Genomic DNA, 56,466 nt, shown 5'->3' with positions numbered 1-56,466 from the left:
TCCCGGAGCTCACGCAGCCAGCCGATCGCCCCCTCGGCGTCGCCCGGCCACGCGACGTCCTCGCGGTTCCGGGGCTCGCGGCCCAGGGAGTGCTCGATCGTCGTGCTCCACCACCAGCCGATGTGCCAGCTGAGCCAGCCGATCGTCGGCACCGGAACGGGGTCGGGCTCCGTCTCGGCCCAGTCCGGCATCCACCGGCCGTCGGCGCGCAGGTGCACCGTCCAGCACAACGGCGTCGGCTGCCAGAGGAAGTCCTCGGTGTCGAGCCGCTCCAGGTGGTACTCGAACAGGGACCAGGTCAGATCGAACTGGCGGCGCAGAAGGTCACATCGCGAAGCGTTCACCGGGCGACCCTGACACACCCGTACGCCCCCGACAACGCGCTTTTCCCCGCCGCCCGGCCGGGCGGGCGGCGGGCCCTGCTCCTAGTACGCGGCGAGCCGTTCCATCAGGGCGGCGCCACGCGCGAGCGTCTCCTGCTCGTCCTCGTCGAGTTCGAGGTCGATGGCCCGGGCGAGCCAGTCGGCACGGCGGTCGCGCTCCGCCTCCAGCGCCGCCCGCCCCACGTCGGAGAGGTCGACGAGGGACTTGCGGCCGTCCGTCGGGTGCGCCCGGCGGACGACGAGGCCCTGGTCCATGAGGAGTCCGACCGCGCGGGCCATCGACTGGGGGCGCACGCGCTGGTCCGCCGCGAGGTCGCTGGTGGTCATGGCCCCGTCCCGGTCGAGGACGCCCAGAACGGCGACCTGACCGTGCGGGATCCGGTCCTCCTGCTTCACGCGCCGCGCGAGTTTGCCCATGGCGACGCGCAGATCGGCGGCGACGGTGGCGGGTTCCGGGGTCGGCATAGGGCACTTTAACCCGTGATCGGCAGCGGGTCCCCGCGGGTGGCCTGCGGATCGGAACCGGTCAGCGCCGCTGAACAGCACAACTGAACAGCAAGGCTAAGCAGCTAATCTGCACAGCACATCTGAACAGTCTTGCTGTAGAGTTGTGCTGTCGCGGCTCGCGCCGGCGTTGTCGCAAGAGTGCCGCGGCGTGTGACTTCGGAAGGACCTCGCATGGCCCGCAAGGCAGTTGAGCCCACCGTCATCCAGTCCGTCACCGCCCGCCGGATCATCGACAGCCGGGGCAACCCCACCGTCGAGGCCGACGTCCGCCTCGCCGACGGGTCCCTCGGCCGCGCCGCGGTCCCGTCCGGCGCGTCCACCGGCGCTCGGGAGGCCGTGGAACTGCGTGACGGCGACGCCGGGCAGTGGCACGGCAAGGGCGTCGACCGTGCGGTCGCCCACGTCAACGCGGAGATCGCCACCGCGGTCGTGGGCCGCGACGCGGACGACCAGGCCGGCCTGGACGCCGCGCTCGTCGCGCTCGACGGCACCCCCGACAAGTCCCGGCTCGGAGCGAACGCGATCCTCGGGGTCTCCCTCGCCGCCGCGAAGGCCGCCGCGGCGGCCCACCGCCAGCCGCTCTACCGCTACCTCGGCGGCGCCGACGCCCGTCTTCTCCCGCTGCCGATGATGAACATCATCAACGGCGGCGCGCACGCCGACAATCCACTGGACTTCCAGGAGTTCATGATCGCGCCGGTGGGCGCGCAGACCTTCGCGGAAGCCGTCCGCATGGGCTCCGAGATCTTCCACACCCTGCGACGTGACCTGCTCGCCGCCGGACATGCCACCGGCGTCGGCGACGAAGGCGGCTTCGCGCCCGCGCTGCGCACGGCGGAGGAGGCGCTCGACTTCGTGATGAGCGCCGTCGAGCGCACCGGGTACCGTCCCGGCGCGGACATCGGCCTGATCATGGACCCGGCCTCGTCGGAGTTCTTCCGCGACGGCGCGTACGTGTACGCGGGCGAGGGCGTGCGCCGCACCCCCTCCGAACAGGTCGACTACCTGGTCAAGCTGATCGACGCGTACCCGGTCGTCTCCATCGAGGACCCGATGGCCGAGGACGACATGGACGGCTGGCGCGAGCTGACTTCCCGCGTCGGCGACCGCTGCCAGCTCACCGGCGACGACGTGTTCTGCACCGACGAGGCGCAGGTGCGCGAGGGAATCCGGACCGGCGTCGGCAACTCGGTCCTGGTGAAGGTCAACCAGATCGGCACCCTGACCGAAGCCCTCGCCACGGTCGCCACCGCCCGCCGTGCGGGCTGGAGCGCCGTGATGTCCCACCGCTCCGGCGAGACGGAGGACACCACGATCGCGGACCTGGCGGTCGCGACCGGCTGCGGCCAGATCAAGACCGGCTCGCTGTCCCGTTCCGACCGCACGGCCAAGTACAACCAACTCATCAGGATCGAGGAGGAGCTGGGCCGGTCGGCTCAGTACGCGGGCGGGTCGCTGCTGGCCCGCTCCCGGTAGCCGGGCGGGGAGTCTCGCCCTCCCGGTATCCGGGCAGGGAGTCTTCCCCTCCCGGTATCCGGGCAGGGGAAACTGACTCCCCCTCCTGCCGGCCGGACGCGGAGACTCCCGGCATGACCCTCCTCGCGCGGAACGGGCGGCCTCCGGTGGACAGGTGCGTCCACCGGAGGCCGCCCTCCGTTCGCGGGGGTCCGGTCCGAGCCGCCGGACACCGGACCGTCCCCCCGCTCCCGGGTCACCGGGTCCGGACCGAAGAGGCCCGGGTCAGGGGAAGTTGACGACGGTCGAAGGAACCGTGGACGTTCCCGAGGTGGGGGACCCGACGTTGTTGATGACGTGCTCGTACTGGCCGTTGCCGCCGAGCGAGACGACGAGCAGGTTGTGGAACTTCACGCCGGGTTTCACCGGTGCCTTGAAGCCGTGTTCCTGCACGATGGTCGGGTCGACGTTGTAGTAGCAGTAGCTGCCCATGCCCCAGCCCTCGTGCTGTTCGACCGAGTCGTCGACGCGGTAGGCGGCGTAGCCCTTCGTGTTCCCGTTCTGGATGGCGGCCTGGTTGGGTGCGTCGTACGCCTTCTCGTTCTGGAAGAAGATCGTGCGGCCGCGCTCGCCGTACCACTCCACGTCGTACTTGTTGAAGTGCTCGACGAAGAGGCCGGTGGCCAGGACGTCGTCGCCGTTGACGCGGACGCCGTAGTCGGCCCGGTTGGTCTCCCAGCCCCAGCCCTCACCGTGGTCGGCACGCCAGACCCAGGTGTGGTCGATGATCGTGTCGTCGCTGTTGACGACGATGCTGGTGGTCGCCTTGCCGGGGCCCGCGCCGCCGATCCGCACGAACACGTCCTGCAGCGAGGTCGGGTTCGCCGAGTGGTCGGCGGACGCGCCCTGCGGCCCGACCTCCAGCAGCGTCGGCGAGTTGACGGGGCCCGCGTCGATGAGGAAGCCCGCGAGCTTCACCCCGTCGACGTCGGCGACCTTCATCGCGGTGACGCCGTTGTCCGGGATGATCGTGGCCAGCCCGAGGCCGAGTACCACCGTGTCGGCCCGGTTCACGTTGATGGTCTGGTCGATGTGGTACACGCCGGGTGTGAAGAGCAGGTTCAGCCCCTGGGCGAGCGCGGCGTTGATCGTCGCGGCCGTGGCGCCCTGCTTGACGACGTAGAAGCGGTTCAGCGGAATGGACTCGCCCTGCTGGGCGCCGCCGTCCCACGAGACGCCGCGCGCGTTGACGCGCTTCGCCGGGACGAAGACCTTGTAGTCGTTGCCGTCGAGGTAGAGGAACGGCTTCTCGCGGGAGATGGGCGTGGTGTCCAGGGTGGTGTACGGCGGGTTCGGGTAGCTGGACGCGGGCGCGCCCTGCACACCGGAGAAGGTCATGTTCCAGACCGCGTTGGTCCAGCCGCCCACCGAGCTGTCGCGGGTGTACCACTGCTGCTGGGAGTAGGGTCCGACCTGGCCGTCGATCTTGCTGTCGGCGATGTAGCCGCCGCTGGCCCAGCCGTAGCCGTCGGGCGCGAGGTTGAGGCCGCCCTTGACGTGCATCCGGCGGAACGGGGCCGCCTGGGAGACCGCCCAGCGGTTGGTGCCGGAGACCGGGTTCAGGGTCAGGTTCTCCGCCGAACGCCAGAAGTTCTGGGTGGCGTTGCCGTCGAACCAGCCCGCGTCCACGGTCACGTCACCGTTGAACGTGGTGTCGTTCGGGTTCAGCCCGAGACCCGCGATCTGCGTGTAGAAGCCGATCTGCGCGTTGAGGTTGTCGTACGTACCCGGCTTGAAGAGGAGCGCGTGCCGGCCGCTGCCGAACTGGGCCTCCTCCTGCTGCTGGAAGATCTCGTCGACCTTGCCCTGGATGTTCGGCGTGGACGGGTCGAAGACATGGACGTTCGGACCGAGGTCGCCGCCGCCCGGGATCTCCGGTCCGCCGCCGTCGCGGGTGCCGAAGACCTTGAACTCCCAGAGCGAGTAGCCGTATCCGGTGGCCCGCTCGGTTCCGGTCAGGCGCACGTAGCGGGCTTCGCCGGAGATGGTGAGGGTCTCGTTGCCGCCCGCCGACGTGGTGGTGCTGTAGGCGGTCGTCCAGGTGGTGCCGTCGGCCGAGAGTTCGATGCGGTAGCTCTTCGCGTGCGCGGCCTCCCAGGCGAGTTCGACCCGGCTGAGGGCGGCCGGGGAGCCGAGGTCGACCCGTATCCACTGGGGATCGGAGAAGGCGCTGGACCAGCGCGTTCCGCCGTTTCCGTCGACGGCGTTGCCCGCGGCGGTGCCGCCGTTCTCCTGGCTCGACGCGGTGACCGCGCCGCCCTGGGAGAGCAGGACGGGAGCAGCCTGTGCCGGAGCCGCCTGCACGGCCGCGAGCAGCGCCGCGACCAGCGTGGTGACGAGGCCGAGGGCCAGGGTGCGCCATCGTTGGGACGCGGCCGCCGGGGGCCGCGAGGGTCTGACGAGGGCAACGGACATGTGTGCATCTCCTGAAAGATCGGGTGGGTGGGGAGGCAACAGGTGCGGGCGTCACTCCCACGAAGAGGAGAGAGCGCTCTCTCGGTAGCCGAATGATTCTCCCGCGTTTCCGTCACGTCAAGAGTTGTGCACAGGAAGGCCGTAGTGGGGTGGCCGGGCCGCCCGATGTTTCATCTCCTGAAAGCACAAAGCCAGTTGGTCGGCATCGGGGTGGCGGATCGGAGGTCCGCCACCGGCCGCTCGAAACCAACTCCGCCGTAAGGCTTGACGGTTCAACGGGGGCCCGCCAGTCTCCCCACTGCGGGGGAGCGCTCTCTCGGCCTCATCCCCTCACAGCACAAGGAGTTCGCATGGAAGCCCGTGGAACACCACGGTCGCGCGGCGCCCTGGCGGTCATGGCCGTCGTGGCCCTCCTGTTCACCCTCTCGGTGGCCGTGGCCCCGGAACGTGCCGCCGCCGCGGCCGTTCTCGTCTCCCAGGGAAAGCCGGCCACCGCCTCCAGCACCGAAGGCCCCTTCGGTGCGGCAGCCGCCGTGGACGGCGACACCGCCACCCGCTGGTCCAGCGCCTTCGGCGACGACGAGTGGCTCCGCATCGACCTGGGCGCGAGCACCTCGATCGGGCGGGTCGTCCTCGACTGGGAGGCCGCGTACGCCAAGGGCTATCGCATCGAGGTCTCCGGCGACGGCCGGGAGTGGACCTCGATCCACTCCACCACGACGGGGGCCGGCGGCGTCGAGACGCTGACGGTCTCCGGAACCGGCCGTTACATCCGGATGCACGGCACCGAGCGCGCCACCGCCTGGGGCTACTCCCTCCACGAGTTCCAGGTCTACTCCACCACCGACGGCACCGCCCCCGGCGACGACGTCCTGCTCTCCTACGGCAGGACCGGCTCCGCCTCGACCTCCCAGCACGACGGCACCTGCTGGGAGTGCTCCCCGGACAAGGCGTTCGATCGCGACCCCGCCAGCCGCTGGGCCACCAGCCCCGAGGGCGGCTGGACCGACCCGGGGTGGATCGCGGTCGATCTCGGCGCCCGCGCCGAGATCAGCCGGGTCGTCCTCCAGTGGGACCCTGCCCACGCCAGGGCCTACCGGATCGAGGTCTCCGACAACGGGACCGACTGGACGACGATCCACGAGACGACGTCGGGCGCGGGCTTCAAGGAGACGCTCGACGTCAGCGGCACCGGCCGGCACGTACGCCTGAACGCCACCCAGCGCAGCGGTGAATACGGCTACTCGCTCTGGGAGTTCCAGGTCTGGGGCACCGGGGGAGCCCCGATCCCCGCACCGCCGCTGCCCGCGGACCCCACGTACGACCGACTGGTCTTCAGCGACGAGTTCAACGGCCCCGCGGGCGCGACGCCCGACCCCGCGAAGTGGGTCCCCGAGACGGGCCCGGGCCCCAACAACGAGCTGGAGTACTACACCGAGAACAAGAACGCCGCCCAGGACGGCAACGGCAGCCTCGTGCTGGAGGCCCGCCGCGAACCGACGCCCGGCTCCGCCTGCCCGCCCGACCCGCTGAGCGGCAGCACCACGTGCCAGTACACCTCCGCGCGGCTCAACACCTACGGCACGTTCCAGTTCACCTACGGCCGGGTCGAGGCGCGCGTCAAGGTCTCCGGTACGCAGGGTCTGTGGCCCGCGTTCTGGATGCTGGGCGCGGACTACTTCGACAAGGGCCGCCCATGGCCCTACACGGGCGAGATCGACATCATGGAGCACGTCGGCAAGGAGCCGAACACCACGTACTCGACGCTGCACGCCCCCGCGTACCACGGTGCGGCCGGTTACGGAGCGCCCTACTCACTTCCCGGGGGAGCGGACTTCGCCGACGACTTCCACACCTTCGCCGTGGACTGGGACAGCAAGGGCATGACGTTCCGGGTCGACGGCCAGGTCACGCACACGGTCGACAAGGAGGAGCTGGAGCGCACCCGCGGACCCTGGGTGTTCGACCACGACTTCTTCCTCATCCTCAACAACGCGGTCGGCGGTGACTGGCCCGGCCCGCCCGACGCCACCACGCGCTTCCCGCAGAAGATGAGCGTCGACTACATCAAGGTCTGGCAGTAGAGAACGTGCACCCCGGGCGTCCGGGTGGTGGGGCCGACCCCGCCGGCCGGACGCCCCTGCGGGCGCTGCGGCGATCCGTCGCTCAGGCGCCCCCGCGCGGCGCGTACAGGATCCACAGCGGCCCTTCGGCGAGATCGACGCGCTGTCCGTCGGGGGTGGTGTACACGGTGTCCGCGTCGGCCGCGCTCCGCGTCCATCGGGTTTCGTACGCCCGGCCGTCCCGCAGGACGACCGCGTCTCCCGAGCCCACGGTCTCGGTGAACGGGCTGGTGTTCCCGGACCGGTCGCGGAAGTCCGACGGCCGTACGGTCACGTCCTGGACGACGACCGTCCCGGCCCCGAGCCGGTCGCCCTCGGTGGTGCGGGCGGGGGAGCCGTCCAGGGAGACGAGCCACCGCTCGCGTCCGGCGGACCAGGTGAACGTCACGGAGGCGGACGGATAGCGAACCGTGCGGCTGTCCTCCCGCTCCCCGCCGGGAGGTGGCGCGCCGGTCTCCAGCCCCAGCTCCCCGACGGCGTTCACCCCGGAGGCCTCGAACGGGATCCGCTGCGGCCGCAGATAGAGATTGTGCGGCGCGGGCCGGTCCGGACCCCGGAAGTACGCCCCCGGCGCCTTGGAGGGCGGCACGGGGTCCAGCGGCGCGCGGTCGATGACCGGCAGCAGCCTGCTCTGGGCCCCCGAGAAGGCCAGCGTCGGCCGGTCGAACTGCCGCAGCAGCTCAAGATCGGTCTCCCGCGCACTGCGCACCGGGCCGATGACCGGCGGCAGGGCGGAGGAGTACACGGCGAGGATCCGGCTCAGGCCGGCCTCCACCTGCTCGACGTAGACGATGTCGGCCCGCTCCAGACCGGTGTGGGGGCGTGCGGGCGCCACATTGTCGATCTTCACGGCGAGTACGGCGGCCCGGCCCGGCCCGGAGGGAGAGCTGCTGCGGGGCGAGGGTGCGGAACCGTCCCCGCCCGTGCACGCGGCCGTGACGGACAGCACGAGCGCGGTGAACAGCGCTGCGGCCGAGGTCCTGATTCCGGCTGCGGACATGGCGACCGCCCTTCCGGGGCGTCGGCCGGCGGCGTCGGCGCAACGCCGTCGTGTCGTGGTCCCTCATCCATCATCACGCATCCGGCGCCGGCATGGTTGCGCGAACGCCGGTCCCGAGCGGAAACAGCCCCGGACGGCCCCGGACCGCCCCGCACGACGGGCGGCGCATCCGGGCCCCCGCACGGACCGGCCGGACCGGCCGGAAACGCCCCGTGCCGTGCCCATGATTCCGCTTCCGCGGGGGCGGTTCGCTCTCTACGGTTGCACCAGCGACGGGCAGTACGTCCGGAACGGCACGACAGGTGAGGCAGAGGGGGGTCCGGTGGAAGCCGAGTTGACGGCACTGGCGGCATCGGGGGCGACGGCCTTCGTGGGACTGATGGTGACGGAGGCCTGGACGCAGGCGCGCGGGCGGGTGGCCCGGTTCCTGGCGCGGGGCGAGGACGTCGACGTGATCGACGCGGAGCTGGAGGAGTCCCGCGAGGAACTGATCGCGGCACGCCGCGACGGCGACGAGGACGGTGCCTCGGACGTCGCCGCCGAGTGGCGGATCAGGCTCCGCCGGGCCCTGCGCGACAATCCCGGGGCCGCGGAGGAGCTGCGCGGCCTGCTCGACGAGCTGGCGCCCGGGCAGCCCGCCGGAACCACCGTCTCGATCAACCACAACACCATCAACGACGGAACCTACAACGGACCCGTGATCATGGCCCATTCGATCCACGACGGCGTCCGCACGGCGCCCCGCCAGGAACCGGATGCCAGGTGACGGCACCGGGTCACGCTCCCGTGGTGAGCTCCCCCCGGCACACCGGGCACCGTTCCTTGCCGTCCCAGGCGTCCCACCCGAAGGACGCGGGCGAGAACGTCCGGTCCTTCAGTTCGCCGCGCACCGCCACCCGGTAGGCCCACACTCTGTCGAGGTAGGGGTGGTAGGCGTCGTGGAAGGCCGACGAGGTGTGCGTGGCGCCCGTGCCCACGACGCGCTGGACGGCACGCAACTGCTGGAACATCGCCTGTCCGGCGCCGGCCACGTCGGCGGAGGCGTCGATGAAGAACCGCTCGCGGACCTCGTGGACGGCCGCTTCGTCGAGGGCCGCACGGGCGGCCAGGTCCGGGTCGACGGCCGGATCCTGCGCCTGGGCTATGCCGCGCAGCCGGGTGTGGCATCTCCCGACGGCGGCGATGAACTCGATGTACACGGCGCGCCGCCGCTCCTCCGCCCCGCGGTCCCTCTCATGGCGCCGGCGCAGGCGGTCGGCCAGCACGGTGCCCGATATGGCGATGAAACCGCCGCTCACCGTCGCGACGAGCGTGCCCCAGTCCATGGTTCTTCCCCCCGGAAACGATCACGGTCCCTGCGGCCCCGAATCTATCCCCGCCGGAGCCCCGCCACCGGGTTTCCGGGAAGCGAAGCGGACCGGGGCCCGGAAGCGGGCCTTCCGGGCCGCCCGGCGGAAGGTGGTGAGCACCGCGGGGCCCGCCAGCGTGACGAGGACGAAGTTCGTGACCGCGCGTCCGGTGTCCCAGCCGAGGGAGGTGGCGACGTCGAACGCCAGGTAGCGCTGCCACTGTTCGGTGAAGGGGAGACCCGGAAGGTAGGCGATGGAGCTGTTCGGGTCCACCGAGAACGGCCAGAAGGACAGGTTCAGCAGAAAGCCGAAGAGATAGCCGGAGAGCGATCCGTAGACCGCGAGCATCATGACCTCCAGGCGTCCCGTGGCCCGGGGCAGCATGCCCGCCAGCATGCCGACGAAGGCGCAGCCGAACATCTGGTACGGCATCCACGGGCCGACCCCGCCGGTGATCAGCGCGGACGCGAACAGCGAGGTGCACCCCAGGGTGAAGCCGAAGCCAGGACCGTACACGCGGCCCGCCAGGACGAGAACGAAGAAGACCGTCTCGATGCCCGCCGTCCCCGCACCGAGCGGGCGCAGCGCCGCGTTCACGGCGGAGAGCACCCCGAGCATCGCCAGGGCCTTGGAGTTGATGCCGCCCTCGGCGATCTCGGAGATCACCACGCACAGCACGAGGATCAGCAGCACGCCGAAGATCAGCGGCGGCGCGTAGTTCGCTCCCAGCCTGCCGGGGGCGACGACGAACGGCCAGAAGAAGGCGACGAGGCCGAGGAAGGCCGCCATGGCGATCACGATCCCGGCGCGCGGCGCGATGCGGATGGCCCCGGCGGAGCGGTCGGTGAGGTCTCCGAGGTCCTTCACGCACCCGCCTCCTCGTGCGGGAGCACCGCCGTCACCTGGTCCACCGTCAGGTACGGGAGCGGCGACAGGATCTTCGCCACCTGCGGGGCGAAGACGGGGGAGGCGACGATCACTTCGCCGGTCGTCCCGTCGGCGACGATGTCGCCCTCGGCCAGCACCACGACCCGGTCCGCGGCCCGCGCGGCGAACTCGACGTCATGGGTGGAGACGACCACCGACCGTCCCTCGGCCGCCAGTTCGTCGACCATGGCGATCAACTGGGTCTTCGCGCGGTAGTCGAGACCGCGCGTCGGCTCGTCCAGCAGCAGGACCCGGGGCGCGGCCGTCAGCTGGATCGCGAGGACCAGCGCCAGCTTCTGGCCCTCGGAGAGGTCGCGTGGATGCGTCGCACCGTCGATGCCCGGGGCCAGGCGGTCCAGGATCGTCCGGGCGGGATGCCCGGCTCCTTCCGCCCGGGACTCGGCGTCGGCCTGGTCGAGCTCCTGCTCGACGCTCTCCAGATACAGCAGGTCGGTCGGGGTCTGCGGTACGAGTCCGACCAGCCGCCGGGCCTCCGCGGCGGACAGGCTCTTCGGATCGCCGCCCTCCGCCGGACGGCCCCGCCCCGATGGCCCGGACCCGCCCCGGCCCCGGCGTACCGGACCCGGAGCGCCGGGCCCGCTCCCGTCCGTGCGCGCCGGGCCCGGTCCAGCGGGCCCGCCCCGGCCGACCCGCACCGTTCCGGACGTACGGTGCCCCGATCCCTGGAGCGCCCACAGCAGCGACGACTTGCCCGAGCCGTTGCGGCCCATCAGCGCCGTCACCTCCCCGGCCCGCAGGTCGAGGTCCACATCGCGGACCGCCGGGGCGCCCCGGTACGCGACCGTGATCCCCCGGGCCCTGAGCAGTTCCGCGCCCGGAGGGCCGGGGGCGGCGCGCACCGGCGGGGGTGCCGTGCCCTCCAGCGCCGTACGCAGCGGTCGGGCGGCCCGGCGGGCATCGCGTACGGACAGGGGCAGGGGCGACCAGCCCGCCGCCCGGCCCAGCTCGACGATGGGCGGGGCGATCGACGACGACGTGAAGATCTCCGCCGGCGGCCCCGACACCACCCGGCCGTCCCCCGGCAACTGGATGACGCGGTCGGCGTACTGCACCACCCGCTCCAGCCGGTGCTCGGCCAGCAGCACCGTCACCCCCAGGTCGTGGACCAGCCGGGTCACCGCGGCCAGTACCTCCTCGGCCGCCGTCGGATCGAGCGCGGACGTCGGCTCGTCCAGCACCAGGACCCGTGGGTGGGCGGTGAGCACGGAGCCGATCGCGACACGCTGCTGCTGCCCCCCGGAGAGCTCGTGCAGCGCCCGGTGGCGCAGATCCGCGAGCCCCAGCAGGTCGAGCGTCTCCTCGACGCGCTTACGCATGACGGCCGGCGCGATGGCCAACTGCTCCATCGAGTAGGCGAGTTCCTCCTCGACCGTGTCCGTGACGAACCCGTCCAGCGGATCCTGGCCCACCACGCCCACGACATCGGCGAGTTCGCGCGGCGGGTGGTCGGCGGTGTCGCGGCCGTCGACCATGACCGTGCCGTACAGCGTGCCGCCGGTGAAGTGCGGGACGAGCCCGTTGACCGCGCCCAGCAGGGTCGACTTGCCGACTCCCGTATGCCCCACCACGAGGCACAGTTCGCCCTCGTCGACCTTCAGGTTCACGTCCCGCAGGACCGGCTCGTCGGCGCCGTCGTACACGACGGACACCTGGTCGAAGGTGATCATGCGGCTTCCTCGGTGCGCTGCGCGGGGATGTGCGGAGTGGGCGGATCGGGCGGCGGCGCCAGGAACCCGGCCGCGCCCGCGAGCAGGATCGCGGCGGCCGGGACGAGCGGCAGCGTCGGCCAGCTCAGCGGATAGATGGACGGGTTCAGTTCGGCCGGGTCGTAGCCGACGTTGACGAACAGCAGCACGGCGGAGACCACTCCGCAGGACGCCACCGCCGACTCCGCGAACCGCCACGGATCCGGCCGGTACGTCGTCCGCGTCACCCGGCGCCCGCCCAGCCGCAGCCCGGCCAGGCAGAGCACCGAGCCGGCCGCCAGGGCGGGCAGCCCCAGCAGCGTGGGAGCGGTCGCGTCGAGGAGGCCGTACGCCCCGGCACACAGCCCGCACATGCCCAGCAGCATCAGCGCCCCGGTCAGCCGGCGCGAGCCGCGCGTCGCCGACCCGGCCCGGCCGTAGCCGCGCGAGTCCATCGCCGCGGCCAGCCGGAGCGACCGCTCCAGCGCGTCCTCCAGCACCGGGACCACGATCCCCCTCAGCGCTCGCAGCCCCTTGTTGCGGCCCGCCCGCAGCCGGCGGGCGCGGGCCACCCGCTGCACGCTCTGCACCAGTTGGGGGGCGACGCTGATCGACACGGTCACGGCGACACCCAGTTCGTAGAGCGCGCCCGGCAGGACGCGCAGCGCCCGCTTCGGATTGGCGAGGGTGTTCGCCGCGCCGATGCAGCACAGCATGCAGGCGAGGCGCAGTCCGTCCGTCGCGGCCGACAGCAGCGCCTCCAGCGAGACCGGGCCGCCGAGCTGGATGCCCGCGTACCAGTCGGGTGTCGGGATGTGCGGCAGGGAGAAGAGGTAGTGGTCGGTCGGCCGGATTCCGGTGGCGAAGACCGCCCGGAAGATCACCCGGATCGCCACCACCACCAGCGCCAGGTAGAGGTAGTACGTGAAGCCCCGCGCCCACGGGGCCTCGGTGCGGCGTGTGGTGACGACGTAGCCGAGCACCGCGAGGACCAGGAAGAGCAGCAGCGGGTTGTTGGTCCGGCTGACCGCCGTGGCCAGGGCGAGCGCCCAGATCCACCAGGCGACCGGGTGCAGGGTGCGCGGCAGCCGCCGGCCGCCGGTGTCCGGCCCGGGGGCGGACACCGGCGTGCCCGGCTCAGACGCCGCCCGGGCCACGCGGTGACTACTGCTCACGGCGGCGGCGTTTCGCGGCGAAGAGGGCCGCGCCGCCGATGACCACCACGAGGCCGGCCGTCGCCGCCACCGGCACGACGGACCCGGAGTCGTGCTCCACGTCGGCCGCCGGGGCGGCGTCCACCACCTTCGCCGGCTTCTCCGGCGCAGCCGCCGCCGGCCCCGTCGTCGAAGCGGACGCACTGGGGGAGGGAGTGGAGGAGGCGGACGGGGACCCGCTCGCGGAAGCGGAGGGCGACGCGGACTCCGAGACCTCCGGTGCGGCGGCCGACGGAGGCGGAACCTGGCCGCCGCCCGCCGGCCGCTGCGTCGTCCGTACGGGATCGGGCCTCGGCTCCGGTGCCGGATCGCCGCCCGTGGGGCGGGAGTTATGGGCGCGCAACTGGTTCGGGGTGACGGTCGGGCGGCCCTTCGTGCCCTCGATGTTCGTCCCGCCGAAGATCCACAGGTCCACGCTGCCCGGCCGGGGCCGGTAGCTCATCGCGCCGAGCTGGCTGTACTCCCAGGTGTTCTCCCCGGGGTCGGCGTGCCAGTACGACCAGTAGGCCGAGGCCGGCGGGGTGAGGACGCAGTCCTCCTGCTGGGACGTCGGGTACTGCTTGCCGCCCTGGTGTCCGCTGTAGCCGATCCGGCAGATGAACGCCGGCCCGTCGTGCCCGGTGCCGGTGGTCCGCCAGCCGCCCTGGTTGAGCAGCTCGTAGCCGGTGGTCGGCGTCGTACCGCAGGACCGGTAGACGGGGCCGCCCCAGTGGCTGAAGTCCACGGCCAGCACCACGCCCGAAGAGGTGGTGCACCGGCCGATCGGCTGCGGGGCCGCGGACGCCTGCCCGGTGGGGGCCAGCAGCGCCGCGCCGGCCAGTCCGAGGGCCCCCAGGGCCCGGGCGGCGCCGCGAAGGAGGCGCGGGTTCACCGCTGACCACCCGCTGCCGCCGCACGCCGGTTCCGGGCGGCGACGACCGTGCCCCGGCCCACCAGGACCAGCACCGCGGCGGCCGCCGCCAGGCCGAGCGCCTGGGCACCGGTCGACGCGAGGGCGCCCCCGCCGCCGGGACCGTCGGCGTGCACGACGCCGCCGCCCGCGCTGTCCCCAGGAGTGACGATCACCGGGGCGGACGAGGTCGGCACCGGGTTCGGGGTGGTGCCCTCCAGGTCGCGGGTCAGGGTGCCGAAGGAGATGCCGGTGGACCCGCCGACGGCCTGCGCCGAGGCGCGGATGTCCGAGCCCCGCTGACCCTCCTTCGCGACGTTGAACCCGCCGTCCTCGTTCTGCTGCGATGCGAGGAACCTCAGCGCCCTCGTGATCTGGGCGTCGTACTTCTCCGCGTCCAGGGAGAGGCCCTGCACGGCGAGCCCCGCGGAGTTGACCGAGTTGCCGGACGCTCCGGGGAAGCCGCCGTCCGCCAGCTGCCGGGAAGCCAGCCAGGCCAGCGCCTTGTCCACGGCGGCGGCGTGCGCGTCGCCCGGGACCAGGTCCAGCGTCATCGCGGCCATCGCCGTCGAGTCCACCTCCGAGTCGCCCGTCGCCGGGATCAGGCTCGGCCAGGCCCCGGAGGCGTGCTGGAGCCCCGCGAGGTACGCGATCGGGGCCTCGGCCGCCTTCTCCTCGCCCGCGCGCACCTGCGCCAGGATCCCGAGGGAGTGGGCGAAGACGGACGGTGCGTAGGTGTAGGCGCCCGCGGCCGGGCAGCTGCGGTCCGGGGCGGTGCTCGGCTTCGCGCAGACCGCGTCGGCCAGGCCGGCGATCAGGTCCCGGCCGCCGAAGTCCCGCGGATCGCGTTCGACGACCTGGGCGAGGACGGCCGCCTTGCCCATCGATCCGCCGAGCGCGTGACTGCCGCCCAGCCCGGTCCAGTCGTCCAGGGTCCGGCCCTCGCCGTCCTTGCCGCCCTGTTCCAGGAAGTCCACGATCGTGCGCAGCGCGTTGTCGTCGTGCCCGGTCGCCGCCAGCGCGAACGCACCGTCGATGGTCAGGCCGAAATCGGCGCGTCCCGTCTTCTCGTCGCCCTGGTAGTAGCGCCCCTGATGGAGATGGGACGGGCGGGTGAGGTAGGCGATGCCCTTCTTCAGGTCCGGTCCGATCCCCGGCGGGCGGGTCGTCGGCCGCGGGGTGGGGCCGCCGGTCGCCGGGGGAGTGGTCGGCGGGTCCGTGGGCTCGGGGGCCTTCGCGACCAGGGTGACCAGGTCGACGCCCGCCCCCGCCAGCACGGCGGGGCCGGTCGCGTACAGCGCGGGGTCGGTGGCGCCCTCGCCGAACCCGAAGCCGCCGCCGTCCAGTTGCTCCCGCGACAGCCAGGCGACGGCCGCGTCCGCCGCGCCGCCGTCACCGAGCGCGCGCAGCGCCTGGGCCGCGTACGCGGTGGGGGCCACGGAGCCGGTGGTCGCCCCGTTGGCCGGCGGGAACGCGCCGGAGTCCAGCTGCGCCTTCTTCAGATACGTCCGCGCCCCGGCGACGACGGCGTCCTGCCCGCCCGCCTCCTTCAGCACCATCGCGACCAGCCCCGTGGTCATCGGATCGCCGTCGCAGTTCTCGCCGGGGCGGATGAGGATGCTGGTCACCGAGCCGTCCTGGCAGACCAGTTGGGCCAGCCTGTCCACGGTCCCGGCGGGCGGCCGGACCCCGCCGCGCAGCAGTGCCAGCACGGCCAGCGCCTGCCCGTCCGCGTACGTCGCGCCGTTGAAGTCGCCCTTGGCCGTGCAGCCTGGGGTGGGGCTGCCCGCGTCGGGGCCCGCCGGGCACACGTGCTCCGTGAGGTCGCCGAGCAGGTCGTGCCCGCCGAAGTCGCGCGGGTCGCCCTCGGTGATCTCCGCGATGAGCGCCAGCCGGGCGGCCGCCGGGGCGTCGGGCGCCGCGTCCGTGCCGTTCGGGTAGGCGTAGGCGGCGGTCCGGCCGGCGAGGTGGGCCGTCACCTTGTCCAGCGCCGGGCCCTTGCCGCCCGCCGCCGCGAGCGCGTACGCGGCCTCGGTGGTGAGGAAGTCGTTCGGCGCCTCGGCCCCCTCGTCCACCACGTGCGTGCCGTCACGCAGTTGACCGCTCACCCAGCGGGCGGCGGCCGGTACGTCGATCTCCCCGGCGGGAACGCCCGGACCGTCGGTCGGGCCCTCGGTCGGACCGGGCGTCGCCCCGCCGCCCGCGCGGACCTCGTCGGGGGTGAAGGTGGGGCGGCCGGTGGATCCGCCGATGTCGGTGCCGCCGAACACCCACGCGTCCACGTCGCCGGCCCCGGGTGTGCGGCTCATCGCGCCGAGCGGACTGTAGGACCAGGTCTTCTGGCCGGGCGAAGCGATCCAGTACGACCAGTAGGCGGTGGCCTGCGGGGTCAGCACGCAGTCCTCGGCTGCCGGAGTCGGGTACCGCGTACCGGAGTTGAACGAAGCGTTGCCGATCCGGCAGATGAAGCCGTCGCCGTCGTGCTGGGTGCCCTCGGTGGTGAACCCGCCGTCGCGGAGCAGTTCGAAGCCGGTGGCCGGGGTGGTGTCGCAGCCGCGTACCACACCGCCGCCGAACGGTGTGAAGTCCACCGCGACGATCGCGCCCTTCGTGGCCGTGCACTCCTCGACGGGGTCGGCGACCGCCGGTCCCGCGCCGGTGACGAACGCCACGCTCGCGGCGAAGGTCACCGCGGCGGCCGTGATGAGCGGGAGAAGTCTCTTCTTCCCCACGCGCCGGTCCTGTTGCTGTGCGGTCCCCACCACGGCCCCTCGTGTCGTCCGGGCGGGCCCCGCGTGGCAGACGGCTCCCCGGGCAGGACACGGCCACGAAAGGGCCGCCCGCAGGGAGCTGTTCGAACCACGCCGTAGTCCGCGACGGCGTTTCTCGCTGAAATTCCTGGCCCCAGGCATTCCGGCTCGCCCGCGCGGTGGCGGGCCTACGGTTGCGGGTCAGCGCCGGATTCCGACCGGCTTCCCCTGGGGCTGAGTGCGTATCAGGCGGATTGGAACACGCTCTCGAAGAGACCGTCAAGGTGGCCTGTGTCTCCTTCGCGATCGTCCCGGCGCACGCCCGGACCGTCCCTGGCGCGGCCGTGCCGCCTCGGGTAGCGTCCTGGCCTGCCGTAGGGGGGAACCCGGTGCGAATCCGGGGCTGACGCGCAGCGGTGTGGGACGGCTGGGGGCCGTTCCCGAGCCCGAATGCCCAGACGGTGGTTGTCCCAGGAGAAGCCGTACCCACGCGTCCGGGCGTCGGCCACCCCGGCCTGCCCTTGCCCCGCCCCGCGCGGCCCGGGAGGCGCTGTGGTGCCGTGCGCCCCTCATCCCAGGAGCAGGCACATGCCCCGTTCTGTCACATCCCGCACGCCCAGCGACTCTCGTATCTCCCGTAGGTCCCGCCGCTTCGGCCTCGTGGCGCCCGCCGCCCTCGGGGCGTTCGTCCTCACGGCGCTCCCCGCCGCCGCGACGTCCACCCCCGCCCAGATCGCCACCTCGAAGACCAACGGTGTGACGTACGTCAAGTCCCTCCAGGCGGCCGACGGTTCGTACGCCGGCTCCGGCCTCTCCAACGAGTGGGCGTTCAGCGCGCTCGCCGCCGCCGGTACGGCCGCCGTGGACGTGACGCCGGGCGGCGACGCCACCAAGAACGCCCGCACCGTCTACCGCAACCTCCTGGCCACCCCCGGCTGGCCCTCCGCCACCCCCGTCGTCACCGACTACCAGCGCGGCACGCTCAACGCGTACGCCGCCGGGATCGACCCCGCCCGGGTCTCCGCCTCGCGCAACCTGATCGCCGACATCTACGGCTACTGGCAGAACGCGGAAGCCGGCTACTTCGGCCCGTCCGCCAACTACAACGGCACCGTCTTCGCCGCCCTCGCCCTGGGAGGTGCCAGAACCCAGACGGGCGCCCAGCGGATCCCGCAGGCGCTCGTCGACAAGGTCGTCACCCGCCTGCGAGCCAATCAGCACAACGACGGCGGCTGGACCTACGCCAAGGCCGAGGGCAACGCGACCGAGCTGAACAAGCCGGGCGACGTCGACATGACCGGTGCCTCGATGGCCGCGCTCTGCGTGTCCGGCGTCCCGAACACCGACCCCGACATCCTCCAGGCCAAGGCGTTCCTCAAGAGCAAGCTGGTCAACACCTCCGGCGCGTTCAACGCCATGTACGGCATCAACACCAGCTCCAACGGCTGGGCCGTCTCCGGGCTCAACGCCTGCGGCATCAACCCGCAGACCGGCGACTTCCTCACCCCGGCCGGCAGAACCCCGATCGACTTCCTGATCGCCCAGCAGTTCACCCCGGGAGGCGGCTTCAAGTACCAGCCCTCCGACACCACCCCGTCCGCCTACTCCTCCCTCGACGCCCTGCGCGCCGTCGCGGGCGGCGGCTTCACCGCGGCGCCGCCCACCCCGGTCACCGCGGGCGCGCCCAAGTGGGTCGCGGCGGGCGGCTTCACCGCCGGTACGGCGACGAAGCTGGCGCTCACCGTGGACGACGGCACCGGCGCCCTGAAGGTCTGCTCGGTGGCGTTCACCCCGACCGGCACGACCACCACCCTCGGCGACGTGCTGGCCGCCGCGACGAGCGCGTCCACCCCGGCGGGCTGCGTCACCTCCGTGGTCCCCGCCTCCGGCACCGGAACCATCACCTCCGTCAACGGCAGGGCCAACGCCGGCTCGGCGACCTGGAAGGTGTCCGTGGACGGTTCGGCCTTCTCCGGGGCCGCCCGCAACAAGACGATCGGCGTCGGCGACACCATCGCCCTGCGCTACTCCTGACCCGGTCCGGTGACGGGGGCGCGCACCGCCTGCGCGGACGGTTCCCCCCTTCACCGGGTACGGGCAGTCTGGTCCAGACCTCTTGACCGAAGGTCTGGACCATTCTACGGTTTGGCAGGGTCACGACATAGGGCGGGACGGGGCGAACCTTTCGTCCCGTCGGCGGCGGACCCGGGCTGGAAGGACATACGGATCATGGGGCGTACATCACGACTGCTGGGCCTCGGCCTGGCCGCGGCACTCGTCGTACCGATGCTGGTCGGAGCCGCGCCTCCGAAGTCCGCGGAGACGAACACCGCGGCCGCCGAGACCTGCGCGGTCAAGTCGAAGCCCACCGGCAAGGTGCTCCAGGGGTACTGGGAGAACTGGGACGGGGCGGCCAACGGCGTGCACCCGCCGCTCGGCTGGATCCCGATCACCGACTCCCGCATCACCCAGCACGGCTACAACGTCATCAACGCGGCCTTCCCCGTCATCCGCTCCGACGGCACCGTCCTCTGGGAGGACGGCATGGACAACACCGTCAAGGTCGCCACTCCCGCCGAGATGTGTCAGGCCAAGGCCTCCGGCCTCACCACCCTCATGTCGATCGGCGGAGCCGCGGCGGGGATCGACCTCAGCTCCAGCGCGGTGGCCGACCGGTTCGTCCAGACGATCGTCCCGATCCTGAAGAAGTACAACTTCGACGGCATCGACATCGACATCGAGACCGGCCTCGTCGGCAGCGGCAACATCAACCAGCTGTCCGCGTCGCAGTCCAACCTCATCCGCATCATCGACGGCGTCCTCGCCGCGATGCCGCCGAACTTCGGCCTCACCATGGCCCCCGAGACGGCGTACGTCACCGGCGGCAGCGTCGTCTACGGCTCGATCTGGGGCTCGTACCTGCCCGTCATCAAGAAGTACGCCGACAACGGCCGCCTGTGGTGGCTGAACATGCAGTACTACAACGGCAGCATGTACGGCTGCTCCGGCGACTCCTACTCCGCGGGCACTGTCGCGGGCTTCACCGCCCAGACCGACTGCCTCAACAAGGGGCTGGTCATCCAGGGCACCACCATCAAGGTGCCCTACGACAAGCAGGTCCCCGGCCTCCCCGCCCAGCCCGGCGCCGGCGGCGGCCACATGTCCACCGGCCTCGTCTCGCAGGCCTGGAACCACTACAACGGCTCCCTCAAGGGGCTGATGACCTGGTCCCTGAACTGGGACGGCTCCCGGGGCTGGACCTTCGGCGACAACGTGAGGTCACTCCAGGGCCGTTGAGCCCCCGCCCGTACGTGTCCGCGCCCCCGGTCCGCTCCGGACCGGGGGCGCGGCGCCGCTCCGGCCGGGGAGCGACACGAGGAAGGCGTGAACCGGTCGCGCGCCGGGGCGGCCGGGAGAGCAGAATCGGGTACGGACCGGGGTGATCGTTTCCCCGGTGCGCCGGGCCCGTCCCCCCGCGGGCCGGCCGACGACGAAGACGTACGAGGAGCCCCGATGGTGCACGAACGGGCCGGTCACCCGGCGCAGTCCGCAGACCTGGTCGACGTGGCACGGCTGGTGACGGCCTATTACGCCCTCCACCCCGATCCCGCCGAGCCCGCGCAGCGGGTGGCCTTCGGGACCTCCGGCCACCGCGGCTCCGCGTTCGCCGCCGCGTTCAACGAGGACCACATCGCCGCGACCACCCAGGCGATCTGCGACTACCGCGACCGCCAGGGCACCGACGGACCCCTGTTCCTCGGCGCGGACACCCACGCGCTGTCCGAACCCGCCCGGGTCACCGCCCTGGAGGTGCTCGCCGCCAACGGGGTCACCGCCCTCATCGACAGCGAGGACGGCTACACCCCGACCCCCGCCGTCTCGCACGCCATCCTCGCGTACAACCGGGGCCGCACCGGGCACCTGGCCGACGGCATCGTGGCCACCCCCTCGCACAATCCGCCCGCCGACGGTGGCTTCAAGTACAACCCGCCGAACGGGGGGCCTGCCGCCTCCGAGGCCACCTCCTGGATCCAGGACCGGGCCAACGCCCTGATCGAGGCCGGACTCGGAGTGGTCCGCCGGATGCCGTACACCCAGGCCCTGGCCGCCGACACCACCCACCGGTACGACTTCCTGACCGCGTACGTCGACGACCTGCCCTCCGCCCTCGACCTCGACGCCGTACGGGACGCGGGAATCCGCATCGGCGCCGACCCCCTCGGCGGCGCGTCCGTCGCCTACTGGGGGCGGATCGCGGAACGCCACCGGATCGACCTCACCGTCGTCAACCCGCTCGCCGACCCCACCTGGCGGTTCATGACGCTGGACTGGGACGGCAGGATCCGCATGGACTGCTCGTCCCCGCACGCCATGGCCTCGCTGATCGCCCAGCGCGACGCGTACGCCATCTCCACCGGCAACGACGCGGACGCCGACCGGCACGGCATCGTCACCCCCGACGGGGGCCTGATGAACCCCAACCACTACCTGGCCGTCGCCATCGACTACCTGTACACCCACCGCGACGGCTGGGGCGCCGGGACCGGCATCGGCAAGACCCTGGTCTCCTCGTCCATGATCGACCGGGTCGCCCAGGACCTCGGCCGCACCCTGGTGGAGGTCCCGGTCGGCTTCAAGTGGTTCGTCGACGGCCTCTACGACGGCAGCCTCGGCTTCGGCGGCGAGGAGTCCGCCGGGGCCTCCTTCCTGCGCCGCGACGGCCGGGTCTGGACCACGGACAAGGACGGCATCCTGCTGGCCCTCCTGGCCTCCGAGATCACCGCCGTCACCGGTTCCACCCCCTCCCAGCACTACGCGCGGCTCACCGACCGCTTCGGCGACCCGGCGTACGCCCGCGTCGACGCACCGGCCACCCGCGAGGAGAAGGCCGTCCTGGCCCGGCTCTCCCCACAGCAGGTGAAGGCCGACACCCTGGCCGGAGAACCCGTCACCGCCGTGCTCACCGAGGCGCCCGGCAACGGAGCGCCGATCGGCGGCCTCAAGGTCTGCACCGACAGTGCCTGGTTCGCCGCCCGTCCCTCGGGCACCGAGGACGTCTACAAGGTGTACGCGGAGAGCTTCCAGGGCCCCGGCCACCTCGCCCAGGTCCAGGAGGAGGCCAGGGCGCTGGTCTCCGAAGCGCTCGGCGACGCCTGATTCCTGTCGTCGCCATCCGCCACCCCGACCGGTGCCGGCGCTCAGGCGCCCGGCACCGTCGGCTGCACCTGCCGCAGGAAGGCCGCGTTGTCCGGGGTGCGCCGGACCCTGTCGAGCAGTACCTGAAGGGCGCCCTGGCCGTCCCGCGTGCTCAGGGCGCGGCGCAGGGCCCTCACGGCCATCAACTCAACCTGGCCGAAGAGGAGTTCCTCACGGCGGGTGCCGGATCGGGCGATGTCGACGGCCGGGAAGACCCGTGCCTGGGCGGCGGAGCGGTCCAGGCGCAGCTCCATGTTGCCGGTGCTCTTCAGCTCCTCGAAGAAGAAGTCGTCGGCCCGCGAACCCGTTTCCACGAGGGCCGTCGCCAGGATGGTCAGCGAACCGCCCTCCTCGGCACAACGGGCCGCGCCGAAAAGCTTCTTGGGGCCGGACAAGGCCGCCGCGTCGACGCCACCGCTGAGGGTCCGGCCGCCCGCGCGGGCCGCGTTGTTGTGGGCCCGGCACAGCCGGGTGAGGGAATCCAGCAGGATCACCACGTCCCGGCCCTGCTCGACGAGGCGCCGGCCTCGCTCGACGGCGAGTTCGGCCAGGGCGATGTGCTCCCGCGCGGGCCGGTCGAAGGTCGACGCGTACACCTCGCCGCGTACGGAGCGGCGCATGTCCGTGACCTCCTCGGGTCGTTCGTCGAGCAGCACCACCATCAGGTGCGCCTCGGGGTGGTTGGTGGCGACCGCGGCGGCCATCTGCTGCAACAGCACGGTCTTGCCCGTACGGGGCGGTGCGACGATGAGACCGCGCTGGCCCTTCCCGACGGGGGAGACCAGATCGACGATGCGCGGTGCGGGTCCGCCGTGCGGCGTCTCCAGGCGCAGCCGCTCGCGGGGGTGGACGGGCGTCAGGTCGCGGAAGCGGGCACGGCCCCGCAGCTCCTCCGCGGCGAGTCCGTTCACACGGTCGACCGAGGACAGGACGCGCGGCCGGTCGCAGCCGCCCTCGACCGCGTCGCCCTTGCGCAGCCCGAGGCGGCGGACCAGGGCGGCCGACACCTGGATGTCGTCGGGGGAGGGGTGGCCGCCGTGGACACGGAGCATGCCGTGGCCGTCGTCGGCGGTGTCGAGGAGGCCGGCGACCCGGACGGGGCGCTGCTTCCCGGTCGCGGGGCGTTCGAGTGTGGTGGTCATGGGAGGGGTCCTTTCGCGGACAGGCGAATGAGGGGACCGGCGAACGGAGGGGCGGCGAGAATCACGCCACGCACCGAGGGCACGGAAGGCCCTGGGCCGGAGAGACAGCGAAAACGCTGGGAAGGAGCTGGATCGCCGGTCGGAAAGGACGGGCGCGACAGCGGTGGAGAGGAATGAGCACCGGTGCCCGATGAGAAGGGGCATGCACATGTGCTCATCGCACTGTACCACCGCGAGCCGGGGGTGCGAGGGAAATTCGTCGGTACATCGGTCGGAACAACCGTCCGACGGGGCGCCCGCCGTACCGACCGTCCGCGTGCCGGCGGTCGGCGTCGGAACCGGCCTAGTCGGGCGCCGCTTGTGCCGGGGCGAGGGGCTTGGGGGCGGACGGCTTCTCGGGGGCGGTCGGCGTGCGGTAGGCGCGCAGGGGCGCGTTGGTCGCGTACACGGCGGCGATCGCCAGGACGGCGGACAGCCCTCCGGAGACCAGCGAGAAGGAGGCGGAGGTGGCCGACGCCACCAGGCCGCCGCGCACGTTGCCGAGTTCGGGGCCCGCGACGCCGATGACATGCTCCACCGAGGAGACCCGCCCCCGAAAGGCGTCCGGGGTCTCCCACTGGATCAGCGCACTGCGGGTGACGACGGAAACGGTGTCGGCGGCGCCCGCCACCGCCAGACAGCCGAGCGCCAGCCACAAAGGCCCCGCCAGGCCGAAGCAGGCAAGCGCCAGGCCCCAGGTCCCTGCCGCGTAGAGCTGCACGAGACCGGCGCGGCGCCGGCGCGTCACCGTGCCGGAGAGCAGGCCGGCCGTGATCCCTCCGACCGCGACGGCGGAGAGGAACAGGCCGAGGGTCCGCGGGTCTCCGCCGAAGCGGTTCTCGTTGACCAGGGGGAAGAGCGCGATGGGCATGGCCAGCAGCGTCGCGGACAGGTCGGTGGCCATCGAGCCCCACAGCGTCGGGCGGCGCAGCACGATCAGCAGACCGCCGCGCTCCGTCCGGGGTCCGCCGCCTGCCGCGCCGGTGCCTTCGGGGCGCATGGCGGGCAGGCGGACCACCGCGAGCAGTGCGATCGCCACGGCCACGGCCTGGGCCGCGTACGCGGCGGCGAAGCCCCAGCCGGCGATGATCAGCCCCGCCAGCGCGGGACCGGCCAGCATCGCCGCCTGGAAGGAGACGTTGGTCAACGCGAGCCCGGCCGCCACCTGGTCGCCCGGCAGGAGCCGGACCGGGAGGGTGCGCCGCGCGGGTGCGCCGAGAGCGCCGCAACTCGTTCCCAGGGCGACCAGGGCGAGCAGCAGCAGCACGCTGCGGTTGTCCGCCAGGGCCTGGGCACACATCCCCGCGGCGGCCAGTACCTGCCCCGCGGTGCTGGCCCGTACCACCGTACGGCGGTCGTAGGCGTCGGCCAGGGACCCGCCGAGCAGGCCGAACAGCACCATCGGCAGACCGGTGGCGAGCCCGATGGCACCCGTGCCCACCGGGCTGCCCGTCAACTCCCAGACCTGGGCCAGCACCGCCACATTGGCTGCCTGGCCGCCGAGTTGGGAAACGGAGGTGCCGATCCACAGATCGCGGAACGGCTGATTGCCCCGGAGCGGGCGGGTGTCGAGGAACGGGCCGCCGGCACGCCGCTTCATCGCGGTGGCTCGGTCAGATGGTCGAGGATCCGCTGCCGCATCGACCTCCGCTCCAGGGCCTGCCGCACCTCCTCGACGACGGCGGTCATCGCGTACGGGACCTCGCTGTCCAGCTCGGCGACCGTGCTGTGGGTGGCGCGCCACTCCGCCTCCAGGAACGGCACCAGCGACCGGGCGTGGTCGGTGAGGTCGATGCGGCGGGTGCGGGCGTCGGGCCCGGGCTCGGAGGTGACGAGCCCCGCCTTGCGCATGGCGGCGACGGTCTGGCTGATCGCGGAATGTGAGCGCCCCAGGGACTTCGCGAGCCCGCGGATGGTCAGCGGTCCGGTGTGCGCCAGCCGGATCAACGGATAGGCGAATCGGGGCCGTACGCCCTCGATGCCCCGCTCGATGTAGACCTGCTCGATCTCGGCGTCCATGGCTGCCAGAAGTTCGTGGAGGGAGTGCCAGGGGTCGGGGCGCGCTGTGGGATCGGAATGTGTCACAGTGCTAATATAACAGCGCTGCGACAATGTTCGTGCCCTTCTGTCCACCGGCCGGGAGCGGCCGTGGGCCGGGTCGTTAGGGTCGTGCGCATGACGACATCACTGGCCGGCAGCGCCTTCGACTCGCTCCGCTCCGACGCGGTTTCGGACCAGGAGGCGTTGCGCCGTGCATACGCGCTTCCCGGCGACGCGGCCATCCGCAAGCAGATGACCGAACTCACCGATCAGACGCGGCGGTTGATCAGCTGCTCGTCACTGGTCCTGATCTCCAGCGCGGATGCCGAGGGCAACTGCGACGTCTCCCCGCGCGGCGGCCCCACCGGGTTCGTCAGCGTCCTGGACTCCCGGACGGTGGCGATTCCGGACGCGACCGGCAACAAGCGCCTGGACACCCTGCAGAACGTCATCGCCACCGGTCGGGCCGGACTGCTGTTCCTCGTCCCGGGGCGGACGACGACGCTGAGGGTGAACGGCCGGGCCTGCGTCTCCACCCGCCCGGAGCTCCTGTCCCAGCTGACCGCCGTGGGGAAACCGCCGGTCAGCGCGCTGGTGGTGGGCATCGAGGAGGTCTACCCGCACTGCCCCAAGTCGCTGATGCGCAGCGGGGCCTGGAAGCCGGAACAGTGGCTGCCGGCGGACGCCCAGCCCACCTCGGCCGAGGTGACGCTGGCCCAGCTGCGGATGCCGCGGCTGACGATCGCCGACATCGAGCGGAACGAGGCGGAGTCGCTGAAGTACCGGTACGAGTAGGTGGCCCGGCCGGACTGTCGGAGGGGCCCTGGGCCGCCGTGCCCTGCCCGCCGGGGCCCCTTTGCCCGCCGGTCTCCGAAAGCGCCGAGGCCCCCTGGCGGATGCCAGGGGGCCTCGGCGGGCGACGGTGACGCCGTCAGCCGGACTCTTCCGAGCCACCCTCGCGACGCGCCACGCCCTCACGGAACTCGCCCCCGCGGAACACCCCGAGGATCTCCTCGGCGGCCAGCGTCGCCGTCAACGTGCCCTCCCGTACCCGCTGTTCGAGCTCCGGTGCGAGCTTCCGCACCGCCGGGTGGCTGTGCAGACTGTCCAGCAACTCGTCGCGGACCATCGTCCACGTCCAGTCCACCTGCTGGTCGCGGCGCTTGGCCGCCAGCCGGCCGGTCGACTCCAGGAGCGTCCGGTGCTGCTCCAGTCGCTCCCACAGGGTGTCGAGACCGCTCGACTCGCGCGCGCTGCACGTGAGCACCGGGGGGGTCCAGGCCGCGTCCGCGGGATGCATCAGCCTCAGCGCGCCCGCCAGTTCGCGCGCGGCCGAGCGGGCGTCACGCTCGTGCGGGCCGTCGGCCTTGTTGACCGCGATGGCGTCCGCCAGCTCCAGGACGCCCTTCTTGATGCCCTGCAACTGGTCGCCGGTACGGGCCAGCGTCAGCAGCAGGAAGGTGTCGACCATGTTGGCCACCGCCGTCTCCGACTGCCCGACGCCCACCGTCTCCACCAGCACCACGTCGTAACCCGCGGCCTCCATCACCACGATCGACTCCCGGGTCGCCTTCGCCACCCCGCCCAGCGTGCCCGCCGTGGGGGAGGGGCGGACGAAGGCGGCCGGGTCCACCGCGAGGCGTTCCATCCGGGTCTTGTCGCCCAGGATGGAGCCGCCCGTACGGCTGGAGGACGGGTCGACCGCCAGCACCGCCACCCGGTGCCCGAGCCCCGTGAGCATCGTGCCGAGCGCGTCGATGAACGTGGACTTGCCCACGCCCGGCACCCCGCTGATCCCGATCCGCCGGGCCGCCCCCGCGTGCGGCAGCAGCCGGCTCAGCAACTGCTGCGCCAGCACCCGGTGTTCGGCCCGCGTCGACTCGACGAGCGTGATCGCGCGCGCCACGAACGCCCGCTTCCCGTCGAGCACTCCCTGCACATAACCGTCGATGTCGATCTTCGCAGCCATCCGGTCAGCGGCTCACAGCTCGTGTCCGAGCGCGGCGCCGAGCCGCGTCACCAGGTCGTGGGCCGCGTCCGGGATCACCGTCCCCGGCGGGAAGACCGAGGCGGCGCCCGCCTCGTGCAGCGCCTCGATGTCCTGCGGCGGAATCACCCCGCCCACCACGATCATGATGTCCTCGCGCCCCTCGGCGGCCAGTTCCTCACGCAGCGCGGGCACGAGCGTGAGGTGTCCGGCCGCCAGCGACGAGACGCCCACGATGTGCACGTCGGCCTCGACGGCCTGCCGCGCCACCTCGCCGGGAGTCTGGAACAGCGGGCCGACGTCCACGTCGAAGCCCAGGTCGGCGAAGGCCGTGGCGATCACCTTCTGGCCCCGGTCGTGCCCGTCCTGCCCCATCTTGGCGACGAGGATGCGCGGACGGCGGCCCTCCGCCTCCTCGAAGGCCTCGACCAGTGCACGGGTGCGGTCCACCGAAGGGGACTCTCCTGCCTCTTTGCGGTACACACCGGAGATCGTACGGATCTGCCCGGCGTGCCGCCCGTACACCTTCTCCAGCGCGTCCGAGATCTCCCCGACCGTGGCCATCGCCCGCGCCGCGTCGACCGCCAGCGCCAGCAGGTTGCCCTCCAGGCCCGGGCCCGGGTCACGCTCGGCGGCGGCCGTCAGCGCGCGCAGCGCCTCCTGGCACGCCACCTCGTCGCGCTCCTCGCGCAGCCGGCGCAGCTTCTCGATCTGCTGGGTGCGCACCGAGGAGTTGTCGACCTTGAGGACGTCGATCTTCTCGTCGGTCTCCACCCGGTACTTGTTCACCCCGATCACCGGCTGCCGCCCGGAGTCGATCCGCGCCTGCGTGCGTGCGGCGGCCTCCTCCACCCGGAGCTTGGGGATGCCCGCGTCGATGGCCTTCGCCATGCCGCCGGCCGCCTCGACCTCCTCGATGTGCTGCCAGGCCCGGTCCGCCAGGTCCCGCGTCAGCTTCTCCACGTACGCGCTGCCGCCCCACGGGTCGATGACCCGGCAGGTGCCGGACTCCTGCTGGAGCAGGAGCTGCGTGTTACGGGCGATGCGGGCGGAGAAGTCGGTGGGCAGCGCCAACGCCTCGTCCAGCGCGTTGGTGTGCAGCGACTGGGTGTGCCCCTGCGTCGCGGCCATCGCCTCCACGCACGTACGCGTCACGTTGTTGAACACGTCCTGCGCGGTCAGTGACCAGCCGGACGTCTGCGAATGGGTGCGCAGCGAGAGGGACTTGGGGTTCTTCGGGTCGAACTGCCGCACCAGACGCGCCCACAGGAGCCGGGCCGCCCGCAGCTTCGCGACCTCCATGAAGAAGTTCATGCCGATCGCCCAGAAGAACGAGAGCCGCGGCGCGAACGCGTCGACGTCCAGCCCGGCCTCACGTCCGGCGCGCAGATACTCCACCCCGTCGGCCAGGGTGTAGGCGAGTTCCAGGTCGGCCGTCGCCCCGGCCTCCTGGATGTGATAGCCGGAGATCGAGATGGAGTTGTAGCGCGGCATCTTCTTCGAGGTGAACGCGAAGATGTCGGAGATGATCCGCATCGACGGCGACGGCGGATAGATATAGGTGTTGCGGACCATGAACTCCTTCAGAATGTCGTTCTGAATGGTCCCGGCCAGCTTCTCGGGCGGTACGCCCTGTTCCTCGGCGGCCACGATGTACAGCGCCAGCACGGGGAGCACCGCGCCGTTCATCGTCATCGACACCGACATCCGGTCCAGCGGAATGCCGTCGAACAACTGGCGCATGTCGTAGATCGAGTCGATCGCCACCCCGGCCATGCCGACGTCGCCGGTCACCCGGGGATGGTCGCTGTCGTAACCCCGGTGGGTCGGCAGGTCGAAGGCGACCGACAGACCTTTCTGACCTGCCGCGAGGTTGCGCCGGTAGAAGGCGTTGGACTCCTCGGCCGTGGAGAAACCTGCGTACTGACGGATCGTCCAGGGCTGGTTGACGTACATCGTCGGGTAGGGCCCGCGCAGATACGGGGCGATCCCCGGATACGAGTGCAGCGCGTCCAGGCCCTCCAGGTCCTCACCGGTGTAGAGCGGCTTGACCGTGATCCCCTCGGGCGTCTCCCAGAGCGGGGCATCGGAGCCGTCGGCGGCCTTCGTCACGGCCGCCTGCCACTCCTCGGCGGAACCGGCGGGCGGCTCGGCCGCCGTGAGCGGCACGTCGGAGAAGTCGGGAACGGAGGGTTTCCGGTCCGTGGGCGATGTCGGCATCACGCCACTCCCATGCGGTCGAGTACGGAGGTGAGAACGGCGACCGCGTCGCAGCCGGCGAAGACATAGGAGTCGACATCGGCGTACTCGCCGGGGCGTCCCGCGAGGAACACCCGCGCCGCTCCTGCCGACTTCAGCGCACCGGCCACCTGCTCCGCCTGCTCGGCGTACAGCGCGTCCGACGAGCACAGAACGGCGATGGTCGCCCCGGAGGCGGTCAGCGCGCCGGCGGCGGTGTCCGCGTCCACCGACACCGGATCGTGGACCGCCTCGATGCCGCCCGCCCCGAAGAGGTTGACGGCGAAGGAGACCCGCGCGGTGTGCGCGGCGGCCGGACCCAGCGCGGCGACGAACACCTTCGGGCGGCTCCCGGCCGCCGCGAGGTGCGCGTCCGACCGGGCGCGCAGCGCCTCGAACGCCTCGTCCCGCCGGACCCGGGGCAACCCGCCCGGAGCACCCGCGTACGCGTCGGGCGCGGGCTCCCGCTCCACGGGGCGCTCGCCCGGCTGCGGGAACTCGCTCACCCCGGTGATGGGCTCCTTGCGACGGGCCAGCTTCGCACTGCGTGCGGTCCAGGTGGCGGCGAGCCGCTCCGCGACCATCCCGGAGCGCAGGGCGGCGGGCAGACCGCCGGCCCGCTCGGTCTCCTGGAAGAACGACCAGGCGGCCGAGGCGAGTTCGTCGGTCAGACGCTCCACGTACCAGGAGCCGCCCGCCGGGTCGATGACCCGTGCCAGGTGCGACTCCTCCATGAGGATCGTCGAGGTGTTACGGGAGATCCGCCGCGCGAACGCGTCGGGCAGGCCCAGCGCGTGATCGAACGGCAGCACGGTCACGGAGTCCGCGCCGCCCACCCCCGCGCCCAGCGTGGCCAGCGTGGTGCGCAGCATGTTCACCCACGGGTCGCGCCGCGTCATCATCACCGGCGAGCTGACGGCGTGCTGCCGCTGGGATCCGGCGGCGGGGGCTCCGGAGGCCTCGGCGACCCGCGCCCACAGCCGGCGTGCCGCGCGCAGCTTGGCGATGGTCAGGAACTGGTCGGCGGTGGCCGCGTAGCGGAACTCCAGCTGCCCGCAGGCCGCTTCCACGCTCATCCCGGCCCCGGTCAGGGCCCGCAGATAAGCGACGCCGGCGGCCAGGGAGAGCCCCAACTCCTCGCCGGCCGAACCGCCGGCCTCGTGGTAGGGGAGCGCGTCCACGGCGATGGCCCGGATTCCCGGGTACTCCGCGTCGCACACCCGCGCCCAGCGCACGGCGGCGGTGAGGTCCGCCCCGACGCCCGTCCGGGCCTCGTGGCCGAGCGGGTCGGCCCCCAGCGTGCCGCGCGCCTCGCTCTTCGCGACGCCGCGTTCCCCGTGAAGCCGCAGCAGCTCCGTCGCCGCGGCGTCCAGGTCGGCGGGGGCGTCGAGGGCGATGGGCGCGAGGTCGAGGTACACGCCTTCCAGCGCCCGGGCGAGCCCGTCGACGGGGACGCCCACCGGGCCGCCCACGGTGAGCCAGAGGGAGGTGACGCCGTTCTCCAGATCGCCGAGTACGGCCTCGTTGAGCCGTACGGGGTCGGTCAGGTTATGGCGTTGGCGCACATCCCAGCCGCCTGCCGCGTTCCCCTCGGCCCTGCTGCCCCGGGTGAACGGGGCGAAGCCGGGAAAGCCGGTGTCCGGCGTCTCGTCTTGCGCGGTGTAGAGGGGGCGGGTGATGAGCCCGTCCTCCAGTGTGGTGGACAGCGCTTCCTCGGCGGCCGAGCCCGAGACTTCCTTGCCCGACTTGCGCAGTACGCCCTCTACGAGGGTCTGCCACTGGTCATGGGAGGGGTCGGGGAACGCGGCGGTGGGAGAGAGCCCGTCAGCAGGCTGGACCGTCATGGTCAGATGCTAGGCCAGTGCGCCGAACCAGCAGCAGGGGCGCATGCTGTGACCTTGCCCTCTCGCTCAGGTACGTGATCCGTTACATACGGTCGCATAGTCGGCGTGGCGGGTGGGCGGCGGCAACACGACGGTTCTCGACATCGGGATGAATCAGGACAGTGATGCATATTATGTGCGAAGTTTCCTGATTTTCTATGTCATCCCTGGAATGCCGTATCCACCCCGGCGCCCCCGTGGCCGCCGGGATACGGAGAGGACGCGACCGTGGCCGTCGGACCTGTGGAGTACCTCGTCATCGCCTTCCCCGGCAGTCGTTTCACCGGGGCGGTCGCCCCCGCGCTCGCCGGCGCCGTGTCGTCCGGAGCCGTACGGGCGGGCGACCTGGCCTTCGTCACCAGGGCCGAGGGCGGCGCGCTGGCCCCGGTGGAACTGCGGGAGCTGGACCCCGAGGGAGTGGTTCCCGCCGATACGGCGGAGGGCGGGGCGGCGGCGGCCCTGGGCGCGGAGGACCTCGAGAGGCTCGACCGGGCAGTGCCCGCGGGCGATGTCGTGGCGATCGTCGTCCGGGAGGACCTGTGGACCACACGGCTCGCCCGCGCGGCCCGCGAGGCCGGCGGCACGTTCGTCGCGCACGAGCGCCTCGGGGCCGGTGCGTCCGGTGACCAGGAGGTCACGGGGGACGACATCATCACCCGGCTGGAGCGGCTCGCCGAACTGTGGAGGCGGGAGGTCCTCACCGACGCCGAGTTCGTGGAACAGAAGACGAAGCTCCTGTCGGACTGATGTCCGGCCGACGCCCCGGGAGGCCGCCCGGCGTTCTCCGGTGGCGCTTTCCTTACTGCATACGACGTTGATCCTGATATGTGGAATTCCTGGAATTCATCGGGGAAAGAGGCAGTTCATCGTGCAGACCGCCCGAACCGTTCCGGCCGCCACCGTTGTCAATCTGCGCGACCTGGGCGGCATCGCCCTGGGCCGTGACCGCCGGGTGCGCCAGGGCGTCCTGTTCCGCTCGGGTCAGCTGAGCGAGCTCGACCCGGCGAGCGACCGGGCGGTGTCCGCGCTCGGTATCCGCACCGTCGTGGACCTGCGCACCGCCGACGAACGCCAGTGGGCCCCGGACCGGCTGCCGGACCGGGCCAGGCTCTTCGTCGCCGATGTCCTGGGCGACCACCCGGGCGTGGCGCCCGCCCGGCTGCGGTCCCTGCTCGCCGACCCGGCGGAGGCGGAACGGACGCTGGGGGGCGGCCGGGCCGAGGAACTGTTCGCCGAGACCTACCGGAAGATGGTCCTCTCGCCGGGCGCCGCGGCCGCCTACCGGGCCTTTCTGGAGACGGCCGCCGACCCCGGTGCGCGCCCGGTGCTCTTCCACTGCACGGCGGGCAAGGACCGCACCGGCTGGGCGGCAGCCGTCCTGCTGATGCTCCTGGGGGCGGCCCGCGCGACGGTGCGGTCGGACTTCCTCGCGGTCAATCCCGCCGTACGGGCCGCCTTCGCCCCGTACGTGGCGAAGTTCCTGGACGGTGGCGGCGACCCCGCCGTCGCCGCGGCGGTCATCGAGGTCCGCCCCCGCTACCTGGACGTGGCGCTCGACGCCATGGACGAACGCTGGGGCGGCCTCGACGGCTACGTACGCGACGGGCTGCGCGTACCCGACGCCGTACTGGAGCGGCTGCGCGAGGGCCTCGTGATCCGCGGCTGAACCGGCCGGAGCGCGGCGCCGGCACCAGGGCGGGGACGCGGAAAGGCGGCCGGTCCGGCAGGGAGTTCCCCGGCCGGACCGGCCACCTTTCGACGTGCTGGAGCGGTCCCGGCTACAGGCGCACGAGGCGTTCCGTCAGGTCGCGGTAGTGCTGGAGGGCGATCCGCAGATCCTCGGTCTCCGCCCCGGTGGCTGGGTCGCTCCCGTCCTTCCCCGCGCGCAGGCGCCGCCCACGCTCCTCCAGGGCGGCCCCGAGGCTCGCGACGACCTCGTCGAAGGTGGCGTCGGCCTCCCGCACCGCCCGGTGCGGGTCCTCCACGAACCCGGTCACCGCCTGCTGGATCCGGGCGGCGTACGCCTCCTGCTCCTCGGGGGCGAACAGCGGCCTGCCGGGGTGCGCCCCGTCCTCGGCCGGCCCCCGGGCGGTGTCCGGTCCGGCGTGCGGGACCGTGGGGCCCGGGGCTTCGGAGACCGCGGGGCCGGGGGCGGTACGGGGGTCCGCCCCGGTGCGGCCGGCCGGCTCCTCGCCCGTGACCGTCCTCGGAGCCGTCACGGGCGCGCCCGGGCCCCTCACGGGCGTACCCGTGTCGATGGGGCCCGCGCCCTCGGGCAGATCCGACTTTCCGTTCGGTGTCCGCGTCATGATGTACCGCGTCCCTTCACCAGATGACTGTTGCCGTGTTCACGGCCCGACGAACCGTCCGCGAGCAGGCCGTCGAAGAGCCCGCGGGCCTCGACCAGGGCCTCACGCATCTCCTCGGTGCTCACCTCCCCGCGACGAGCGGCGTGCACCCGGCGGTAGCCGTCGACGTGCGCTGCGTGGTGGACGGAGAGCGCGTCCGTACGGTCCTCGAAGTCCTCGCCGTCCGGGAAGCCGCGCTCGCGCGACAGATCGGCCAGCAGCGCGTCGGCTTCGGTGAGCGACCGCTCCGGCGATTCCACGAAGAGCTCTTGGGCGCTCGCCCAGCGGGCGGCGTACCGTGCGCGCGCCTCCTCGGTCAGCGGGCGCTCGTCGAGGTGCCCGTGCCGCTTCACCCGGTCGCCGAGCTCCTGCTCGGCCGCCGCGGTGTCCCCGCCGTGCCGGGCGACCACGCGGTCGTACTCCGGCCCGAAGCGGCCACGCAGCCCCCTGCCGCCGGCCGGACGTCCACGGAGCAGGAAGAACGCGGCGACGGCCGCCACGGCGACCACGGCGATGATGATGATCGCTGTCGTCATGGCTACCTCCCCCGACGCTCATCGGCCGGTACGTAGCTCTGCTGTCGCACAGTGGTCAACCCCTTCCGGTCCGAGCCCGGCGGCAACCGCCGAGCGATGTACAGGGGTTCGTGTACCCCCGGATCCCCGTTCGAGGCAGCGGCCCTCCGACGGAAGGGCTCCGCGCAACGCTCTGTGTAGGGTGAACGTGTCGGATCGGCGGCAGGTCGGAGGGGCACGCGATGACGGAGCGCAAACCACCGGGGGTCAGTTTCGAGTCCTGGGTCGACCGGCAGATCCACGAGGCTGAACAACGCGGCGACTTCTCCGCGCTCCCGGGCTTCGGCAAGCCGATCGCCGGCCTGGAACGCCCGTACGACGAGGCCTGGTGGATCAAGCAGAAGATGCAGCGGGAGGGCGTGTCGATGCTGCCGCCCGCGCTGGCCCTGCGCAAGGAAGCGGAGGACGTACCCGGCGCGGTCTCCGCGGCCCGCACCGAGGCCGAGGTGCGGCGCATCCTGACCGAGGTGAACGAGAAGATCGAGCGGGCGATCCGGATGCCTCCCGAGGGCCCGCCGCTGCGGCTGGTCCCCTTCGACGTGGACGGGACCGTCCGCCGCTGGCGTGAGGAACGCCACCCGGCCTGAAGCCGCCACCACGGTGCCGCATACTCGCCGTATGGGATCGGGCAGGGCAGTGCGGCGGCGCGGGCGCACCCCACAGCGTGCCGACGTGACGGTCCGCCGGGCCTCGGCGGGCGACGCCGGCCGGCTGACCCGGCTCGTCCGCACATCGGGTGCCTACGAGGGCCCGTACGCCCCGATGGTCGAGGGCTACCGGGTCGGGCCGGACTACATCGAGGCGCACCGGGTCTTCGTCGCCGCGGACAGCGGTACGGGCCTGGTCCTCGGCTTCTACGCGCTGCTCCTCGATCCGCCGGAACTGGACCTGATGTTCGTCGCCGACTCCGCCCAGGGGCTCGGCGTCGGCCGACTGCTCGCCGCGCATCTGCGCGAGGAGGCCCGGAGCGCCGGACTCACGGCAGTCCGGATCGTCTCCCACCCGCCCGCCGAGGGCTTCTACCGGAGCATCGGCGCCGAACCCGTCGGCACGGTGCGGGCCGACCCGCCGGCGGTCATGTGGGACCGCCCCGAACTCCTGCTCCGCATCGGCTGAGGCGAGCCCTGCCGGGAATGACCGGAGCCCGGCCGCGGTGCGCGGCCGGGCTCTTGGACGGGGTGCCTGGGAAGGTGATCAGCCGCCGTACGGGCGGGTGATCAACTCCATGCCATGACCGTTCGGATCGGGGAAGTACACGCCCCGTCCGCCGTCGTTGTGGTTGATCTCGCCGGGAATCTTCTGATGGGGATCGGCGAAGAAATCGATCCCCAGAGCCTGGATCCTCGCGAACGCGGTGTCGAACTCCGCCTCCGAAATGAGGAAGGCGTAGTGCTGCGGGGTGATCGAAGCGGCGGGAATCGTCGCGAAATCCAGCGTGACGCTGTTCGCGAGAACGACCGGAACGAACGGACCCCACTCTTCTCCGACCGTCAGGCCCAGCAGGTCCGCCAGGAATTCGGCGGACTCGCGGTTGTCCCGGCAATGGACGATGGTGTGGTTCAACTCGACTGACACGGTGGAATGCCTCCAACGGGCATCTCACGGGCTACCTCCACGCCTCACCCGGCCGGTGACCGACGCGCGATGCCCTGCCGTGATCATAGGCGGGCCGCACACACCGGTCCACGGGGTTGGGCCCGTGCCCGTGGGGAACCTGTGAGATCCGGCCACCGGCACACCGCCGTCCCCGCCGGGGCCCTGAAGGGAAGGGGAGGCCACGTGACATCCAGCAGAGGCCGTCAGGAGACCCAGGAGGAACGGGCGGACCGGCAGTGGTCCGAACTGCTCCAGGAACTGCGCGTCGCCCAGACCGGGGTGCAGATCCTCTTCGGTTTCCTGCTCGCGGTGGTCTTCCAGTCGCGCTTCGAGGACCTGAGCGACACCGACCGGAACATCTACGTCGTCACCGTGATGCTCGGCTCGGCGACTGCGGCGGCGCTCATCGGCCCCGTGTCGTACCACCGGCTCCTCACCGGCCGCCGGATGAAGCCCGAGACGGTCATCTGGGCCTCCCGGATGACCGTGCTCGGCCTCGTGCTGCTGTTCTGCACGATGTGCTCGGTGCTCCTGCTGATCCTGCGCGTCGCCCTGCACAACCAGCTGGCCCTGTGGCTCGTCGGTGCCATGGCCCTCTGGTTCGTCGCCTGCTGGTTCGTCTTCCCGGTATGGGCCCTGGCCCGGGGGCGCTCCGGCCGACGGGAGACCGACGACGGGGAAGGCGACGCGGACGAGGTCGAGTCGTCCCAGCGGGGGAGCGACACCACCTGAAGCGGGTCAGGCCGGGCTGCGCACATCGGTCACCGCGAAGAGCGCGCCGTCCGGATCCCGCAGGGTGACCTCGGTGCCCCCGAAGCCGGTGCGCTCCTCGACGAGGGCGCCGCCGTGCCGCCCGGCCGCGGAGACCGTCGCCGCCAGATCCACCACCGGGAACTGGACCTGCCAGTGCGGGCGCACCAGCGGGTCGACAGCCGCCTCCACCGCCCCGGAGCTGATCCGGGCCAGCGGATGCCCCTCGCACCGCACGATGACCTCGTCGCCCTCGTACGCGACATCGCAGCATCCCGGCCGCCCGCTCGCCCAGTCGAGCACCTCGCCGTAGAAGATCGCCGCGTCGAAGGCGTTACGGGTCCGCAGCCGCAGCCAGGCGTGCGCGTGGTCGGCCGGGGCCGGCGGCGAGGCGGAGGCCTCGGTGCGCTCCCAGAGGCCGAAGGAGGCTCCGTCCCGGTCCGACGCCAGCACCCCGCGCCCCTTGCCGAGCGTCAGCGGCCCCACCGCCACGGTCCCGCTGCGCTCGCGGATCCGGGCGGCGGCCACGTTCGCGTCCTCCACCGCGAAGTACGGCGTCCAGGCCACCGCGACCTGGTACGCCGAGGAGACGGCGAAGACGCCGGCCACCGGGATCTCACCGCGGTAGGCCACGGAGAAGTCGGCCCCGAGCCGACCGGGGCGGAACGACCAGCCCAGGACCTGCCCGTAGAACCGCTCGGCGGTCTCCCGGTTCCGGGCCATGAGGGTGACCCAGCACGGTGCGGCCGGCCCCGTCAACGGTGCCGGCGAGGAGGCCGTACGGGGATCGCTTCCGGTCATCGTCCACTGCCTTCTTCGGGGAGCGGCGTCCTGCCCGGCCGCTGCGGTCCAGCAACCAGCCTCGACCGGCCCGCCCGGTCCCGCAACGCGGGCCCGGCCGACGCCCCCGCTCAGCCGCGCTGCTGCTCCTCGTCGGGCGGCAGCGGACCGTTGCCGTGGTCCTTCAGCTCATACGGGGACAGGGCGTGGCCGTCCGCGGGGAACCGGTCGGAGGCGTGCGGGTCGTGCTGGTCGATGTGGGTGCGCCCTTCCGGCTGCCGCGGCTGCTCATGGGGCTGGGGCGGCGGCGGCTCGGCGTCGTGCTTGCGCTTGCTGAGGATGAAGCCGCCGATAAGCAGGGCGACGACGGCCAGCGCCACGATGGGCATGACGACCCCGAGGGCCCCCGCGCTCGCCGCGAGCGGGACCTCGGCCGACACCTCGACCGCATTGACTGCATTCAGAACATCCATGTGATGCGCATACCCCGGGAGAAGGGCATCAGTCAGCTATTCACAGCAATTCATGTTTTATGGGTATCTCGGGGGAAACGTGTTTCAAGACCGTGGGCCAGGACCGCCCTCCTGCCCACCCTCCGGGAGCTCAAGTCCTCTTTCGGACGCTTCCCGTGTCGCCGTCGGCCGGATGCGGGGTCAGCCTGGAGTGGTCCCGAAGGCCGGCACTCCAGTGGAAGGAATCACGGTGAACAGCACCCCCGAGCAGAGCGGCGAGGAGCATCCGGCGGGCCGGGAGGTGGTGGTCTCGCTCAGCCGCTGCGACACACAGGACGCGCGGACCGTGTTCGACGTGCTCGCCACCGCCTTCGCGTCCGACCACCCGATGGGCGAGACCCCCACGTCGGCCTCGGGTCCCCGCCCGACCGTGTGGGTCACCACCGTGGACGTGTCGGAACCGAGGGCGGCCGCCACCCCCGCCCGCCTCACCGAACCGGTCACGGTGGACGCCCAGGGCGGCTACCGGGCCGTTGACCGGCTGCGTACCCACCTCACCGGCGCCTTCGCGGTGAGCGTCGTCGGCACGGCCGCCGGCGACCAGGAGCAGGAGGTCAGGCTGCGGCTGGAGAACCGCTGACGGCCCGGACGAGAACCCGACCGGGGCGAACCGGCCCCGCGGTGAAGCGAAAGGCGCACGCATGGATTCCCTCGCCCTGGGGGCCGACCTCGAACCGGAACAGGTCGTCGACGAACACTCCACCGTGACCCTCCACGTCAACGGAGCCCCGACGACGCTGACCATCGACCACCGCACCACGGTCCTGGAGACGCTGCGGGAGAGCTTCGGCCTCACCGGGGCCAAGAAGGGCTGCGACCACGGCCAGTGCGGGGCCTGCACGGTCCTCGTCGACGGGCGGCGGGTCAACAGCTGCCTGCTGCTCGCCGTCGCCCAGGACGGCGCCGCGATCACCACCGTGGAAGGACTCGCGGACGGCGAGAGCCTGCACCCGGTGCAGCGGGCGTTCGTCGAGCGGGACGCCCTCCAGTGCGGCTTCTGCACCCCGGGCCAGATCTGCTCGGCCGTGGGCATGCTCCGCGAGGCCGCGGACGGCCACCCCTCGCACGTCACGGAACCGGACACCGCCACCGGACCGGCCGGACCCGTCGCGCTCGACGCCGATGAGATCCGGGAACGGATGAGCGGCAACCTGTGCCGGTGCGGGGCCTACCCCCGGATCGTCGAAGCCATCGAGGACGTGATCGAGTGAAACCGTTCGGCTATGTGCGCCCCGCCTCCACCGCCGAGGCCGTCCGGCTCTGCGCGGAAGGCGCCGGCGCCCGCTTCCTCGGCGGCGGCACCAATCTGGTGGACCTGATGAAACTCGGCGTGGAGACGCCCCGGGTCCTGATCGATGTCGCCGGGCTGCCGCTGGACCGGGTGACCCGGACGGCCGACGGCGGCCTGAGCATCGGTGCCACCGTGCGCAACAGCGACCTCGCCGCCCACCCCGACGTGACGGAGAGCTACCCCGTGCTGTCCCAGGCGCTGCTGGCCGGCGCCTCCGGCCAGCTCCGCAACTCCGCCACCACCGGCGGCAACCTGCTCCAGCGCACCCGGTGCCGCTACTTCCAGGACGTCTCCAAGCCCTGCAACAAACGGCTCCCCGGCTCCGGTTGCCCCGCCCGCGAGGGCACCCACCGCGACCTCGCGATCCTCGGGCACTCGCCGGAGTGCGTGGCCACCAACCCGTCCGACATGGCCGTCGCCCTCGCCGCGCTGGACGCGACCGTGGTGCTCCTGGGGCCCGAGGGCGAACGGGCCGTCCCCCTCACCGAGTTCCACCGCCTGCCGGGGGAGAACCCCGACCAGGACACCGTGATCAGGCCCGGCGAGCTGATCACCGAGGTGGTGCTCCCGCCGCCGGTGCCCGGGGCGGCCTCCCGCTACGGCAAGGCACGCGACCGCGCCAGTTTCGCCTTCGCGCTCGTCTCCGTCGCCGCCACGCTCCGGGTCGACGCCGGCCGCGTGGAGCACGCCACGCTCGCGTTCGGCGGCGTCGCCCACCGGCCGTGGCGGGCCCGCAGGGCGGAGGCCGAGCTGCGCGGCGCTCCGGCCACCCCCGCGGTGTTCCAGCACGCCCTGATCGCCGAACTGGCCGAGGCGCGGCCGCTGCGCGACAACGCGTTCAAGGTGGATCTCGCCCGCCGGCTCGCCCTCGACGTGTTCGGCGAACTCACCGAGCGGCAGCCCGCCCGGACCGGCTGAACCGTCCGGGGCCCTTGCCCACGCGCCCACCGTCCGCCCGCACCACCGACCCCCGAGGACCCACCGCCATGACCACCCGAGCTCCGCAGTTCCCCGGTGCGCCCGTCGTCCGCAGAGAGGCCCGGGACAAGGTCACCGGTACTGCCCGCTACGCGGCCGACCGCGCGCCCGCCGGCTGCCTGTACGCCTGGACCGTCCCGGCCACCGTCGCGGCCGGACGCGTCACCGCCGTACGGGCCGTCGACGCCCTCGCCGTACCCGGCGTCCACACCGTCCTCACCCACGACAACGCGCCCGCGCTCCAGGAGCCCGACGACCCGATCCTCGCCGTGCTCCAGGACGACCGGGTCCCGCACCACGGCTGGCCGATCGCCCTCGTCATCGCGGAGTCCCTGGAGGCCGCCAGGACAGGGGCCGGGGAGCTCCATGTCGAGTACGCGCGCGACGAGCACGACGTGGTCCTCACCGACGACCACCCCGGTCTCTACACGCCCGAGGAGGCCAACGGCGGCCATCCCGCCGTCCGGGTCCGCGGCGACGTGGAACGCGCCCTGGCCGGGGCGCCCGTCCAGATCGACGCGACGTACCGGACGGGCGCACTGCACAACCACCCCATGGAACCGCACGCCGCCACCGCCGTGTGGGCCGACGGGCACCTCACCGTCCACGACTCCAGCCAGGGCTCCACCAAGGTCCGCGAGAGCCTGGCCCGGGCGTTCGGCCTGGACCCGGACCGGATCACCGTGGTCTCCGAGCACGTCGGCGGAGGCTTCGGCTCGAAGGGCACCACCCGCCCCCAGGCGGTCCTGGCGGCGATGGCCGCCCGGTACACCGGGCGGCCCGTGAAGCTGGTGTTCCCCCGGTCCCAGCTGGCGGAGATCGTCGGCCACCGGGCCCCCACGATCCAGCGGGTCCGGCTCGGCGCGGACCTGGACGGGGTGCTCACCGCGGTCAGCCACGAGGTCGTCACCCAGACCTCCACCGTGAAGGAGTTCGTCGAGCAGGCCGCCGTGCCCGCCCGCGTCATGTACGCCTCGCCGCACAGCCGGACCGCGCACCGGGTGACCGCTCTCGACGTCCCCAGCCCCTCCTGGATGCGCGCCCCGGGGGAGGCCTCCGGGATGTACGCCCTGGAGTCCGCCATGGACGAACTGGCCTCCGCGCTCGGCCTGGACCCCGTGGAGCTGCGGCTGCGCAACGAACCGGACACCGAACCGGACAGCGACCGCCCCTTCAGCAGCCGCGGCCTCGCCGCCTGTCTGCGCGACGGTGCGGCCCGGTTCGGCTGGCACGACCGCGACCCCCGGCCCGCCGCCCGCCAGGAAGGCCGCTGGCTCATCGGTACGGGCGTGGCCTCGGCGACGTACCCCGTCCTCGTCTCCGGGTCCACCGCGACCGCCCACGCCGCGCCGGACGGCGGCCTGCGCGTCCAGGTCAACGCCACCGACATCGGCACCGGGGCCCGCACCGTCCTGGCCCAGATCGCCGCCGACGCGCTCGGCGTCGCCCCGGCGGACGTACGCGTCGACATCGGCTCCACCGATCTGCCCGCCGCCCCGCTGGCCGGCGGCTCCTCCGGCACCGCCTCCTGGGGCTGGGCCGTGCACAAGGCGTCGACCGACCTTGCCGCCCGCCTCGCGGAGCACCCGGGTCCCCTGCCGGCCGCCGGGATCACCACCACCGCCGACACCGAACGGGAGACCGGCGAGGAGTCCCCGTACGCCCGGCACGCCTTCGGGGCGCACTTCGCCGAGACGGCCGTCGACGCCGTCACGGGCGAGGTGCGCGTCCGCCGCCTCCTCGGCGTGTACGCCGCCGGGCGGATCCTCAACGAGCGCACCGCGCGCTCCCAGTTCACCGGCGGCATGGTGATGGGCATCGGCATGGCCCTCACCGAGGGCTGCGGCATCGACCCGGACTTCGGCGACTTCACCGCCAAGGACCTCGCCGCCTACCACGTGCCCGTCTGCGCCGACACGGCCGACATCCAGGCGCACTGGATCGAGGAGGACGACCGCCACCTCAATCCGATGGGCAGCAAGGGCATCGGCGAGATCGGGATCGTCGGCACCGCCGCCGCCATCGGAAACGCGGTCCGCCACGCCACCGGCGCCCGGCTGCGCGAACTGCCCCTCACCCCGGACACCCTGCTGCCCTACCTGCTCTGACCGCCCCGCTACCCGACACCGCCCCCACCAGCACGGACGGCCCAGCTGTTGCGTGTCCGGCCTGCTCGACGCACCCTGATGAGTGACCCAGAAGTGATCTGTGCTCACGCTTCGTGTTCGGGGGTCGTTCGTACGACGGGGTGAAGTACGACGGGGTGAAGCACGTGGGCCTCGTGGTGAGGAGCCTCGACGATGACCGTTCCACTCGACCGGCACTACTCGGTCGAACTGCAGGTGTCGGCAGAGCGCGTTTCCCAGGTGCGGCGGATCGTCGCCGCACACCTGCGTCACTGGAGTCTCGACCTGCACGTCCGGCCGGTGTGCCGGGCCCTGGACGAGCTCCTGACCAACGTCCACCGGCATGTCGGCGACGGCAACACCTGCGTCCTCGAACTCCGCTGGACCGGGCGGCACGTGACCGTGTCCGTCGCGGACAACAGTGCCCGGATGCCCCGGCTGCTGCCGGCCGGCGGCGGGCTGAGCCGGGTCATGGCCCTGAGCGACAGCTGGGGCACCTGCCGGACCACGGACGGCAAAGTGGTCTGGTTCACCCGCTACGCCGAGGCACCGCGGCCCGCGGGTCTGCTCCCGTACGCCCCGCTGCCCGGCGTCCGCACCGCCCGCCACGTCCCCCGGGCGGCGCTCGTGTAACCGCCCGGAGGAGCGGCCCTCACCCGGCCGACGCGGAACGCGCTGCCCCGGCACGCATGATCCGCGCCGGCCGGGTAGGTGCGGGGGAGGGGAGGGCCGCGTTGCGCGGACCGGTGCGGCGCGGCACGGTCGGAGTACCGATGCAAGGAGGCCACTGCCATGCCCATCGCGACGGTCAACCCCGCGAACGGCGAACTGATCAGGTCCTTCGACGCCCTCGGCGATGAGGAGACCGAACGCAGGATCGCCGCCGCCGCGGAGACCTTCCACCAGTACCGCACCACCCCCTTCGAGCAGCGGGCCGGCTGGCTGAACCGGGCCGCCGACCTCCTCGACGAGGACCGCGACACCATCGCCCGCACGATGACCGTCGAGATGGGCAAGCCCGTCACGGCGGCCCGCGCGGAGGCGGCCAAGTGCGCGAAGGCGATGCGCTGGTACGCCGACCGAGCCGAAGGGCTGCTCGCCGACGAACACCCGGACCCGGGCGACGTGAGGGACTCCGGCGCCTCCCACGCACTGGTCCGCTACCGCCCCCTCGGCGTGGTCCTCGCCGTCATGCCGTGGAACTTCCCGCTCTGGCAGGTGGTGCGCTTCGCCGCCCCCGCGCTGATGGCGGGCAACGTCGGACTTCTCAAGCACGCGTCGAACGTGCCCCAGACCGCCCTCTATCTGGAGGACCTCTTCCACCGCGCCGGCTTCCCCGCCGGCTGCTTCCGTACGCTCCTGATCGGATCGGGCGCCGTCGAGGCGGTCCTGCGCGACCCGCGCGTCGTCGCGGCTACCCTCACCGGCAGCGAACCGGCGGGGCGCGCCGTCGCGGCCACCGCGGGCGACGAGGTGAAGAAGACCGTGCTGGAGCTGGGCGGCAGCGATCCGTACGTCGTCCTGCCGTCCGCCGACGTGGCGAAGGCCGCCGCCACCGCCGTCACAGCCCGCGTCCAGAACAACGGCCAGTCCTGCATCGCCGCCAAGCGCTTCATCGTGCACGCCGACGTCTACGACGCGTTCGCCGAGCGGTTCACCGCGGGCATGCGCGCCCTGACCGTCGGCGACCCGCTGGAGGAGGCCACCGACATCGGTCCGCTCTCCACCGAACAGGGCCGCACCGACCTGGAGGAACTCGTCGACGACGCCGTCGGACGGGGAGCCGAGGCGCTGTGCGGCGGACGCCGTCCCGACAAGCTCGGCGGCGGTCTGGAGAACGGCTGGTTCTACGAGCCCACCGTGCTCGCCTCCATCACCACCGCCATGCGCATCCACCGCGAGGAGACCTTCGGCCCGGTCGCCACCCTCTACCGGGTCGCCGACCTCGACGAGGCGGTCCACCTGGCCAACGACACCCCCTTCGGCCTCAGTTCCAACGTCTGGACCCGCGACCCCGGCGAACAGGAGCGCTGCGCCCGCGACCTGGAGGCCGGCGGAGTCTTCTTCAACGGGATGACGGCCTCGCACCCGGCCCTGCCCTTCGGCGGGATCAAGCGCTCCGGTTACGGCCGTGAGCTGGCCGGACACGGCATCCGCGAGTTCTGCAACGCCACCACGCTCTGGTACGGCCCCGAGGCGTCCTGACACCCCGCCCGGGTCGCGCCACCCCGTGATGAGCGATCATGGGCGGCGACCCGAGACCCACCGGAGAGGCCGCCATGAAGCCGCGCTGTGCCGTGATCGAGGACTTCCAGTCCGTCGCCACCACCGTCGTCGACTGGTCGGCCGTGACCGCCGACGTCGAGGTCGTGACCTTCACCGAACACCTCGCCACCGAGGACGAAGCGGCCGCGGCCCTCGCCGACTTCGACGTCGTGGTCACCCTGCGCGAGCGGGTGCCGTTCCCGGCGGAGCTGTTCGCCCGGCTGCCCCGGCTGCGGCTGCTCGTCGCCTCCGGCATGCGCAACTCCGTCATCGACCTCGACGCCGCGAAGCGGCACGGCGTCGTCGTCTGCGGCACCGCCAGCTCCTCCACCCCGCCCGTCGAGCTGACCTGGGCGCTGCTCCTCGGCCTGGCACGCGGGATCGTCCCCGAGGCGGAGGCCCTGCGCTCGGGCGGCCCCTGGCAGTCCACCCTCGGCGCCGATCTGCACGGGCGGACGCTGGGACTGCTGGGGCTCGGAAAGATCGGCGGCCGGGTGGCGCGCGTGGGCCTGGCCTTCGGCATGGACGTCCTGGCGTGGAGTCAGAACCTCACGAAGGAACGGACCGACGAGGCCGGGGCGGAGCGGGCGGCCTCCAAGGAGGAACTGCTGGCCTCCAGCGACTTCGTCTCCGTCCACCTGGCGCTCGGCGACCGGACCCGGGGCCTGATCGGCGCGGCCGAACTCGCCATGATGCGCCCGACCGCGTATCTCATCAACACCTCCAGGGCGGCCATCGTCGACACGGACGCCCTGCTCGCCGCCCTGGACGCCGGCGTGATCGCCGGGGCCGCGACCGATGTGTTCGACACCGAGCCGCTCCCGGCCGGTCACCCGCTCCGCACGGCCCCGCGCCTGCTGGCCACCCCGCACCTGGGCTATGTGTCGCGCGCCAACTACGAGACCTACTACGGCCAGGCGGTGGAGAACATCAGGGCCTTCCTCGACGGGCAGCCGGTCCGCCGCCTGGGCTGACGGCGGAGGGCCCTGTCGGAGCCTTCGGTCAGTAGCGCAGCGCCGCCGCGATCCGGCCGTGCTCCGCCAGCGAACCGTCCTCGACGAAGACCACATCGGCGCCGCTGTCGAGCGCGGCTTCGGCCAGCTCGTCGACGATGTCCTCGCGGATCGTGCCGTCCGCGCTCCGCGTGCTTCCCCCGGGCACCGGCTCCAGGTGCTCGTCGGTCACCCTGACGGCTGCCTGGAAGTGTTCTTCCACCGCGACCAGTCCCGCCCGGCCCTCACGGACGGCGGCCCACACCTCGTCGAGCCCGCCGGCGAAGGAGTGGGCGCTGCGGGCGTTGTCGAGGCGGGTCTCCACGTCCGCCGCCGCCCGGCGAGCGCCCTCGTCGAGGGCGGGCCGCAGCTCCTTGAGGACCTCGGCGGGCGACAGGTCGGCCGGCGCGCCCTTCGTGACCCGGCCGACGGCGGACCCGGAACTCTCGCCGACCTCGTCCAGCAGGGCGAGGGCGGGGGCGAGGCCCACCAGATACAGCGGGCGCGGGTCGTCGGCGAGCACCGTGCGCAGCTTCTCGTCGACATCGCGGAAGAAGTTCCGCGTCTCCTCGTCGCTGAAGGTGCTCGGGGTGTCCCCGATCCGCTCCTCGCGCTGCGGGTTCGGCGGTTCCTTCGGCGCGGTCAGCGGGAAGCCGCCCACCTCCTCCTGGCGGATGCCGTCGGCCGTGCCGATCCACAGCGTCGCGTGGTCGGCGGCGACGGTCAGCGCCCGGAAGGGCCGGGTCTGGGCCTTGGCGGCGACGAGGTTACGGGTGAGGTAGGTGTCGCTGAGCACCACCCGTTCGGGTGCGGTGCGCGGAAGCTGCCAGATCCAGTACTCGTCGGTGGTGGCGAGGAGCACCAGGGAGTCCATCGCCGCGCGTGGGTCCACCTCGGCCGCCGCCCGCTCCAGCTGGTGCACGAGGGCGGCCCGGACCTCGCGGCTCACCTGTGGATCGGCTTCGAGGCGGTGGCCGGCGTCCGCCACCAGGTTCCGCAGGCGGACCGGGTCCTGGGCGTTGTCCGGGGCCTTGCGGTGGGTCGGCATGGTCAGGGACAGGGCCGGATAGGGCCGGGTCGCCCGCAGCTCCCGCAACAGGTCGGCGGTCAGGGCGTCCGTATCCATCGTTCCCTCCCAGGGCTAGAACCCGCTCCCGTATGAAGCGGATGCTTCGACGAGTCAATTCATACCTTTTGATCCTAATATGAGCGAGTTGTTGCCCTTGGAGTGCGGGAGGTTGCGCGATGTCCACGCTCACCGTGTGGAAGTTCCGGACGGCCGAAGGCGCGGAAAGCGTCGAAGAGGCGCTGAAATCCCTTCAGAAGGAAGGGCTGATCAAGATCCTCGACGCGGCGGTGGTCAGCTGGCCCGCCGACCGGGCCAAGCCGCGCACGAAACAGCTGCTGAACCTCGTCGGCGCCGGGGCCCTCAGCGGGACCTTCTGGGGCATGCTCTTCGGCCTGATCTTCCTCATGCCGCTGCTGGGCGCGGCCATCGGGGCGGCGGCCGGGGCGCTCGGCGGGAAGCTCGCGGACGTCGGCATCGACGACGACTTCATCGCCGAGGTCAAGGAGAAGGTGACGCCCGGAACCTCGGCGCTGTTCCTGCTGACCACGAACGAGGTGCCCGAGCGGATCGGCGCGCAACTGCCCGGCGACGGCGCGGAACTGCTCCACAGCAACCTCGACACCGAGCGCGAGGCGAAGCTCCGCGACATCTTCGGCGACGAGACGGTGTGACCCGCGCACAGCCCTTCGCCCCACTCGCACCTCCTCTCCTGGATTGGACGGACCGTCCGTGAAAGCGAACCTCCCCGCGCGCCGAGCCGTACGCGCCCTGGCCCCCGTCGCCGTCGCGGCCCTGCTGTTCACCGCCACGGCGGCCTGCGACTCCGACACCAGCAGTGAAGGTACCGACCAGGGTGTCCACACCCTCACGCCCGAGCCGGAGGAATCACCCTCGAAGGCGCCGAGCCCGCGCACCCAGCAGAGCTTCGCCGCCTCCGTGTCCGCCGAGTCCGAACGCGTACGGCAGGAGGCGGCCAAGCGGCTGGAGGAGGTCGAGGGCCGGGGCAACGCCGTCGGCGACGTCTCGGTCAACGGACTGCCGCTCACCGCGTCCGAGGAGGTCCGCAGTGCGCTCGTCCGGGTCACCAACCCCACGGACGAGGCCACGTTCTTCGCCGTGAAGGTGGAGTTCGTCGATGCCGAGGACAAGGTCCTGGCCACCGTCGTCGTCGGCGTCGAGAACGCCCCGCCCGGCCGCACGGTCACCGCCCAGGCCAACAGCCGCAAGGCCGCCGGGGTGAAGACCTTCCCCCGGGTCGCCCAGGCCGAGCGCGGCTGAGGGGCGGGGTCATGAGCGCCGCCGACGTGGTGACCGACTCCCTCCAGAACCTGCGCGACCGGTTCGCCGACGTACAGGAGGGGAAGCCGGCCGACTACATCCCCCAGCTGGCCCTCGCCGACCCGGACGCCTTCGGTCTCGCGCTGGTGAGCATGGACGGACACCGCTACGTCGCGGGCGAGGCCGAGGTGCCCTTCACCCTCCAGTCGGTCTCCAAACCGTTCATCTACGCCCTCGCGCTCTCCCTGCTCGGCCTGGACGAGGTGAGCCGCTGGGTCGGCGCCGAGCCGAGCGGCGAGGCGTTCAACGCCATCAGCCTCGAACCCGGTACGGGCAGGCCCGCCAACGCCATGGTCAACGCCGGTGCGATCGTCACCACCGCGCTGATCCCCGACACCCCGGACGAACCCGCCTTCGACCGGATCCTGCACTGCCTCGGCTGCTTCGCCGGGCGTGAACTGGACGTCGACGAAGAGGTGTTCAGCTCCGAGTCGGTGACCGGGGACCGCAACCGGGCGCTGGCGTACCTGATCCGCTCCACCGGCACCATGCCCGTCGACCCGGTCCTGGCGGTCGACCGCTACTTCCGTCAGTGCGCGATCCGCGTCACCGCCGTCGACCTCGCCACGATGGCCGCGACCCTCGCCTACGGCGGTGTGAACCCGGTGACCCGCGAGAGGGTCGTCCCCGCCGAGGTCGCCGCCCGGGTCCTCGCCGTCATGGCGACCTGCGGGATGTACGACGGCTCGGGCGAATGGCTGCTGCGCGTCGGTCTTCCCGCCAAGAGCGGGGTCTCCGGCGGCCTCATCGCGGTGGGCCCCGCCCGCTTCGGCGTGGCGACCTACAGCCCGCCGCTGGACGCCACCGGCGGATCGGTGCGCGGCCACGCCGCACTGGAGGCGATGTCGGACCGCTACGGGCTCCACCTCATGCTCAACCCCGCGCTCCCCGGCTCCACCGTCACCCTCGTCACCACCGCGGACGACCTGCCCTCGGCGCCCTCGGCCGGGCACGAACGGGTCCTCCACGAACAGGTCGGCGTCGTCGTCGCCCAGGGGTCCATCGACTTCACGGCCGCGGAGCGGGTGCTGTACGCCCTGGACGAGTCCGGGCCGGACGGGGGTTCGGTCGTCCTCGACCTGCACGACGTCACGTCCGTCGACTCCGTGGCCCTGGGGATGCTGCACACCGGGCTCGCCCGGCTCGCCGGCGACGGGCGGCGCGCGGCGGTCGTCGATCCGAACGATCTGCTGGGCCCGTCCGACCTCGTGCGGGAACGGACCGGCCAGGACCTGCCGCGCTACGCCACCCGTGAGGGCGCCGTCGAAGGCTGCGCGCAGGCCCTGGCCGGGGAGGACTGAGCCGGTACCGCCGAATGGGCCGGACTACCAGATGGCGCCGACCCACTCCGGGTGGTCTATGAACGGATTCCGGTTGTGCTGGAACCGGTCGAATATGACGTCGTTGCGGCGCTTCTCGAAGGTGTCCGGCGGGTCTTCCTGGCTCCACTGCTGCAGGACGGACAGCTTGCCCATCTTCGGCGCGGACCCGTTGTTCACCTGGTCGTTGGGTTCGAGGTCGGCGAAGGAGTCGTTGCCCTCGTAGCGCACCGCCATGTAGAGGATCATGCGGGCGACGTCGCCCTTGACCGCGTCGCGCGGCTCGAAGGAGTCGCCGTCGGTGAAGTTGCCCGGTGCGTCGCCCAGTTCGCTCCCGCCGTTGTCGAAGTCCTTGTTCCCGCGCGTGGAGTTGACCTGGACGTCGGTGGGCCGCAGATGGTGGACGTCGGTGCCCGGGCCCGTCGCGGTGCCGAAGTCACCGTGCGACTTGGCCCAGACGTGCTCCCGGTTCCACTGTCCCGAGTTGCCGCCGTTGTCGTTCTTGGACTGGGAGCGCCCGGTGTACAGCAGGACCACGTTGGAGGAGTTGGCGGGGTCCTCGTCGGTGGCCTTGAGGGCGTCCCACACCTGGCTGTAGGAGAGCTTGGTCTGGTCGCTGATGATCGTGTGCAGAGCGGACTTCAGCTCGGCTCCGGTCTTGCCGAGCGCGTCCTGGTAGTAGGTGTCGTCGAGCGCCGCCGCGGTGGCGGTGTACCGGCCGGGCGAGGCGTCCGACGGGGCCGCGGCGGCGGTGCCGGCGAGCACGGTGACGGCTGCCACCGCGGCGAGCAGTGGACGCGCGTAGAACGAGTGACGACGGGACATGTGGGGTGTCCTCTCCGGAACGCGGGCGTCGCGACGAGAGCCCTGGGTGGAGGCGCCCGCGTGACGGCCGTGCGGTAGGTGGTCAGGCGGGAGCCTTCCACACGCACCGCGCCCCACGTGTGAACACTGTGTACCTATCATGTGCAGGTCAAGAATCGGTCCGCCGGGCGCCGCCGGAACCCCGTACGCCCCCGGTGGCCCAGGGCCTTCGGGGGCGTACGGGGTGCGCGGGGCGTGCGGGCTGTCGCCTCCGCCCTCCGACGCCGAGCCGTTCTCAGGGGTGTGGAGGCGCCGCAGCGTGTGCGGGCCTCACATCAGGGGCGCCATCCAGCTCTCGAGGACTGCTTCCCGCTCGTGCGAGTGCAGGACGCCGGACGGCTGATTCTCGTGCCACCACTGTGTCAGCAGGGCCGGGGTGGCGTTGCCCCGCACGAAGTGGGAGAGAAGGCCGAGCGACAGATCGACCTCTCGTCGGGTGTACGCGGTGGCCGCACCGGAGAAGACCGGCGTTTCGACGCGCTGGTCGTCCCGGGCGCACACCACGGCGGTCATCATCGTCGGGCCGTCCGGACCCCAGGCGTTCAGCGCCGCGGCGACGACGCTCGTCACCCGGGTCGCCCACCGGGCGGCGGACGAGCGGACCGGAACATCCAGGACCTGAAGGTCCGTCACGTCGGCCCAGGTCCATGCTTGTCGCCGGCCGCCTTCACCGACCGAGAGCCGGGTGGGGAAGAGGAATACACCGGGGTCCTCCCCGGTCGGAGGCGAGCCCAGGCAGACCCGGTCCCGTTCTGTCCAGAACAGGCCGATCATGCACCCGTGCAGGTCGGTCTCGTCGCCCCGGGGCGAAGGCGCCGGCATTTCTCAGCTCCGTCTCTCGGCCGCGGACGCGGGGTGTCATCGGTCGGCACCGGGGCCCTGTCCGTAGGAGACCGAACGCCGGTGGCTCCTCGCCGGCGGCCGCGTCCTCTGTCCGGCTGCCAGGCGAACCAGCCTTCCGTCCCGCGCTTTTGACCGACACTAACCAGGCCGCATGGGCCCGCGACCTCATTCCGGCCATGCGGGACGTGCGGGTGGCGCCCGATGTGCGTCGAGGCGCCAGGCGGTAGGCCACCCCAGCTTCCCCGGAGCCGACAGGCTCCGGGGGGCGTCGCACGTGCTAGCCGGCCGCCCAGTCGCGCAGGGCGCGTACCGAGCCGAAGTCGGCCACGTTCCGGTCGAGGGGGTCGTCGGTGTACTGGTGGATGCGCCAGTCCGCCTTGATGCGGGGCTTGCCCGCGGTGCCGTAGTCGGCGATCCACAACCCGTCGCCCGCGTAGCCGGTGGTGTCGTGGTCGAGCCAGAAGGAGCGGTTGCAGTAGAGCAGCACCCGGTGGTCGGGCCGTTCCCGCTTCACCGCGCGGATGAACCGGTCCTTGTCCGCGTTGCTCGCCCGCGTCCCGCCGCCGGTCTGTTCCCAGTCGACCGCGAGCAGATCACCCGCCTTCTCCGGGGTCTTGCTCAGGAAGTAGTCCACTTGGTCCGCCACGTCCCCCGGCCACAGGAAGTGGTAGAAGCCGACGACGCACTCGGCGTCCCTGGCACGCTTCACCTGCGCGTCCAGACGTGGATTGACATAGGTGCGGCCCTCGGTGGACTTGATGATGACGAAGTCGAGTCCGTCCGTGTCGTAGGAGGGCTGATAGGCACTGACATCGACACCGTGGAGCATGGGCACCGCCTCGGAGAATGGGGCAACGACCTCCCTCTCCTGCCCACTCCCCGGGCCCCCCAAGGGCTGATTCACCCTCCCGGGTAAGCGTGCGCGGGCTCCTCGGATGCGGCCGGGTCCGCGGGGGGCGAGAATTGCCGCAAGGACGAGGAGGCGGCATGAGCGAAGAGTCCGAACCCGTATCCGCGGCCGTGTCCGGGCCCGAGGGCATCACGCCCGACCGGCTCCTGCACACGGGCGCGAGCGACCGGCCGAGCGCGGAGGACCTGGTGCTCGCCTCCGGGCGGGACCTGACGCCGGAGACCCTGGAATGGGCACGGCGCAAGCTGGCCGCCGAGGGGCGGTCGGCCATCGACAAACAACTGCCCTGACGGCCCGGCGGGCCCGTGGCACACCTGGTGGGCGGGTGCGCGGAGCCGTACGCCGAGGTGGGGGCGGCCGGGGAGCCGGGGAGCGCGTGGGGCGCGCCCCGGCTCCCTCGGCTAGCCTGAGTGACATATGAACCGTTTGACGACCTCACAGGGCGCTTTCGAGCTCGCCCGCTTTCCCGAGCACCCGCGCGACCCCTTCCGTGCGTGGGACGCCGCCGACGAATACCTGCTCCGGCAGCTGACCGACCCCGAGACGGGCCCGGTCGACCTCTCGGGGACGATCGCGGTCGTGGGTGACCGGTGGGGGGCGCTCGCCACCGCGCTGGCCGCGCACCGGCCGGTCCAGATCAGCGACTCCTACCTGGCCCGGCGCGCGACCCTCGCCAACCTCGCAAGGAACGGCATCGACGAGGACGCGGTCCGGCTGCTGTCCTCGCGCGACACCCCGCCGGACCGGATCGACGTCCTGATCGTCCGGGTGCCCAAGTCCCTGGCGTTCCTGGAGGACCAGCTCCACCGGGTCGCCCCCGCCGTCCACTCCGGCACCGTGATCATCGGCACCGGCATGGTCAAGGAGATCCACACCTCCACGCTCAAGCTCTTCGAGCGGATCATCGGCCCGACCCGCACCTCTCTCGCGGTGCGCAAGGCGCGGCTCATCTTCTGCACCCCGGACCCCGCTCTGCCGCGTACGCCGAGCCCGTGGCCGTACCGCTACGAACTGCCCGCCGACGTGGGCCCGGTCGCGGGCCTGACCGCCGTCAACCACGCGGGGATCTTCTGCGCGGAGCGCCTCGACATCGGCACCCGCTTCTTCCTGAAGCACCTGCCCACCCGGTCCGGGGCGGTCCGGGTCGTCGACCTGGGCTGCGGCAACGGGGTCCTCGGGCTCTCCGCCGCCCTCGACAACCCCGACGCGCACCTCACCTTCGTCGACGAGTCCTACGGGGCGGTCGCCTCCGCCGAGGAGACCTTCCGGGCCGGTGCGCCCGACGGTGCGAAGGCCGACTTCCTGGTCGGCGACGGTCTCGGCGACCTCGACCCGGGCAGCGTGGACCTGGTGCTGAACAACCCGCCCTTCCACTCGCACATGGCGACCACCGACGCGACGGCCCGCACGATGTTCGCCGGGGCGCGGACCGCCCTGCGGCAGGGCGGCGAGCTCTGGGTCGTGGGCAACCGGCACCTCTCGTACCACACCCACCTGCGCCGGATCTTCGGGAACTGCACCACGGTCGCGGGCGACCCGAAATTCGTGGTGCTGCGCGCCGTCAAACGCTGACCGCCGGGCCTTCCGTCCGCCGGACGCCCGCCGGCCCTTCCGGATTCTTGCAACACGTTCTACTGTGTGCGCCGCCGCACACGGACGACGCCGAAGCGAGACTCTGGAGGGGCCGTGCACCTCGAATACACGCCTGAGCAGCAGCGGCTGCGTACCGAACTGCGCACCTACTTCGCGACCCTGGTGCCCGACAACGCCTACGCCCGCTACGCGGAGCCCGCCGCCCAGAAGCGCTTCTACCGCGACACCGTCCGCAGGCTCGGCACCGACGGCTGGCTGGGGGTCGGCTGGCCGGAGGAGTACGGCGGCCGGGGACTCGGCCCGATGGAACAGTTCATCTTCTTCGACGAGGCCGCCCAGGCCGGCGTACCGCTGCCGCTGATGGCCCTGAACACCGTCGGGCCCACGATCATGCAGTTCGGCACCGACGAGCAGAAGGCCCACTTCCTGCCCGGCATCCTGGCCGGGGAGATCGACTTCGCGATCGGCTACAGCGAACCGGACGCCGGCACCGACCTCGCCGCTCTCAGGACCCGCGCCGTCCGCGACGGGGACGAGTACGTCGTCGACGGACAGAAGATCTGGACCACCAACGGTGACACCGCCGACTGGGTCTGGCTCGCCGTGCGCACCGACCCCGACGCCCCGCCCCACAAGGGCATCACCATGCTCCTCGTCCCCACGAGCGACCCGGGCTACTCCTGCACCCTGATCAACACCCTCGCCTCGCACGACACGGCCGCGAGCTACTACGAGAACATCCGGGTCCCGGTGTCCCGCCGCGTCGGCGAGGAGAACAAGGGCTGGCGGCTCATCACCAACCAGCTCAACCACGAACGCGTCACCCTCGCCGCCCACGGCACGATGGCGGTCCGGGCCCTGCACAACGTCCAGCGCTGGGCCGCCGACACCAAGCTCGCCGACGGCCGCCGGGTCATCGACCTCGGCTGGGTACGCGCCCTGCTCGCCCGTACCCACACCCGCCTCGACGCGATGAAACTGCTCAACTGGCAGATGGTCTCGGCCCTCCAGGACGGCACGCTCACCCCCCAGGACGCCTCGGCGGTCAAGGTCTACGGCTCCGAGGCCCGCCGGGACGCCTACGCCTGGCTGATGGAGATCGTCGGCTCCGCCGGCGCGCTGAAGGAGGGATCGGCCGGCGCCGTGCTCCACGGCGAACTGGAACGCGGCTACCGGTCGGCCGTGATCTTCACCTTCGGCGGCGGCAACAACGAGATCCAGCGGGAGATCATCGCGTGGATCGGGCTGGGGATGCCGCGCGTGCGGCGCTGAGGGCTCCTGACCGTGTCGTCGTCGTGCGACACCGAAGGCGCGACCAGGATGTTGCTCGCGTCTTCGATGGGGGCTTCTGTCAGCTCTGCCGTGTGCGTCAACCGCTGCCTGTTCTCTTCGCGGGACTTGGTGGTCTGCTCTAAGGGGGAGACATGGCAGCGGTCCGCCTCCTCCTCGTTCGCGCGTCCGGTCAAGGGTGCAGGGCCGCGACAGGCGACGGGCGCTCGTGGACCCGGTCACCGGCCGATGCCCCCCGGGTGACCCGCGGGGGCGGCCCGGCCGGACCGCCCCCGCGGGTTCGAGCGGCGCCCGCCTAGACGGGCCGCTTCTCGCTGTGGGCGGGATTCTGCGAGAGGGCCCCGCGCAGGGTGATCAGTGACGCGACGGCGCCCACGGCGGCGAGGGCCGCAGCTCCGGTGAAGGCGGCGGAGAACCCGTTGGTGAGTGCTTCGGGGTTGCCGAGTTCGCGGGCGCCGTACGCCGCGGACACGGCCGTCATCGCGGCCAGTCCGAGTGCGGAGCCGACCTGGTAGCTGGTGTTGACGATGCCGGAGGCCAGGCCGCCCTCCTCGGGCCGCGCACTGGACAGTGCGGTGCCGAGGGAGGGGATGAACGCCAGCGACATGCCGGCCGCGGCCAGCAGGGACGCGGGCAGGACGTCGACCCAGAAGGTGCCGTCCGCCCGCGCGAACGACAGCCACAGCATGCCTGCCGCGAGGGCCAGCAGGCCGGTGACGATCAGCGGCCTGCTCCCGAAGCGGGCCATCAGACGGGGTGCCAGGACGATCATCATGATCATGATGGCGACCGTCATGGGCAGCAGGGCCGCGCCCGAGGCGAACGCTCCCAGCCCCAGCACCTGCTGGAGGTACAGGTTGAGGAAGAACCACATGGGGATCCACGCGGCGGCCATCAGCAACTGCGCGATGTTCGCCCCGGCCAGGTCGGGGGCCCGCCAGATGCCCAGCCGCATCAGCGGCTCGCGGCGCTTCGACTGGATGGCGACGAACGCGGCGATCAGCGCCACGCCTGCCGGCAGGACGAGCCAGGTCTCGGCCGAACCCCAGCCGGTTTCCGGAGCGCGGACGATGGCGTAGACGGCGGTGGCCAGTCCCACGGTGACAGTGGCCGCTCCGGCGAAGTCGACGGAGCCGCGGCGGACGGGGGTGGAGGGCATGACCGCCGGGGTGGTGGCCAGCACGATCAGGGCGATCGGAATGTTGATGTAGAACACCCAGGGCCAGCTGGCGTACTCGGTGATCACGCCGCCGAGAAACACACCGGCCGTGCCGCCCGCCGGGGCCGCCGCCCCGTAAAGGGCCAGCGCCTTGGTCAGCTCCTTGGGGCGGGAGCCGAAGAGCAGCATCAGCAGCGTGAGGGCGGACGGGGCGATCAGCGCTGCGCCGACGCCTTGCAGGGCTCGCCCGGTCAGTTCGACCCAGACCTCGGAGGCGAGGCCGGCGACCAGGGATCCTGCGGCCATCACGGACCAGCCGGCGACGAAGACCCGCTTGGCGCCGAACAGGTCGGAGAGCCGTCCGCCGAGCAGGAGGAGCCCGCCGAAAGCGACGACGTAGGCGTTGAAGACCCAGGACAGGCCCTCGGGGGAGAAGCCCAGGTCCACCTGCATCTCGGGGAGGGCCACGCCAATGATGGACGTGTCCATGATGACCGTGAACTGGGCCAGGGCTATGAGGACGAGTGCCGTCCAGCGGCGTGGGCTGGGAGGGGCGGACGGGGTG

General features: G+C 72.3%; 51 protein-coding genes and 2 riboswitches (1 of these 53 only partly in view). Of the genes, 25 read left to right on the top strand and 26 right to left on the bottom strand.

Going from position 1 to position 56,466, the window contains the following annotated elements; translation table 11 throughout:
* Both HET64_RS00645 and HET64_RS00640 read right to left on the bottom strand, forming a co-directional pair.
* Positions 1-344 carry the 5' portion of a DinB family protein gene (locus HET64_RS00645; RefSeq protein WP_215101054.1) on the bottom strand. The gene continues 238 nt to the left of window position 1, outside the view, so only the first 344 of its 582 coding nucleotides appear in the window; it begins with the start codon at positions 342-344; the stop codon falls past the left edge of the window.
* A gap of 81 nt (positions 345-425) precedes the next feature.
* Positions 426-848, bottom strand: coding sequence for a MarR family winged helix-turn-helix transcriptional regulator (locus HET64_RS00640; RefSeq protein WP_073743887.1), 423 nt, complete (start codon positions 846-848; stop codon positions 426-428).
* 213 nt (positions 849-1,061) lie between these two features.
* Here HET64_RS00640 and eno point away from each other — a divergent pair, with 213 nt between their 5' ends.
* Positions 1,062-2,366 carry a phosphopyruvate hydratase gene (eno, locus tag HET64_RS00635; protein ID WP_215101052.1) on the top strand — a complete coding sequence of 435 codons (1,305 nt, stop codon included), beginning with the start codon at positions 1,062-1,064 and terminating at the stop codon, positions 2,364-2,366.
* 264 nt (positions 2,367-2,630) lie between these two features.
* On the opposite strand, the gene HET64_RS00630 is transcribed toward eno, so the two are convergent.
* On the bottom strand, positions 2,631-4,820 hold the full coding sequence (locus HET64_RS00630) for a discoidin domain-containing protein (RefSeq protein WP_215101050.1): 2,190 nt from the start codon (positions 4,818-4,820) through the stop codon (positions 2,631-2,633).
* Positions 4,821-5,170: 350 nt separating this feature from the next.
* Between HET64_RS00630 and HET64_RS00625 the strand changes: the two genes are divergently transcribed.
* On the top strand, positions 5,171-6,904 hold the full coding sequence (locus tag HET64_RS00625) for a discoidin domain-containing protein (RefSeq protein ID WP_215101048.1): 1,734 nt from the start codon (positions 5,171-5,173) through the stop codon (positions 6,902-6,904).
* Positions 6,905-6,986: 82 nt separating this feature from the next.
* Here the strand turns inward: HET64_RS00625 and HET64_RS00620 are convergent, their stop codons facing one another.
* Positions 6,987-7,943 (bottom strand): DUF3048 domain-containing protein, encoded by a 957-nt coding sequence (locus HET64_RS00620; protein WP_215101046.1) that lies wholly within the window; start codon positions 7,941-7,943, stop codon positions 6,987-6,989.
* Between the two features lie 322 nt (positions 7,944-8,265).
* Between HET64_RS00620 and HET64_RS00615 the strand changes: the two genes are divergently transcribed.
* Positions 8,266-8,709, top strand: a complete 444-nt coding sequence (locus HET64_RS00615) for a hypothetical protein (RefSeq protein ID WP_215101044.1) — start codon at positions 8,266-8,268, stop codon at positions 8,707-8,709.
* 10 nt (positions 8,710-8,719) lie between these two features.
* Here the strand turns inward: HET64_RS00615 and HET64_RS00610 are convergent, their stop codons facing one another.
* From HET64_RS00610 to HET64_RS00585, 6 genes are all read right to left on the bottom strand, one after another.
* Positions 8,720-9,268, bottom strand: coding sequence for a CchlQ (locus HET64_RS00610; RefSeq protein ID WP_215101042.1), 549 nt, complete (start codon positions 9,266-9,268; stop codon positions 8,720-8,722).
* A 21-nt stretch (positions 9,269-9,289) separates the two neighbouring features.
* Complete coding sequence (locus tag HET64_RS00605; RefSeq protein WP_251144579.1) at positions 9,290-10,081, bottom strand: ECF transporter S component; 792 nt, start codon at positions 10,079-10,081, stop codon at positions 9,290-9,292.
* A 74-nt stretch (positions 10,082-10,155) separates the two neighbouring features.
* Positions 10,156-11,907: an ABC transporter ATP-binding protein gene (locus HET64_RS00600; protein WP_215101038.1), complete on the bottom strand. Its 1,752-nt coding sequence runs from the start codon at positions 11,905-11,907 to the stop codon at positions 10,156-10,158.
* The gene (locus HET64_RS00595; protein ID WP_374105522.1) at positions 11,904-13,100 is read right to left on the bottom strand and encodes an energy-coupling factor transporter transmembrane component T; all 1,197 of its coding nucleotides are present in this window, start codon (positions 13,098-13,100) and stop codon (positions 11,904-11,906) included. The genes HET64_RS00600 and HET64_RS00595 overlap by 4 nt, the downstream gene beginning before the upstream one ends.
* Complete coding sequence (locus HET64_RS00590; RefSeq protein ID WP_215101036.1) at positions 13,090-14,010, bottom strand: hypothetical protein; 921 nt, start codon at positions 14,008-14,010, stop codon at positions 13,090-13,092. Before HET64_RS00590 ends, HET64_RS00595 begins: the two co-directional genes overlap by 11 nt.
* Complete coding sequence (locus HET64_RS00585) at positions 14,007-16,790, bottom strand: prenyltransferase/squalene oxidase repeat-containing protein (RefSeq protein WP_215101034.1); 2,784 nt, start codon at positions 16,788-16,790, stop codon at positions 14,007-14,009. The genes HET64_RS00590 and HET64_RS00585 overlap by 4 nt, the downstream gene beginning before the upstream one ends.
* A gap of 144 nt (positions 16,791-16,934) precedes the next feature.
* Positions 16,935-17,008: riboswitch (cobalamin riboswitch) on the bottom strand.
* Between the two features lie 149 nt (positions 17,009-17,157).
* Positions 17,158-17,234: riboswitch (cobalamin riboswitch) on the top strand.
* Between the two features lie 132 nt (positions 17,235-17,366).
* Between HET64_RS00585 and HET64_RS00580 the strand changes: the two genes are divergently transcribed.
* The 3 genes from HET64_RS00580 to pgm all read left to right on the top strand — a co-directional run bounded on the left by HET64_RS00580 (position 17,367) and on the right by pgm (position 21,935).
* Entirely contained in the window at positions 17,367-18,812 is a 1,446-nt protein-coding gene (locus HET64_RS00580) for a hypothetical protein (RefSeq protein WP_215101032.1), read from the top strand.
* Positions 18,813-19,007: 195 nt separating this feature from the next.
* Entirely contained in the window at positions 19,008-20,075 is a 1,068-nt protein-coding gene (locus HET64_RS00575) for a chitinase (RefSeq protein ID WP_215101030.1), read from the top strand.
* A gap of 216 nt (positions 20,076-20,291) precedes the next feature.
* The gene (pgm, locus tag HET64_RS00570) at positions 20,292-21,935 is read left to right on the top strand and encodes a phosphoglucomutase (alpha-D-glucose-1,6-bisphosphate-dependent) (RefSeq protein WP_215101028.1); all 1,644 of its coding nucleotides are present in this window, start codon (positions 20,292-20,294) and stop codon (positions 21,933-21,935) included.
* A gap of 41 nt (positions 21,936-21,976) precedes the next feature.
* On the opposite strand, the gene rho is transcribed toward pgm, so the two are convergent.
* The 3 genes from rho to HET64_RS00555 form a co-directional block, all read right to left on the bottom strand.
* Positions 21,977-23,116, bottom strand: coding sequence for a transcription termination factor Rho (rho, locus tag HET64_RS00565; protein ID WP_215101026.1), 1,140 nt, complete (start codon positions 23,114-23,116; stop codon positions 21,977-21,979).
* A gap of 343 nt (positions 23,117-23,459) precedes the next feature.
* A complete protein-coding gene (locus HET64_RS00560) occupies positions 23,460-24,755 on the bottom strand; it encodes an MFS transporter (RefSeq protein ID WP_215101018.1) in 1,296 nt (431 codons plus the stop codon).
* The gene (locus HET64_RS00555) at positions 24,752-25,240 is read right to left on the bottom strand and encodes a MarR family transcriptional regulator (RefSeq protein WP_308369688.1); all 489 of its coding nucleotides are present in this window, start codon (positions 25,238-25,240) and stop codon (positions 24,752-24,754) included. Before HET64_RS00555 ends, HET64_RS00560 begins: the two co-directional genes overlap by 4 nt.
* A 90-nt stretch (positions 25,241-25,330) precedes the next feature.
* Between HET64_RS00555 and HET64_RS00550 the strand changes: the two genes are divergently transcribed.
* Complete coding sequence (locus HET64_RS00550) at positions 25,331-25,990, top strand: MSMEG_1061 family FMN-dependent PPOX-type flavoprotein (protein ID WP_215101016.1); 660 nt, start codon at positions 25,331-25,333, stop codon at positions 25,988-25,990.
* Between the two features lie 136 nt (positions 25,991-26,126).
* Here HET64_RS00550 and meaB read toward each other — a convergent pair whose 3' ends face one another.
* From meaB to HET64_RS00535, 3 genes are read right to left on the bottom strand one after another with little or no spacing between them, the layout of a single operon-like run.
* Complete coding sequence (meaB, locus tag HET64_RS00545; protein WP_215101014.1) at positions 26,127-27,164, bottom strand: methylmalonyl Co-A mutase-associated GTPase MeaB; 1,038 nt, start codon at positions 27,162-27,164, stop codon at positions 26,127-26,129.
* Positions 27,165-27,176: 12 nt separating this feature from the next.
* A complete protein-coding gene (scpA, locus tag HET64_RS00540; RefSeq protein WP_215101013.1) occupies positions 27,177-29,402 on the bottom strand; it encodes a methylmalonyl-CoA mutase in 2,226 nt (741 codons plus the stop codon).
* Complete coding sequence (locus HET64_RS00535; protein WP_215101011.1) at positions 29,402-31,264, bottom strand: methylmalonyl-CoA mutase family protein; 1,863 nt, start codon at positions 31,262-31,264, stop codon at positions 29,402-29,404. Before HET64_RS00535 ends, scpA begins: the two co-directional genes overlap by 1 nt.
* 267 nt (positions 31,265-31,531) lie before the next feature.
* Between HET64_RS00535 and HET64_RS00530 the strand changes: the two genes are divergently transcribed.
* Together HET64_RS00530 and HET64_RS00525 are read left to right on the top strand one after the other, a co-directional pair.
* Positions 31,532-32,050 (top strand): DUF6325 family protein, encoded by a 519-nt coding sequence (locus HET64_RS00530; RefSeq protein WP_215101009.1) that lies wholly within the window; start codon positions 31,532-31,534, stop codon positions 32,048-32,050.
* Between the two features lie 121 nt (positions 32,051-32,171).
* Positions 32,172-32,969: a tyrosine-protein phosphatase gene (locus HET64_RS00525; protein WP_215101007.1), complete on the top strand. Its 798-nt coding sequence runs from the start codon at positions 32,172-32,174 to the stop codon at positions 32,967-32,969.
* 112 nt (positions 32,970-33,081) lie between these two features.
* Here the strand turns inward: HET64_RS00525 and HET64_RS00520 are convergent, their stop codons facing one another.
* Positions 33,082-33,612 (bottom strand): hypothetical protein, encoded by a 531-nt coding sequence (locus HET64_RS00520; RefSeq protein ID WP_215101005.1) that lies wholly within the window; start codon positions 33,610-33,612, stop codon positions 33,082-33,084.
* A complete protein-coding gene (locus tag HET64_RS00515) occupies positions 33,609-34,187 on the bottom strand; it encodes a hypothetical protein (protein WP_215101003.1) in 579 nt (192 codons plus the stop codon). The genes HET64_RS00520 and HET64_RS00515 overlap by 4 nt, the downstream gene beginning before the upstream one ends.
* Positions 34,188-34,408: 221 nt before the next feature.
* Between HET64_RS00515 and HET64_RS00510 the strand changes: the two genes are divergently transcribed.
* Both HET64_RS00510 and HET64_RS00505 read left to right on the top strand, forming a co-directional pair.
* On the top strand, positions 34,409-34,813 hold the full coding sequence (locus HET64_RS00510) for a DUF1992 domain-containing protein (RefSeq protein WP_215101001.1): 405 nt from the start codon (positions 34,409-34,411) through the stop codon (positions 34,811-34,813).
* A 31-nt stretch (positions 34,814-34,844) separates the two neighbouring features.
* Positions 34,845-35,342, top strand: coding sequence for a GNAT family N-acetyltransferase (locus HET64_RS00505; RefSeq protein ID WP_215100999.1), 498 nt, complete (start codon positions 34,845-34,847; stop codon positions 35,340-35,342).
* A 78-nt stretch (positions 35,343-35,420) separates the two neighbouring features.
* Here the strand turns inward: HET64_RS00505 and HET64_RS00500 are convergent, their stop codons facing one another.
* Positions 35,421-35,801 carry a VOC family protein gene (locus HET64_RS00500; RefSeq protein WP_215100996.1) on the bottom strand — a complete coding sequence of 127 codons (381 nt, stop codon included), beginning with the start codon at positions 35,799-35,801 and terminating at the stop codon, positions 35,421-35,423.
* Between the two features lie 204 nt (positions 35,802-36,005).
* Here HET64_RS00500 and HET64_RS00495 point away from each other — a divergent pair, with 204 nt between their 5' ends.
* The gene (locus tag HET64_RS00495; protein ID WP_215100995.1) at positions 36,006-36,554 is read left to right on the top strand and encodes a DUF6328 family protein; all 549 of its coding nucleotides are present in this window, start codon (positions 36,006-36,008) and stop codon (positions 36,552-36,554) included.
* Between the two features lie 6 nt (positions 36,555-36,560).
* Here HET64_RS00495 and HET64_RS00490 read toward each other — a convergent pair whose 3' ends face one another.
* Together HET64_RS00490 and HET64_RS00485 are read right to left on the bottom strand one after the other, a co-directional pair.
* Complete coding sequence (locus HET64_RS00490; protein ID WP_215100993.1) at positions 36,561-37,373, bottom strand: VOC family protein; 813 nt, start codon at positions 37,371-37,373, stop codon at positions 36,561-36,563.
* Positions 37,374-37,483: 110 nt separating this feature from the next.
* Complete coding sequence (locus HET64_RS00485; RefSeq protein WP_215100991.1) at positions 37,484-37,825, bottom strand: DUF6479 family protein; 342 nt, start codon at positions 37,823-37,825, stop codon at positions 37,484-37,486.
* A 229-nt stretch (positions 37,826-38,054) separates the two neighbouring features.
* Here HET64_RS00485 and HET64_RS00480 point away from each other — a divergent pair, with 229 nt between their 5' ends.
* The 7 genes from HET64_RS00480 (at position 38,055) to HET64_RS00450 (ending at position 45,498) form a co-directional block, all read left to right on the top strand.
* Positions 38,055-38,444 carry a hypothetical protein gene (locus HET64_RS00480; protein WP_215100989.1) on the top strand — a complete coding sequence of 130 codons (390 nt, stop codon included), beginning with the start codon at positions 38,055-38,057 and terminating at the stop codon, positions 38,442-38,444.
* A 61-nt stretch (positions 38,445-38,505) separates the two neighbouring features.
* A complete protein-coding gene (locus HET64_RS00475) occupies positions 38,506-39,075 on the top strand; it encodes a 2Fe-2S iron-sulfur cluster-binding protein (protein WP_215100987.1) in 570 nt (189 codons plus the stop codon).
* Entirely contained in the window at positions 39,072-40,073 is a 1,002-nt protein-coding gene (locus tag HET64_RS00470) for a xanthine dehydrogenase family protein subunit M (RefSeq protein WP_215100985.1), read from the top strand. The genes HET64_RS00475 and HET64_RS00470 overlap by 4 nt, the downstream gene beginning before the upstream one ends.
* A 68-nt stretch (positions 40,074-40,141) precedes the next feature.
* On the top strand, positions 40,142-42,241 hold the full coding sequence (locus HET64_RS00465) for a xanthine dehydrogenase family protein molybdopterin-binding subunit (protein WP_215100983.1): 2,100 nt from the start codon (positions 40,142-40,144) through the stop codon (positions 42,239-42,241).
* A gap of 192 nt (positions 42,242-42,433) precedes the next feature.
* A complete protein-coding gene (locus tag HET64_RS00460) occupies positions 42,434-42,892 on the top strand; it encodes an ATP-binding protein (RefSeq protein WP_215100981.1) in 459 nt (152 codons plus the stop codon).
* A 159-nt stretch (positions 42,893-43,051) separates the two neighbouring features.
* Complete coding sequence (locus tag HET64_RS00455; RefSeq protein WP_215100979.1) at positions 43,052-44,464, top strand: NADP-dependent succinic semialdehyde dehydrogenase; 1,413 nt, start codon at positions 43,052-43,054, stop codon at positions 44,462-44,464.
* A gap of 74 nt (positions 44,465-44,538) precedes the next feature.
* Positions 44,539-45,498, top strand: coding sequence for a D-2-hydroxyacid dehydrogenase family protein (locus HET64_RS00450; RefSeq protein ID WP_215101113.1), 960 nt, complete (start codon positions 44,539-44,541; stop codon positions 45,496-45,498).
* A 28-nt stretch (positions 45,499-45,526) separates the two neighbouring features.
* Here the strand turns inward: HET64_RS00450 and HET64_RS00445 are convergent, their stop codons facing one another.
* A complete protein-coding gene (locus HET64_RS00445) occupies positions 45,527-46,642 on the bottom strand; it encodes a chemotaxis protein (RefSeq protein WP_215100977.1) in 1,116 nt (371 codons plus the stop codon).
* Between the two features lie 119 nt (positions 46,643-46,761).
* Here HET64_RS00445 and HET64_RS00440 point away from each other — a divergent pair, with 119 nt between their 5' ends.
* Genes HET64_RS00440 through glsA form a run of 3 tightly spaced genes read left to right on the top strand, consistent with a single transcriptional unit; the run spans position 46,762 to position 49,224 of the window.
* Positions 46,762-47,256 carry a DUF1269 domain-containing protein gene (locus HET64_RS00440; protein ID WP_215100975.1) on the top strand — a complete coding sequence of 165 codons (495 nt, stop codon included), beginning with the start codon at positions 46,762-46,764 and terminating at the stop codon, positions 47,254-47,256.
* Positions 47,257-47,314: 58 nt separating this feature from the next.
* The gene (locus tag HET64_RS00435; protein WP_215100973.1) at positions 47,315-47,863 is read left to right on the top strand and encodes a hypothetical protein; all 549 of its coding nucleotides are present in this window, start codon (positions 47,315-47,317) and stop codon (positions 47,861-47,863) included.
* An 11-nt stretch (positions 47,864-47,874) separates the two neighbouring features.
* Entirely contained in the window at positions 47,875-49,224 is a 1,350-nt protein-coding gene (glsA, locus tag HET64_RS00430; protein WP_215100971.1) for a glutaminase A, read from the top strand.
* Between the two features lie 24 nt (positions 49,225-49,248).
* Here the strand turns inward: glsA and HET64_RS00425 are convergent, their stop codons facing one another.
* The 3 genes from HET64_RS00425 to HET64_RS00415 all read right to left on the bottom strand — a co-directional run bounded on the left by HET64_RS00425 (position 49,249) and on the right by HET64_RS00415 (position 51,778).
* Positions 49,249-50,067, bottom strand: coding sequence for an endonuclease I family protein (locus tag HET64_RS00425; RefSeq protein ID WP_215100969.1), 819 nt, complete (start codon positions 50,065-50,067; stop codon positions 49,249-49,251).
* A gap of 309 nt (positions 50,068-50,376) precedes the next feature.
* Positions 50,377-50,928, bottom strand: a complete 552-nt coding sequence (locus HET64_RS00420; protein ID WP_215100967.1) for a hypothetical protein — start codon at positions 50,926-50,928, stop codon at positions 50,377-50,379.
* A 298-nt stretch (positions 50,929-51,226) separates the two neighbouring features.
* Complete coding sequence (locus tag HET64_RS00415) at positions 51,227-51,778, bottom strand: GH25 family lysozyme (RefSeq protein ID WP_215100965.1); 552 nt, start codon at positions 51,776-51,778, stop codon at positions 51,227-51,229.
* 158 nt (positions 51,779-51,936) lie between these two features.
* On the opposite strand from HET64_RS00415, the gene HET64_RS00410 reads away from it, so the two are divergent.
* From HET64_RS00410 to HET64_RS00400, 3 genes are all read left to right on the top strand, one after another.
* Complete coding sequence (locus tag HET64_RS00410) at positions 51,937-52,149, top strand: hypothetical protein (RefSeq protein WP_215100963.1); 213 nt, start codon at positions 51,937-51,939, stop codon at positions 52,147-52,149.
* 127 nt (positions 52,150-52,276) lie between these two features.
* Positions 52,277-53,431, top strand: coding sequence for a methyltransferase (locus HET64_RS00405; protein WP_215100961.1), 1,155 nt, complete (start codon positions 52,277-52,279; stop codon positions 53,429-53,431).
* Between the two features lie 114 nt (positions 53,432-53,545).
* On the top strand, positions 53,546-54,724 hold the full coding sequence (locus HET64_RS00400) for an acyl-CoA dehydrogenase family protein (RefSeq protein WP_215100959.1): 1,179 nt from the start codon (positions 53,546-53,548) through the stop codon (positions 54,722-54,724).
* A 313-nt stretch (positions 54,725-55,037) separates the two neighbouring features.
* Here the strand turns inward: HET64_RS00400 and HET64_RS00395 are convergent.
* The coding region (locus HET64_RS00395; protein WP_251144569.1) for an MFS transporter at positions 55,038-56,466 on the bottom strand (1,429 nt) is incomplete at its 5' end.

Origin of the sequence: Streptomyces sp. McG3, from assembly GCF_018619185.1 — a bacterium.
GTDB lineage: Bacteria > Actinomycetota > Actinomycetes > Streptomycetales > Streptomycetaceae > Streptomyces.
Note: the sequence above shows the minus strand (reverse complement) of the source record. Positions and strands in the feature narration are given on the sequence as shown.

Bases quoted from the DNA above. Each gene is read 5' to 3' on its own strand.
- HET64_RS00640 (WP_073743887.1), bottom strand. From the start codon at position 848: ATGCCGACCCCGGAACCCGCCACCGTCGCCGCCGATCTGCGCGTCGCC.
- eno (WP_215101052.1), top strand. From the start codon at position 1,062: ATGGCCCGCAAGGCAGTTGAGCCCACCGTCATCCAGTCCGTCACCGCC.
- HET64_RS00630 (WP_215101050.1), bottom strand. From the start codon at position 4,820: ATGTCCGTTGCCCTCGTCAGACCCTCGCGGCCCCCGGCGGCCGCGTCC.
- HET64_RS00625 (WP_215101048.1), top strand. From the start codon at position 5,171: ATGGAAGCCCGTGGAACACCACGGTCGCGCGGCGCCCTGGCGGTCATG.
- HET64_RS00620 (WP_215101046.1), bottom strand. From the start codon at position 7,943: ATGTCCGCAGCCGGAATCAGGACCTCGGCCGCAGCGCTGTTCACCGCG.
- HET64_RS00610 (WP_215101042.1), bottom strand. From the start codon at position 9,268: ATGGACTGGGGCACGCTCGTCGCGACGGTGAGCGGCGGTTTCATCGCC.
- HET64_RS00605 (WP_251144579.1), bottom strand. From the start codon at position 10,081: ATGGCGGCCTTCCTCGGCCTCGTCGCCTTCTTCTGGCCGTTCGTCGTC.
- HET64_RS00600 (WP_215101038.1), bottom strand. From the start codon at position 11,907: ATGATCACCTTCGACCAGGTGTCCGTCGTGTACGACGGCGCCGACGAG.
- HET64_RS00580 (WP_215101032.1), top strand. From the start codon at position 17,367: ATGCCCCGTTCTGTCACATCCCGCACGCCCAGCGACTCTCGTATCTCC.
- HET64_RS00575 (WP_215101030.1), top strand. From the start codon at position 19,008: ATGGGGCGTACATCACGACTGCTGGGCCTCGGCCTGGCCGCGGCACTC.
- pgm (WP_215101028.1), top strand. From the start codon at position 20,292: ATGGTGCACGAACGGGCCGGTCACCCGGCGCAGTCCGCAGACCTGGTC.
- rho (WP_215101026.1), bottom strand. From the start codon at position 23,116: ATGACCACCACACTCGAACGCCCCGCGACCGGGAAGCAGCGCCCCGTC.
- HET64_RS00560 (WP_215101018.1), bottom strand. From the start codon at position 24,755: ATGAAGCGGCGTGCCGGCGGCCCGTTCCTCGACACCCGCCCGCTCCGG.
- HET64_RS00550 (WP_215101016.1), top strand. From the start codon at position 25,331: ATGACGACATCACTGGCCGGCAGCGCCTTCGACTCGCTCCGCTCCGAC.
- meaB (WP_215101014.1), bottom strand. From the start codon at position 27,164: ATGGCTGCGAAGATCGACATCGACGGTTATGTGCAGGGAGTGCTCGAC.
- scpA (WP_215101013.1), bottom strand. From the start codon at position 29,402: ATGCCGACATCGCCCACGGACCGGAAACCCTCCGTTCCCGACTTCTCC.
- HET64_RS00535 (WP_215101011.1), bottom strand. From the start codon at position 31,264: ATGACGGTCCAGCCTGCTGACGGGCTCTCTCCCACCGCCGCGTTCCCC.
- HET64_RS00520 (WP_215101005.1), bottom strand. From the start codon at position 33,612: ATGACGCGGACACCGAACGGAAAGTCGGATCTGCCCGAGGGCGCGGGC.
- HET64_RS00515 (WP_215101003.1), bottom strand. From the start codon at position 34,187: ATGACGACAGCGATCATCATCATCGCCGTGGTCGCCGTGGCGGCCGTC.
- HET64_RS00510 (WP_215101001.1), top strand. From the start codon at position 34,409: ATGACGGAGCGCAAACCACCGGGGGTCAGTTTCGAGTCCTGGGTCGAC.
- HET64_RS00505 (WP_215100999.1), top strand. From the start codon at position 34,845: ATGGGATCGGGCAGGGCAGTGCGGCGGCGCGGGCGCACCCCACAGCGT.
- HET64_RS00490 (WP_215100993.1), bottom strand. From the start codon at position 37,373: ATGACCGGAAGCGATCCCCGTACGGCCTCCTCGCCGGCACCGTTGACG.
- HET64_RS00485 (WP_215100991.1), bottom strand. From the start codon at position 37,825: ATGGATGTTCTGAATGCAGTCAATGCGGTCGAGGTGTCGGCCGAGGTC.
- HET64_RS00475 (WP_215100987.1), top strand. From the start codon at position 38,506: ATGGATTCCCTCGCCCTGGGGGCCGACCTCGAACCGGAACAGGTCGTC.
- HET64_RS00465 (WP_215100983.1), top strand. From the start codon at position 40,142: ATGACCACCCGAGCTCCGCAGTTCCCCGGTGCGCCCGTCGTCCGCAGA.
- HET64_RS00460 (WP_215100981.1), top strand. From the start codon at position 42,434: ATGACCGTTCCACTCGACCGGCACTACTCGGTCGAACTGCAGGTGTCG.
- HET64_RS00455 (WP_215100979.1), top strand. From the start codon at position 43,052: ATGCCCATCGCGACGGTCAACCCCGCGAACGGCGAACTGATCAGGTCC.
- HET64_RS00450 (WP_215101113.1), top strand. From the start codon at position 44,539: ATGAAGCCGCGCTGTGCCGTGATCGAGGACTTCCAGTCCGTCGCCACC.
- HET64_RS00445 (WP_215100977.1), bottom strand. From the start codon at position 46,642: ATGGATACGGACGCCCTGACCGCCGACCTGTTGCGGGAGCTGCGGGCG.
- HET64_RS00440 (WP_215100975.1), top strand. From the start codon at position 46,762: ATGTCCACGCTCACCGTGTGGAAGTTCCGGACGGCCGAAGGCGCGGAA.
- glsA (WP_215100971.1), top strand. From the start codon at position 47,875: ATGAGCGCCGCCGACGTGGTGACCGACTCCCTCCAGAACCTGCGCGAC.
- HET64_RS00425 (WP_215100969.1), bottom strand. From the start codon at position 50,067: ATGTCCCGTCGTCACTCGTTCTACGCGCGTCCACTGCTCGCCGCGGTG.
- HET64_RS00420 (WP_215100967.1), bottom strand. From the start codon at position 50,928: ATGCCGGCGCCTTCGCCCCGGGGCGACGAGACCGACCTGCACGGGTGC.
- HET64_RS00415 (WP_215100965.1), bottom strand. From the start codon at position 51,778: ATGCTCCACGGTGTCGATGTCAGTGCCTATCAGCCCTCCTACGACACG.
- HET64_RS00410 (WP_215100963.1), top strand. From the start codon at position 51,937: ATGAGCGAAGAGTCCGAACCCGTATCCGCGGCCGTGTCCGGGCCCGAG.
- HET64_RS00405 (WP_215100961.1), top strand. From the start codon at position 52,277: ATGAACCGTTTGACGACCTCACAGGGCGCTTTCGAGCTCGCCCGCTTT.